Origin of the sequence: Nocardiopsis sp. NPDC006832 (assembly GCF_040635885.1) — a bacterium.
Taxonomy (GTDB): domain Bacteria; phylum Actinomycetota; class Actinomycetes; order Streptosporangiales; family Streptosporangiaceae; genus Nocardiopsis.
On the sequence record NZ_JBEYLC010000003.1, the window covers coordinates 115344 to 173014 of the forward strand.

A 57671-nucleotide genomic window follows, 5' to 3' on the forward strand; every position below is an offset into this window, starting at 1 on the left:
GGTGATCAGGGTCGTGCCCTCCTGGGGGAAGGGTGCGGGGATCTTGAGGACCACCTTGCCGACGGTCTCGCCGCGCTGGAGCGCGCGGAAGGCCTCCTGGACCTCTCCGACCTCGTACACGGTGGTGGGCAGGGGACGCAGGGCCCCCTCCTCGAACAGCTCCATCACCCGCACGAGCATCCGGCCGATCCGTTCGGGATCCACGTCCGGCAGGCTGAAGGCCTCGTAGGTACGGCCCGGATGGTCGGCGGCCACCTCGTCGACGTCACGGATGTCGGTCTTGCCCATCTCCACGAACCGGCCGCCCGGTCCCGCGCCGTCGCCGGGCGAGCGCAGGAGGCGCAGTGAGGCGTCCACGAACTCGCCGGAAAGTGAGTTGAGGACCACGTCGATGCCTCGGCCGTCGTTGGCTTCCCTCAACCGGCCCTCGAACTCCAGCGTGCGGGACGAGGCCAGCCGTTCCATCGGGAGGCCATAGGCGGCCAGTCCGGGCCACTTGTGCGGGCTGGCGGTGCCGAACACCTTGGCGCCCATGTGCTGGGCGAGTTGGACGGCGGCGGTACCCACTCCCCCGGCCGCCGCGTGCACGAGCACGCTCTCACCGGGGCGTACCGCGGCCAGGTCCACCAGGCCGTGGTAGGCGCTCAGGAAGGCCACCGGCACCGAGGCCGCCTGCTCGAAGGTCCAACCCTCGGGCATGCGGGCCAGACGTGCCCGGTCCGCCACGGCGAAGGGGCCGAAGGCACCATCGAACATCCCCGCCACCCGGTCACCGGGGGCCAGGTCCGTCACCTCGGAGCCCGTCTCCAGGACGATTCCCGCACCCTCGATGCCGATCCCGGTCTCGCCCTCGACCAGGCCCAGCGCGACCACGACGTCCCGGAAGTTGACGCCGGCGGCCCGAACGGAGACCCGGACCTCGCGCGGAGCCGGCGTGTCACGGGCCTCCGGTGCGGGCAGTGCTTCCACCGAATCCAGGGAACCGGGGTGTCGAGTGTCCATCCGCCACACCCGGGTGGAGGGCACCACCAGGTCCGTCGCCTCGGTCGAGGGCCTCCGCAGACGTGGGACCAGGACGGTGCCCGAACGCAGGGCGATCTGTGGTTCGTCGAGTTCGAGCGCCGCGGGCAGGACCGCGTGGGACTCCTCGGCACCGTCGGAGTCCAACAGCACCAAGCGGCCGGGATGTTCGCGCTGGGCCGCGCGGAACAGTCCCCAGACCGGACCGGCGGCGAGCCCGGGGAGCGGTTCCCCGGTTTCGACGGCGACCGCGCGCCAGGTGATCAGGGCCAGCCGAGAGTCGGCCGTACGCTCGTCCGCCAGCCACGCGCGGACCGATTCCAGGGCCGACTCCAGCCCCTGCCGTACCGCGTCGGGCAGGGTGTCGCCCTCGGCGTAGACCACGGAGGCGGGCAGCTCGGCGCAGACCAGCGCGGGCACCGGCGCCTCGGGATCCAGGTCCGCCAGGGCGGGAAGGGTACCGGTCTCCTCGACCCGGGGTTCCGGAGGTTCGACCCTCTCCCAGTGGAGCTCGTACAGTTCGGGAAGTTCGCCCGGTTCCGGTTCGGGCAGAGCGTCCCGGCCCAAGGGCCTCAGGGTCAGTTCATCGACGGACCAGAGCGTTTCGCCCCCGGCGTCGGTGGCCAGGAGCCGGTAGCGGTCCCCGCCCAACGGGGAGAGCCGTGCCCTCAGCGTGCGGGGCATCTCCCCTCCCTCGACGGCGCTCAGCCGAATGCCGCTCCAGGCGAAGGGCACCACGGGTCCGTGGTGGCCCTCTCCGCCGCCTCCCGGTAGCACCGCGTGGAGGACGGCGTCCATCAGGGCCGGGTGAAGCGCGTGGAACGTCTCGTCCGTGGCGACCCGCTCCGGCAGTTCGACCTCGACGAAGAGTTCGTCCGCGTATTCGCGCACCGACTTCAGTCCGCGGAACGCCGGACCGTATCCGTAACCCCGAACGCTCAGGTCGGCGTAGTCGACCGGGATCCGCTCGGTACCGGAGGTGGGCGGGACGGTCGAACCCGGTTCCGTGTTCTCGGGGGTGCCCGCGGGGGTCCGCACGCCGGCGACGGCACCGGAGGCGTAACGGATCCAGGGCTGGTCCATGGTCGCCCCACCTCGCGCGTACACGTTGACCTCACGGTGCCCTCGCCCGTCCTGGGCGGCGACGAGGACCTGTAGCTCCGCCGTCCCCTCACGCCCCAGTGTCAGGGGCGCCTCCAACACCAGGTCCGTGACGACGTCGGCACCGACGCGCGCTCCCGCTCGGGCGACCAGGTCCACGATCGCGGTGCCGGGCACCATCACCCGGCCCAGGACCCGGTGGTCGGCGGCCCAGGGCTGTCGGGCGACGGAGATCCGGCCGTGGAACACCGCTCCCCCGTCGGCCAGGGAGAGTCCGTCGTCCAGCAGCGGGGTCGCCACCTCCTCCGCACCGACCTCGGGCGCACTCGGCGAAAGCCAGTGGCGGGAACGCTGGAAGGGATCATCCGGCACGGTGACCGGGGCGACCTCGTCGGCCACCCCCTCCAACAGCACGTGCGCGTTGGTACCGCTGATCCCGAAGGAGGACACCGCGGCCCGCCGGGGCCGTCCGGTGTCGGGCCAAGGGGTCTCCTCGGACAGCAGACGCACACCACTGCCCCGCCACTCGACCCGGTCAGTGGGTTCGTCCACGTGCAGTGTCCGTGGCAGGCGACCGTGGCGCAGCGCCTCCACGGTCTTGATCACGCCCGCCACCCCCGCCGCGGCCTGGGCGTGGCCGATGTTGGACTTGAGGGAGCCGAGCAGCAGGTCGTGCTCCCGATCCCGGCCGTAGACCGACATCAGGGCACGGGCCTCGATCGGGTCGCCCAGCCGGGTCCCGGTGCCGTGCGCCTCGACCGCGTCGACCTCGCCGGGGGCGAGTCCGGCTGCGGACAGGGCCTGACGGATCACCCTCTCCTGGGCCTCCGGATTGGGGGCCGTCAGACCGTTGGAGGCCCCGTCGGAGTTCACGGCGCTGCCACGCAGCAAGGCCAACACGGGACGACCGTTGCGGCGCGCCTGCGAGGCCCGTTCGAGCAGGAGCATCCCCGCTCCCTCCGCCCACGCGGTGCCCTCGGCGCCCGCGCCGAAGGCACGGCAGCGTCCGTCCGCGGACAGGCCGCGCTGGGCGGAGAACTCCAGGAACATCCCGGGGGTGGCCATGACGGTCGCACCACCGGCCAGCGCCATGGAGCACTCGCCCCGGCGCAGGGCGGCGGCGGCCTGGTGCAGGGCCACCAGCGAACCGGAGCAGGCGGTGTCGATGGTCAACGCGGGGCCGTTGAGACCGAGCACGTAGGCGATACGTCCGGAGGCCACACTCAGCGTGCTTCCGGTCAGCCGGTACCCGCCGTCGGCGTCACCGGCCGGATCGGCCAGCCGCGCACCGTACTCACCGGGCATCGCCCCGACGAACACGCCCACCTGCCGGCCGCGCAGTTCCTCGGTGTCCAGGCCGGCCCGCTGGATCGCCTCCCAGGAGGTCTCCAACAGCAACCGCTGTTGGGGGTCCATGGCGTCGGCCTCACGAGGGCTGATGCCGAAGAAGTCGGCGTCGAAGAGGTCGGCGTCGTAGAGGAATCCGCCGTTGCGCGTGTAGGTGCGCCCGGGGGTGCCGGGTTCCGGGTCGTAGAGCGAGTCCAGGTCCCAGCCGCGGTTCTCGGGGAAGGCCCCGATGGCGTCGGTCCCCTCCTCCAGCAACCGCCACAACTGTTCCGGGGAGCTCACCCCGCCGGGCAGGCGACAGGCCATCGCGGTGATGGCGATCGGGTCGTCGTCGGCCGCTCCCACCGGCGTGGTCTCGGCGGGGGCCGCACGGCGCGGCGCGGCCTTCTCCCGCTCCCGGTCGGGCGGTTCCTGGCCCAGTTCCTCGGCGACGTGTCCCGCGAGCGCGGCCGGGGTGGGGAGTTCGAAGAGGACGGAGTCCTCCAGGCGGACACCGGTCTCGTCCTCGATGAGGTCGGCCAGTTCCAGCAGCATGATGGAGTCGAAGCCGAGGTCGCGGAAGGCCCGCCGTTCGTCCGCGGGGTCCAGTTCGTCCAGTTCCAACACCTGGGCGCTCAGGGACGCCACCAGCCCGGAAGCGCCTCCGCCCCCGGGGGTGGCCGACTCGTCGGCGGGTTCGGGCGTGACCTCCGGCGCCACGGTCATCGGTGCGACCGGGGTGAGCTCGGGCCAGTGACGGGTGCGTTGGAAGGGGTAGGTGGGCAGGTCGACGCGGTGCGCGCCCGAACCCCTGAAGAGATTCCCCCAGTTCACGTCCAGTCCGGCGGTGAAGGCCTGGGCCGCCGCGGTCAGCAGCTGGGCCTCGTCTCCGTGGTCGCGCCGCAGGGTCTCCAACACCGCACCGCGCGTCTCACCGGACGCCAACACACGTTCGATTCCGTGGGCGAGGACGGGGTGCGGGCCGACCTCGACGAAGGTGTCGTGTCCGCCGGCCACCGCCTCGGTCACCGCGTCGGCGAAGCGGACCGGATTGCGCAACCCCAGGTACCAGTACCGACCGTCCATGGCCGGCCCGTCCTGGCGCAGCTCGCTCCCGGTCAGCGTCGACAGGACCGGTATCCGGGCCGGACGCGGCGTGACGCCGTCCAACTGTTCGAGCAGGGTCTCCCGGACCCGTTCGACGTGCGCGGAGTGCGAGGCGTAGTCGACGTCCACCAGGGCGGCGTGCACACCGTCGTCCACGCAGTGGTCCACGGCGGCGCGCACCGAGGCGGGATCGCCCGAGACCACCACGGACTCGGGCCCGTTGACCGCCGCCAGGTGGAGGTCGTCCAGCGAGCCGATGAGCTCCTGGGTCTGTTCCGGGGAGAGCCCGAGGGAGGCCATGGCCCCACTGCCACCGAGGGCGGTCAGCGCCCGACTGCGCAGCGCCACCACCTTGGCGGCGTCCTCCAAGGTCAACACACCCGCCACGTGGGCCGCGGCGATCTCGCCCTGGGAGTGACCGATCACGGCGGTGGGACGTACCCCCAAGGTCTCCCAGACCCGGGCCAGCGCCACCATGACCGCCCACAGGACCGGCTGGACGACGTCCACGCGGGCTCCGGGGCCGACGTAACGGGGCGCCCCCGGCTCCCCGCGAAGCACCCGGGTGAGGGACCAGTCGACGTAGGGGTCAAGAGCCCGCTCGCACTCACGCAGTCGCCGACCGAAGGTCCGGGCGAGTCGACCGTCGCCGTCCAGGAGCGGACGGACCATGCCCGCCCACTGGCCGCCCTGTCCCGGGAAGACCAGGACGGGGCCGCGACCATCGCGTTCGCCCACCGGCGCACCGGAGGGACGGATCGACTCCAGGTCACGTGTTCCATTGCCGCCCGGGGCGAGGATGACCGCGCGGTGCTCCATGACCGTGCGGGTGGTCGCCAGCGAGAAACCCACGTCCTCGGGGCGCAGACCGGGCCGCTTGGACACGAAGGAGTGCAATACCGAGGCCTGGGCGCGAAGGGCCGCCTCGGAGCGGGCCGAGAGGATCCAGGGCACGGGGTCGAGAGCGCCCTCCCCCGGTACCTGGCCGGAGGCCTCGGGTGTGCGTCGAGGCGGCGGGGCCAGGACGAGGTGGCAGTTGGTCCCGCCCATGCCGAAGGAGGACACCCCGGCCAGAGGGGTCTCCGTGGGCCAGGGTTCCCGAACGGTCTGCGGGGCCAGCCCCAGACCCTCCAGGTCGATCCCCGGGTTGGGCGCGTCGAAGTTCCGGGTGGGCGGCAACAGGCCGTGGGAGAGGCTGAGCACGACCTTGATCAGGCCGACGATTCCGGCGGCGCCCTCCAGGTGTCCCACGTTGGTCTTGACCGAGCCCACTCGCAGGGCGCTGGAACGCTTGGTGAAGACCTCGCCGAGCGCGGCGGCCTCGACCGGATCGCCGGCCGGGGTGCCCGTGCCGTGCAACTCCACGTACCCCACGTGCGCGGGGTCGATCCCGGCCCGGCGGTGGGCGGCGCGCAGGACCTCCACCTGACCTTCGGGTTCGGGCCGGGCCAGGTAGGAGATGGGGCCGGAGTTGTTGACCGCTCCGCCGGAGAGAACGGCGTGGACGTGGTCACCGTCCGCCAGCGCGCGATCGAGCGGTTTGAGGACGACCACGGCCCCGCCCTCGCCTCGGACGTAACCGTTGGCGCGCGAGTCGAAGGTGTAGCAGTGGGCGTCCGGCGACAGACCGCCGAACAGCTCCACGTCATCGGTGCTTCCGGGCAGGAGGATGAGGTTGACGCCGCCGGCCAGCGCGATCTCGCACTCTCCGCTGCGCAGGCTCTCCATCGCCGTGTGCACGCTGACCAGGGAGGAGGACTGCCCGCTGTCCACGGTCATGCTGGGCCCACGAAGGCCGAGCGTGTAGGAGACGCGGTTGGCGATCATGCCGCGCTGACCACCGGTCAGGCTGTGGTGCGAGGCGGGCTCGTCCCGAAGCAGGAGGGAGTAGTCCGAGGAGATGGCACCGGTGAAGACCCCGGTCCTGGTGCCGTGCAGACTGTCGGGCGCGGTACGCGCGTTCTCGACGGCCTCCCAGCTCAGTTCGAGCATCAGCCGCTGCTGGGGGTCCATGGCCACGGCCTCGCGCGGGGAGACACCGAAGAAGGCCGCGTCGAAGTCCTCGGCACGATCCAGGTAGCCGCCCCAGCGGTGGTCCCGTTCGGCGGAGGTCCAACCGAGACGTTCGGGCGGCGGTGAGATGGCCTCCCGCCCCTCGCACAACAACCGCCAGAGGGCCTCCGGTGTCGAGGCGCCTGGCAGCCGGCAGGCCAGCCCCACCACCGCGATGGGTGAGCGGGGGGCCGCACCGCTTCGAGGATCCCTGGTCATCGCGTTCCTCCGGTCGAACTCGACGTCCCCACCCGGGCGGGTCCTGGCCCGAGGGAGTCACGGCTCGGCTTGAAAGTCTCGTGAAGGTGCACGCGCACTGCCCTTTATGCGCAGTTCAGGGTGGGTCCGACGAACACGAGACCCCGCGACCGAAACCGAGAACTCTCCGGAAATCGACCACGGGGATAATCAAGCCGCACACGGCTCGATCAACACTTCAACCACACGTTCCCCACCCGTGGTTTCAAGCCGTCCGCAGAGTGGATGCTATCCGCGATTCAGGACAGAAGACAACGGAACACTAGTTTTCGGTCAATCCACTGCGAGCATTCAGACCCTGGCACAACTGATAATTTCGCGAAACCGTTACCAAAAGGAAATGCCCGATGTCCGTGGACATCGGGCACTACGAGACACGCTCGGTTCTGGTCACACCCCGCTACGCGCCCGAACCTCGGCGACGTACTTCATGGACTCTTCCGGGTCCAGGAGCCAATTGGCGTAGTCAGGCGGATAGTCCCAACCCTGAATCCACCGGTCGGCCACCTCCGTGTGCACCGAAGCCGCCTCGACCAGCTCGTAGAAGTGGGCGGGAAGATCGCCCTGATCCCACACCGTGGAATTCATCTCAGACCACATCTGGTTGTGAAGACCGAATTCCCAGAACCTGTCGAACGCCCCCACCAGGAACTCTTCGTCGAACCGGCGATCACCGTGTTCCATGATGGCCTCAAGGTAGGCCTTCGCGCAGCGCGTGGAATTATTCCAGCTCTGCCCCACGTAGGGGTCCATGGTGACGACGACATCGGCCATACCCAGGACCTTTCCCCCGGATGGCAGAGTGCCGACCGGGTTGCGCACCTGTGGGGTCAGGTCCTCGATCAGGGTGCTGCGGCCACCGTCGACCAGTTCCGCGTCCCTGACCCGCTCGTAGTACTCAGGGGAGTACTGACGAAGCAGGTCCTTCATGCGACGCAACTGCTCTTCGGGCCCCGGCCTGTCCGGCCAGGCGTCCATGGGACCGCCACGTTTGTCCACCATGAGCAGGTTGTGGCAGGGACCCTCCTGGCTCAGCATGGGGATGAAGATGGTGTTCCCCGCATCTTGGGCGGAGCAGGCCCAGCCGACGTTGTCGTCGTCCTCGGCGCTGGGCCAGACGTCATAGATCTGCGCCTGTGCGATGGACCGGGGTCGGGCTCCGCTGAAGCGGCTCTCGTCGTAGTCGAAGAGCTGACCGAGTTCTCCGTGACCGACGGCGACGATGATCAGGTCGAACATCCGGGAGAAGTAGTCGAGGTCGGTGACGGTGACGCCGTGGATGACGACCTTGCCCCCACGGTCCTCGAAGAACTCCAGCCAGTCGGCCATCTTGACACGACGGTCCACCGCCACCATGTAGTCGTTGGCCTTGCCGGTTCGCCCCTTCAGGGAGAGACGCGAACGGTCGGCGCCGGGGTAGAGGTGGATTCGCTGCTGTCGGATCTGAGGGCTGAGCGCACTCCACAGATCCAGCTCGTACTTACGCTCGTACTCCAGAGCGGTGGGGAAGGTGAACTGCGTGACGGACGGCCGTCCCGTCCGGATCTCCGTCGAGGACTGCCCCGTGATCACCGTGACGTCGTAGCCATGGGTCAAGAGACCGTGGGCCAAGTGCAGGCCGGCGTGGCCGGCGCCGACGATAAGGATCTTGCGCATTGTGTCGCTAACTTTCCTGGGAATCTACGGGGCTGTGGGAAGGGTCGACCACGAGTCCGAGCGGCCCCCACCCGTCAGGCGACGGGCTCGCTCGTTCGTTTGTGCTCCAGCGCGTACCGCAACAGGGTCTTGAGTACGTCGCCGCCGGACATCCGGTGCCGGGCGTCGAAGTCGATGATGGGCACCTCCGGGCTGACCTCCAGGGCCTCACGGACCTGATCCGAGGTGTAGTCGAGACGACCCTCGAACTTGTTCAGCGCCACGATGTAGGGGATGCGCTTGTTCGTCTCGAAGTAGTCGACGGCGTCGAAGGAGTCCGCGAGCCTTCGGCAGTCGACCACGACCACGGCACCGACGGCGCCACGGACGAGATCGTCCCACATGAACCAGAACCGGGCCTGGCCCGGTGTACCGAACATGTACATGACCAGCTCGTCGTCGATGGTGATGCGACCGAAGTCCATCGCGACGGTGGTGGTCGTCTTGTCCGGTGTGACCGAGGTGTCGTCGTGTCCGACGCTGGCCTCGGTCATGATCGCTTCGGTCGTGACCGGTGGAATCTCCGACACCGAGCGAACCAAGGTCGTCTTGCCGGCGCCGAAGCCACCGGCGATGACGATCTTGCTCGACATCTTCTTGCGATTCGACCTGTTGTCACTGGAAAAGTCGTTCGAGACCACGAAGAGCCCTCTCCAGAACCTGGTTTTCCGATGGACTGCTGCCGGTGATGGTCGGGTGGATATACACCAGGTCCTGCTCAGCCAGGTCACTGACCAGCACCTGTGTGACGCCCAGAGGGATGTTCAGCTCGGCCGAGACCTCGGCGAGCGACCGCGTCTCCCGGCACAGCTTGTGGATGTTGATCGACTCCGGCATGAGGGTGCCAGGAGGGTCCTGCCCGGGCTCGGACGTCGAGACCAGGGTCTGCACCATCAGCGGATGCCGTGACCGGGTACGCCCACCCGTGAAGGTGAACGGACGGACACGGTTACTCCTTCGCCTTCGGAAGCTCATAGCCGAGGCAACCTCATTCCTGCCGAACCGTTACGGAACACGCCGTCGTCAGTTCTGGATGACTTCGCGCAACTGCGAGCGCAGCTGCGGCGTGAGCACGTGGGCGACGTTGTCCACGAGCTTGGCCATCTGGAAACCGACGATCTTCAGCTCCGTACCGGGTGCGGTCAGCACCGCCATGCAGGAACCGTCACTGATGGCCATGATGAAGAGGTGGCCGTGGTTGAAGCGAACGAGCAGCTGCTCGCACTCACCCCGCTGGAACAGACCGGCTCCACCGACCGCCAGGCTGTGCAGGCCGCTGGAGATCGCCGCGAGCTGTTCCGCGTGCTCTTCGGGGAAGTCACTGGAGTGGGTCAGCACCAGGCCGTCGGAGGAGACCACCACGGCGTGTTCGACACCGCGCACGTCCCGGACGAACCGGTCGATGAGCCACGAGAAGTTCTCAACGCTGTCGTTCGTGGATTCAGTCATGCTTGTGCTCTACCTGCCTCGGCCGAGTTTCTTGATTCGCTGGGGGTCTGGGAGACGGCGGAACCGCGCGATGGGGCACGGGTCGCCGTGTCGATCGTCATTCCTGGTCGCCCTCTAGCTCCTCGCCTTCGAGAGCGGCGCGTTCCCCGTCGAGGAAGTCGCCGATCTCGTCACGGATCTGCTCCGCCCGGGCCTCACCGGTGAGCTTGGGCGGGGTGTCCTCCCTGCCCTTCGGGGCGGGCGGCGGGTTGTCCGAGAGCGCTCCGGGGTGCGGCATCATCCGCAGCGGCGAACCGTGCGGGGTGGCGCTGCGCCGGGGCAGACCGGCCGCCGTGACGGCGGAGCTTCCGCCGGTGGGCGGCTTGGGCGCTCCGTTGGATCCGGGGGAACCGTTGGTGCCGTTGGTCTTGCCGTTGCCGGTCGATCCGATCGGTGTCACGGAGGCGCTCGCGCTCGGTGTCGTCGAGGTTCGGGCCTGCCCGGGTACCCGGGGGGTGGCGATCCGCAGAAGTCCCTGGGGGATGATCGTGTAGGCGTTGACCCCGCGGAACGAGCGAGGCTCCAGGCGGGCCTCCAGACCGTGCTTGCGGGCGATGCGGCTGGCCACGTACAGGCCCATGTGCCGGGGCACCTCGTCGTCGAGGACCGGTTCGCCCTCCAGTCGGTTGTTGAGCTCGGCCAGCTGGGACTCGGGGATGCCCACGCCCTCGTCCTCGACGACGATCATCAGGCGCCCGTCGTCCAACTCCTGGGCGCTGATCACCACCTGTGAGTGCTCGGGCGAGTTCGCCGTGGCGTTGTCCAGCAGCTCCGCGAGGAGGTGGCTGATGTCGTCGGCGGCCAGACCGGTGATGGAGGCCTGGGGGATCTTGCCGAGGGTGACCCTGGGGTAGTCCTTGATCTCCGAGGTCGCGGCGCGGGCCACGTCCAGCAACGGGACGATCTCGTCGTGAGCGTCGGACTCGCCACCGTCATGCCCGGTCAACACCAGGAAGTTCTCTCCGTTACGCCGCATACGGGTCGCGAAGTTGTCGATCTGGAAGAGCTTGTCGAGCAGGTCGGGGTCCTGGGCGCTGGTCTCCAGTTCCTCGACCATCTCCAGCAGCGCGTCGACCAGGGAGAGGTCGCGCATGGCCAGACCGGCGAGCGCCTCGTTGAGGAGGTCGTCCTTGGAGTCGCGCAGGACCTCGGAGACGGCCTCGGCCACCTCCGCCTTGGCCGCGGCCTCCTCGTCCTGGACGACGCCGGCCTCGGGCTCGGGGGCCTCGGTCTCCTGCTCGACAGGGTTCTCGGCGCTCGGCCGCTCCCGCTCCGGGGTCGTCTCCTCGCCCGTCTCCTCCTCCGCTCGGGTGAGCGCCTTGTCCTGGCCCACCTCCGAGGAGAGGGTCGGTTCGGCGCGCTCGGCGAAGAGCGTGGCGGCCGACTCGGCGGTGATCACCTGTGGCTGCTGCCCGGCGGCGAGCACGATGACGTGCTGGACGGGCTGACCGTAGGGGTTGATCTGGCCGTAGGGCGCGAACTGGCCCGGGTAGACCATCGGCTGCCCAGGCAGGACGTAGCCGGGCGGCTGGTAGGGCAGCGGGTAGGCGCTCTGGTACGGCATCGGCTGCGCGTAGGCCTGGTAGTGCGGCGCGGGCTGCGGCATCGGCGGCTGCGGCGGGTACCCGGCGGGCGGAGCCGCGGGGTGACCTTCGTGGTGCGGCCGCTGGTAGTAGTACGAGTTCGGCTCGTATCCGCCTCGGTGGCCGTGGTCGGGGTGTCCTTGGGGGCCGGGGTACGCGGGCGGGCCCTGGTGACCGTACGGCCCGGGGTACCCCTGTCCTTCCCCGTAACCCCGCGGTGCGCGGTGGTCGTACGGGGCCGGGGGTCCCTGCTGTCCTCGCGGGCCGGGGCCATAGGGGTCCTGCCCACCCGGGCCCCGGTCCCAATCCTGTTCCGGGCCCTGGTGTCGGGTGGGCGAGGGGCGCTGCGACTCGTAGGGCGCCCGCGGGCCCTGCTCGTATCGCGGGGGCGCCCAGTGTCCTTGTGGCGCCGCGGGCTCGGCCTGCGGCCACGGGGTCTCCGGCGGCGCTTCCGGACGCGGTGGCTCCGCGCCGCGGCCCTCGGCTCTGTACGGCTCGGAGACCACGTGCCGCCCCGGCTCGGGCCGGTGCTCGGCCTCGGGGGCGGGTGGGGACACAGGGGCCTGGGGCCGCTCCGTGTTCTCTGACGGGGTGGGGGTGTCGGTCATGGTGTCCGTGGTGGCGGGAGTGTTCTGGCTGCGGAGTTCGGGCTCGTCGAGCCCGACGCCGCGCCACTGACCGACCGGGGTAGCGCCGGTGTCGACGTCGTCGACCTCGACGTTCCTGGTCGTATAGGGGTTGGGGACGCTCACCCTGGAAGTGGGACGGTAACCGTTCTCGGCGGACGCGGAGAAGGGTCCGGTGGGGGGCTCCGTCACGGGTGTGGCCTCGCCGGCCGACGAGCGGTCGTCGGGTTCTTGCGAGTGCGGATGCACGGGCTGATGCACGGGATTTCCTAGCTCGGTCTCCGGTGACGGGGGTTCCTGGGACTTGACCATCCGGGAGATGGCCCGGCGGAACCGTCCTTCACGCCTGGCTCCACGCCCACCCTCCGTCGACATCATCTTGGCCAGGGAGTCGTCATCGCGTTCCTGCGGTGACTGCGCCTGTGCCACAATCTCGTCTCCTCGAATCAGGTGGGCGGCTCGGCGGTGGCCCCGCACCACCGCCCCGACCAGGGAGGATGAAACTTCGGGGCCTTCGATCGGTTACCTGACGGGACAGGTTCCCCGATCGCCGGGGGAACGCCTCGACGGCCTTCGGGGCCGAGGGAACCTGTGGTCGGGCCCGTCACCGGCCCGGGCGACGTGCGCCCGATCCGGAGGACAGGTGTCCACGTTCCACACAATTCCTGTTCTTCCACCGAGAACCGTCGTTCGGTTCGTCAGACTAACAAAGGACGCCCCGCTTGACAGAAGAATCGGAGAAGGGGTGGAAAAGCCCCAGATGAAACCCACATGACGTGCGAGAACACCCTGAAACCAATACCCCGAACACCCCCCGAAGCGCGGCATTTATACCTTTTGTCTGTTTCTAGCCAGGTGTCATCAGTATCACTACTAATCGGCCCTGATCTGGATCACGCGACCCCGAAAGGGTGCTAGGACGTGTTCGGTGGACGCGCCGCGCAGCAGGGCGGGTATTCGCGGAACACGCCCTAGGAAAGATCCAGACCGGTCTGACCTGGGGCGGCGTTGACGAGCGCGGCCATGTTGCCCGGAGGCTGCCGGTTCTCGTGCAGGATCTGGTGGGCCTCACCGATCTCGTCGAACCCGACCACCTTGGTCACGCACGGGTCGATCCGACCGCTCTCGACGAGGTGGATGGCTATACGGCACTGGGCCGGCGAGGCGAAGTGGGAACCTTGCAGGCGCTTGAGGCGCATCCACAGGAAGCGCAGGTCCACATCGGCCTGGAAACCGGAGGTGGCCCCACAGATGACGACCATGCCCGAGTTGTCGCACAGGTACAGGGACGTGGGCAGGGTGTCGGCCCCGGTGTGCTCGAACACGATGCGAGGCGAGCGCCGCTCCCCCACTTCGGCCCAGAAGCGCTTGCCGAAGGCGCGTACACCGCGGAACCACTCGGCGTAGGCCTGGGTGTCGCTCTCGTCGGGAACCCTTCCCCAGTGGTCGAACTCGGTCCGCAGGATGGTGCCGACCGCGCCGAGTTCGCGGCACAGCCTCGCCTTCTCCTCGGTGGAGACCACCGCGACGGGCAGGCCACCGGCCTGATGGACCAGCTGGATGGCGGAGGTGCCCAGACCGCCCGCGCCACCCCAGATGAGGACCGGGTCGCCGGGGTCGACGGTGTGGGGCGGCCAGCCGAACAACTGCCGGTAGGCGGTGGCGACGCTGACGAGGAAGCCGCCCGCGACGTCCCAGGGCAGGGACTCGGGTTTGTGGTGCAGTTGGACGTCACGGACCAAGGTGAACTGGCCGAAGGACCCGTGGTTGTTCTCATAGCCCCACACCCGCATGGTCCTGGAGGCGATGGGGTCGCCGCCCATGCGGATGTCGTCGGCCGTCTCGTCCCACTGCCCGGGGGCGATGATGACGTGGTCGCCGACCTTCACGTTGGTGACACCGTCGCCGACGGCCCAGACCACACCGGAGCCGTCGGACCCACCGACGTGGTAGTCCTCGGGCTCCCCCGCCTTCTCACGCGCGGCGATGACGTCGGCCGGGTGTCCCTTGGCCGCCCAGATGTTGTTGTAGTTGATCCCCGCGGCCATCGTGTAGATCAACACGTGCCCGGGCTTCAACTCGGGGACCGGCACGATCTCACGGGCGAACGCGTCTCGGGGCTCTCCGTAGCGTTCCCTGCGGATGGTGAAAGCGTGCATGCGCGTGGGCACGTGGCCCAGTGGCGGAACCTCTCCGATTTCATACAGGTCCTTGGGCATGACGCGGCGATTCCTTTCGACGGCCGAGGCCCCTGAACGGGGCCGGGGTGTGATCGGGGCGTGGATCGGGCGGTCGGGAAAACGCGTGTGCGGTTGCACGCGCGAGGCGAGACTACATTCACTTCACATGCCCGCGTATAAACGGACATTGAGTAATCAAATGCACCCTGGTCCGTAATAAACGGAGGCGGGGCAGGACGAAGGGGCGGACGTCCGTCGACGCCCGCCCCTCTCTGCCGTTATCGGTACCGTTCGTTCCGCCCGATCACTCCTGGACCGGCCGCAGTTCGCCCTGGATGAGGGCGAGGATGACGTGGTTGTCCTGGTACTGCTCGTTCTGCGAGGTGGGTGTGTCCGTCGGGAACTCCTCGACCCGCACGCCCTCGATCGCCGGGGACAGGTACTTGTAGGTCCAGATCGGGACACGCGGCAGGAGTTCGTTGAAGATGATCGAAAGCCTCTTCAACGCCTCCTTCTGCTCTTCATCGCTCTCGGCGCGCTGGGCGGTGTCCACCAGCTCGGCGATGTCCACCTCACCCTGGGAGGGGCTCTCGACCTGGAGGTCGAAGCCCTGACCCGGGGAGTCTTCGGTACCGGCGTTCTCGGTCAGGAAGTTCATCTGGAACGCGCCCCAGTAGTCGGGCTGTTCGGGGTTGCCCCAGTGCCGGACGGCGACCTCGAAGTCGCCCGCGCCCCAGATACCCCACGGGTTGTCCTCGGGTACGTTGCGGGCCTCGGTCTTGATCCCGAAGTCGTTCCAGGCCTCCTCCACCTGGGTGGCGGTCAGCTCGAAGTCGCCCCAGCCGGCGACACCGATGACCTCGAAGCTCGCCTCCTCACCGTCTGGCAGGAACCACTTGCCGCCCTCCAGGGTCCAACCGGCCTCCTCCAGCAGTTCGGTGGCCTTGTCGTGGTCCTGGTCGTAGTTCTCGAACCCGGCCAGTTCCTCGGCGGTGAAGATCTCCTCGGCCTGGATGTCGGCCAGACCCGCGTAGTGCTCGACCCTGCTGTAGGCCTCGCCCCGGGCGACCTGCCCGATCTGGTCGCCGTCCAGGATGTAGGCCAGCGCCTTGCGCACACGCACGTCCTGGACCTCCGGCTTGGCCCGGTGGTTGAACATGATGCCGCAACCGTCGTAGCCGGCGTGTTCGATCCACCGGAACCCCTCCACGCCCTGGAAGGCCTGCTGGTCGGCGGCGGAGGGCGCCAGGGTGGAGTAGTCGACGTCACCGCTCTGGATCAACAGCGCGGACTGGCGGTTGTCGCCCTTGTGGATGACGACCTCGTCGAACGCGACCTCGGTACCCTGGTAGCCCTCCTCGTTGCGCACCAGCGTGATGCGCGCGTCCGACATCTGCGCCTCGTCGAACTTGTACGGACCGCTGCACACGATCTCGTCGGGGTCGAACTCGATGAACTCGGCGTTCCAGTCGGCGTGCTCGTCGTCGCCTTGACGGACACCGTCGTTGACCATGTCCACGGCGGGTTGGCCGAAGCCTTCATAGGTGGTCTTGGAGACGACGCGGTGCTTGATGATGCTGCGCTCGATGTTGGGGAAGGGGTCCTCGAAGCCCACCCGCACGCTCAGGTCGTCCAGCTTCTCCAGGGCCTGGACCTGTGGGAACCCGAAACCCCACGGTGGGGCCTCCAGGACACGCATGGCGTAGCTGCGGATCATGTCGTCGGCGTTCAGGTCCGAGCCGTCGCTCCACTTCAGGCCGGACCTCAGCGTCACGACGAGGTCGTCGCCGTCCCACTCGTGCCCTTCGAGCAGGAGGTAGTCCCACTCGTGGGTGCTCCAGTTGTAGACACCGCCCGGGCACAGGAACAGGTCCTTGTACACCGAACCGAGCAGCAGCGCGCCGTCCTCACGGTGGACGTTGCGGGTCATGGAGTCCAGGTCGAAGTCGAAGACCCCGGTGAACCGTGTGGTGCCACCGCTCTCGGCGTCACCGCCGGCGCAGGCCGACAGGAGCCCGGCGCCCGTGACTCCGGCCGCGCCGAGCCCCATGGCCCGCAGGAGGCGTCGTCTGCTCAGATCCTGCCGGATCGCGTTGTGGAGGGGGTGGGGGGAGGTCATGGTTGACGCTTCCTTTCCAGGAGGACGGCGAGCAGACCGAGACTGAGGACGACCAGGCCGATACCGACGGTGACGACGCTGATGACGAACTCGGCTGTGCCGGGGGATGTGAACACGGCCATGAGGACGCAGGCCAGGGTGAGGAAGGATCCGACGAGAACGCCGAAGCGCCCGATGAGGAGGAGCAAGGTCCCATCACCCCCGGGTGACGACGTGACAGGCGAGCAGCCGGTCGTGGCCGCGCACCAGCGGGGGCCGCACGGCGTCACAGTCGCCCTCGGCGTAGAGGGGACAGCGTGGATGGAAGTCGCAGCCCGGCGGCAGGTCGGTGAGGTCGGGGATGTCGGCCTCGCGCAGTCGGACCCGTTCCTTGCCGTGGACCAGGTCCGGGTCGGGTTCGCACACCGCGGAGACGAGCGCCTTGGTGTACGGGTGCCGCGGATCGTTGACCACCCGGGGGGTGGTGCCCTGTTCCACGACCTTGCCGAGGTACATGACGGCGATCTCGCCGTGCCAGGCGAAGTACTTGGCGACGGCGAGGTCATGGGTGATGAACAGGAAGCCGACACCGAGCTCGTCGCGGAGTTTTCCGAGGGTGTTGAGGAGACTCACCCGGATGGACACGTCGAGCATCGACGTGGACTCGTCGGCGATGATCACCTCGGGGTTCATCGCCAAGGCACGGGCCACGGCGACGCGTTGCCGTTGGCCGCCGGACATCTGGTGGGGGTACTTGTCGAGGTGGTCCTCGGCGGGGGTCAGGTCGACGCGTTCGAGGAGTTCGGCGGTGGCGCGCCTGGCCTCGGCGTGGTTCTTCACCATCTTGTGCCGACGCAACCCGGCGGAGACCGTGGAGTAGACGGTACGGACCGGGTTGAGGGAGGCGTAGGGGTCCTGGTGGATGTACTGGACCGAGCGGCGGAAGACGGCGCGTTCCCTCCGATCCATCGTGGCGACGTCCTTGCCGTGGAACAGCACGGAACCGGCGGTGGGGTCCGCCAGGGCCGCGGCCATGCGGGCCGTCGTGGTCTTGCCGCAGCCGGACTCCCCCACCAGGCACAGGACCTGTCCGGGGCGGACCTGCAGGTCGACGCCGGCGACGGCGGGCACTTCGCCTCGGGGTGTCTTGAAGGTCTGGCGAGCGCCCTTGAGGGTGAGCACCGGTTCGGTCGGCGTCTCGGTACTCACCGGGGTGGTGGCCAAGGTGTGGTCGATCAACGGGAGACCCCCTCTGCGTGGAGTTCGGCGTCGGTGGAGCGCAGGCAGGCCGCCGCGTGAGCGAGACCCTCGTCTCGGGGGACGAGCACGTCCAGCTCCGGGCGGGTGAGGTCGCATTCGGGCAGGGCGTGGGCGCAGCGCGGGGCGAAGGAACAGCCCGGCGGCAGCGCGTGGAGGCTTGGCGGGCCGCCGGGCAGCGATTGGGGGACGTGCAGATCGCCGACGACCGGGGGCACGGAGTCGATCAGCGCCGAGGTGTAGGGGTGCCGGGAGCGGTGGAAGATGTCGCGGGTGGTGCCGGTCTCGATGAGGCGTCCCGCGTACATGGTGCCGACCCGGTCGGCCAGGGCGGCGGCGAGGCCCAGGTCGTGGGTGATGAAGACCATCGAGAAGCGCAGTCGTTCGCGCAGTTCGGCGAGGCGTTCCACGATGGAGCGCTGGGTGAGCAGGTCCAGGGCGGTGGTGGGTTCGTCCAGGATCAGCAGTTGGGGGCGCAGCGCCAGGGCCAGGGCGATGAGGCCGCGCTGTCGCATGCCGCCGGAGAGTTCGTGGGGGAAGGCGTTCAGGACCCGGGCGGGGTCGAGCCGGACCATCTCCAGGAGTTCGGCGGACTCTTCGAGGATCTCCCGCCGGGGGCGTCGATCGCCGTCCTCGTGGGCGCGGAAGGTGTCGACGAAGTGATCCCCGATGCGCAGCACCGGGTTGAAGGCGTTCATGGCGCCTTGGAAGACCATGGCCGCCTCGTTCCAACGGAAGCGGCGCAGCCTCTCCTTGTGGAGGGTGCGCACGTCGACGCGGGTGCCGTCCTTGCGCCGAAAGAGGATCTCGCCCTTGGGGATGACGCCGGTACGCGGCAGCAGTCGGAGCAGGCCCAGGCCGAGGGTGGTCTTGCCGCAGCCGGACTCCCCGACCAGGGCCATGGACTGACCGGGGTGGAGGTCGAAGGAGACGTCGTGCACGGCGGTGACGTGGGTCCGGCGTCCGGTGCGGTAGCCGACGTCGATGCCGCGAACCGACAGCAGGGCGCCGTCGTCGGTGCCCGGGCCGGTGGGGAGGTCGTTCACGGGGATCACCTGTCCCGGAGTCGGGGGTTGAGGGCCTGTTCCAGCGAACGGGTCATGGTGACCAGCCCGATCTGGAAGAGCATGATCATGACCATCGGGGCGATGAGGAAGGGCGCCGCCTGGGGCAGGAGGAAGGCGTTGTTGTCCCAGGCCTGCTGGATCATCAGCCCCCAGTTGTCGGCGGTGCTGGGCAACAGGCCGAGCAGGTACATGCCGACGACGGCGTAGATCGCGTTGGTGATGGCGATGATGAAGTTGATGAAGATGTAGCCGGCCATGTTGGGCAGGACCTCGACGAAGAGGATGCGGGCGGTGCCCAGGTCCTGGAGGCGGGCGGCCTCGATGAACTCGCGTTCCTTGAGGCTGAGCACCTGCGCGCGGATCGACCTCATCAGGAACGGCCAGGTGACCAGGCCGATGATGAAGGAGACCACCAGTGGCGACGAGGTCCGGTAGAAGGACGCGATGACCAGCATCAGCACGATGAACGGGACGGTCATCGTGATGTCGGTGACCTGGAGCAGGAAGTGGTCGATCCGGCCTCGCACGTAGCCGGCGACCGCGCCCAGGACGACGGCGATGGCGACGGTGATGAGGGCGGCGACGAAGCCGACCCAGATGGGTTCGCGACCGCCGAGGACGAGTTGGGTGAAGGTGTCCTTGCCCTCGTGGTTGGTACCGAGCCAGTGTTCGGCGTTGGGGGCACCCCAGATCTTGGCGACGTCTGTGGGGTTGGCGTGGTCGATGAACAGCGGCCCGACGAAGGAGAAGAGCAGGACTCCGAGGACCAGGCAGAGCCCGATGAATCCGCTGGTGCTGCGGGTGATGCCCTGCCAGATGGTGCCCCAGACACCGGTGGCGGGGGCGGAGGCTGTGGTGACGGCCATGGCTCGTTCGTCCCCTCTAGTTTCGGATGCGCGGGTCGAGCCTGCTGTAGAGCAGGTCGGAGATGAGGTTGGCGACCACCACGCACGAGGTGATGATGACGAGCAGGCCTTGGAGGAGCGGGTAGTCGCGGTAGTGGACGGCGTCCAGCAGCAGGCCGCCCACGCCCTTGTAGACCAGGACCTGTTCGACGAAGATCGCGCCGCCGACGAGGGTGCCGAAGGAGATGGCGATCTGGGCGACCAACGGCAGGACCGCGTTGCGGCCGACGTAGGCGGTCGCGATGCGGGTGTCGGGCAGGCCGCGGGCTCGGGCGACGGTCACGTAGTCCTCGCCGAGGACCTCGGTGGTGGAGGCCTTCATGACGAGCATCCAGGTGCCGATGATGGCGAGGACGTAGGTGAGGATCGGCAGGGCCGCGTGGTAGAACGCGTCGCCGACGAAGACGAGCGTGAAGCCGGGTTCGACTCCGGGGCTGAGGGTGCCGCGCAGGTCGATGGGGTTGAACCAGCCCAGGTACATGCCGCCGCCGACGACGAGGACCATGGCGATGAGGTAGTTGGGGATGGCCCCCAGGACCGAGGCGAGGACGCTGAGCACGTGGTCGATGACCTTGTTGCGTCGGTAGGCCATGACCATGCCCAGGGTCAGGCCGAGCCCGATGGCGATGAGGGTGCCCACGCCGATGCTGAAGAGGGTCCAGGGCAGGTAGGCGCCGATGGCTTCGGTGACGCCGACCCCGGGGCGGTTGATGGTGCCGCCGAAGTCGAAGGTGAACAGGCCGATGAAGAACTCCCACCACTGCCGCAGCAGGGGCGCGTCGGGGTCGTAGGCGAGCGAGTTCATCGCGATGGCGCGCGCCTCCTCCATCGACATGCCGCCCTGGGTGAGACGGCCGGCCATGACGTCGATGGGGTCGCCCGGCATCGCGCGTCCGAGGAAGAACGTCACGTTGGCGACCACGAACACCACGACGACGGCCTTGCGGATCTTGACGAAGACGTGGTCGCGCCAGATCCGTCCCAGGAGGGTCGTCTTCGGGGGTGTGGAGGGCCCGACGTCACCGGTGTCCGGTGGCGGGGCGGCCGCGAGTTCGGTGGCCACGGAGCTCCTTCGGGCGAGGGGGTCGGAAGGGGGAAGCGCCACGCTTCTATTAGGAAAGTTTCCTAATAGAACGTCACGCTAACGCGGCCGATGTGCTCTACGCCACCCCCGTGACCGAACGGCGTCCTTCACGCGACCCGATCGCCACCACGAACCGAACAGACGACCACAAACCACCCGACAAGCACGGGTTCGAGTGTCCGCATCCGGCCACCAGGACCCACTCATGACATTTGTGGGTGTTGGCGCTCCTTGCACGCTTCGTACGGTTGCTGCGCATACGCACGCTTCCGACGACAGCGGAGGGAATCCCCCGTGCCCCCAGCACGCACCGTCATCCGTGGGACCGCGGCCGTGATGGCCGGCGGTCTCGCCCTGACCCTGGCCTCGGCACTCCCCGCCACGGCCGAACCCGTCGATCCGATCCCCCTCGACGACGGCGCCACCATGGACGCCCTCGCCCCCTTCCACGACCAAGAGGTCGACTGGGCCCTGTGCGAGGAGGAGCTCCTCGCCGAACTCGAACTCGAATGCGCCCGGATCGAGGTCCCCCTCGACTACGCCGACCCCGGCGGAGAGCGCATCGAGATCGCCATCCTCCGCTCCGCCGCGAGCGACCCCGAGGCCCGGCGAGGCATCCTGTTGAGCAACCCGGGCGGCCCCGGCGGCGCGGGGCGGGCCCTCGGCGCCGACCTGGGGCTGAGCACGCGCGCCGGCGAGGTCTACGACAGCATCGGCATGGACCCGCGCGGAACCGGAGCCTCGACCCCGCTGGACTGTGGGAGCGAGTTCCCCCTCAGTTACCCGCGCCCCACCGACCGACAGATCTCCGAGACCACCCGGGAGACGATCCGTTACACCCGGGAGTGCGACGCGGCGGAGGGCGACCTGCGTCCGCACATGACCACGGCCAATACCGCCCGGGACATGGACGTGGTCCGTGCGGCGCTGAACGAGGAGCGTCTCAACTACGTCGGCTACTCCTACGGCACCTACCTGGGCGCGGTGTACGGGAGCCTGTTCCCCGACCGGCTCGACCGCAGCGTGCTCGACTCACCGGTGCACCCGGACGGCATCTGGCGGGAGAGCTTCATGATGCAGGCCACCGCCTACACCGACAACATGGGGCGGTACTCGGCCTGGTTGGCCGAACACGACGAGGTGTTCGGGATGGGGGACGACCCCGAGGAGATCCTGCGCGTCTTCGAGGAGACCGCCGACCGACTGCAGGAGGAACCGCGCGACGACCACCCGAGCGGCCAGGCCTATGACGGTAACGCCTTCGCGGCCGAGGCGGGGTTCGCGGCGCGAGGGCAGAGCACCTGGGACGACGCCACCTGGTATCTCAAGGACGTCATCGACGGTGAGCCCTTCCCCGAGGTCGAGCCCGTGCCCGAGGTCGCGCGGGACGAGGCCGACCTCTTCGGGATCAACATGGACCTGCACACGGCGATCCTGTGCGAGGCCGAGTGGCCCGATCGCGTCTCGACCTACCACGCCGACATGCGCGACCATCGCGAAAACCACCCCTACGGCACGGGTGCGCACTGGGCGGGCCCGCAGACCTGCGGCTTCGCCCAGAACCTACCGACCGAACCGGCGGTGGACCTGATCCCGGCGGGCACGACCACCCCGCTGGTCATCGCCGGTGAGTACGACGCGAACACGGCCTACTCGGGCGGCCCCGCCATGGCCGAGACCCTGGGCGGTTCCCTCGTCACGGTCACCGACGACGGCGGCCACGGGTTCTACGCCGTCATCGACCTGGTGGACCTGGAGTTCCTGCACCCGTGCGTGAACGAGGCGGTGGACGCCTACCTCGTGGACGGCGCGGATCCACAGGACCTGGAGTGCGCGGGGCTGCCTCGCCCGGAGGCGACCTCCGATCGGCCCGACGCGATGGACCTGGGCGAGTTGTTCCAGCGGTTCGAGGAGTACGACGAGTCCGAGCCCACGCGTGCCCGGGCCCTCGGCCACCACTGATCCCCCGCCATGACCGAGAACGGCCCGCACCGGTGGAGGTTCACCGGTGCGGGCCGCTTCCGTGGACGGGAACGCTCTCACGTCGCCGCGGAACACACCCTAGATCTGGGAGTCCTCAAGGGTCCCGGTGGTCTGTTCGCCGTACTGTCCGACCAGGCACAGGTACTCACGGTCGCCCTGGGCCCAGCCGTCCTCCGTCGGCATGAGGCTGGAGAAGTCCAGCGCCGACTCCATGTAGTCGGTCCCGACGAAGTCCTCGAAGGCGTCGACGCAACCCTCGTTGACCATGTCGTTGAGGGCGTCGCCCTCCGGGTAGGAACCGCTCTCGTCGAGGGTGCCCTCGTAGTAGACCTCAAGGTCGTGCGGCTCCGAGCAGTCGATCTTGGGCACCGAACTGACGTTCTCGTCGGTGTCGGCGCTCCACTCGTTGATGCAGTCACCGGTGCTGAGGACGAACACGTCCTCATCCTGTGCGCCGAGCGGCTCGGGCTCCTCGGTCTCGGTCTCGGTCTCGGTGAAGTCGGTCTCCTCCTCCACCGGCTCTTCGCTCTCGATCGGCGTGGGGCTCGGCTCGGGCTCCGCGCCCTGGAAGGCCGGGGGGAGGAACGGGAGTCCACAGGCGCTGAGGGACAGGACCGCACCCACGGCCAGAGCCGCCAGGGCGGCACGGCCGGGCAGGTACCGAGGGGCTTGGGACACCATTGCTCACTCCAACAAGATCGTCGCTGCCGCGCCGGTCTTGGTCGACCGGCACCACCTATATCGATGCGTCGGAGCCGGAGAAGGTTCCATCGACCTGCGGGTTTCTGACAATTCACCAAAAACCGACCGGCCGGCGCTTCTCGGAAGCGCCGGCCGGTACCGGTCGAGAGCGGTCGAAGATCAGCGGCCGGAGGCCTCGAGCGTGCCGGTGGTGGGCTCGTTGGCGACGACGTAGCAGAGGATCTCGCGGTCGCCCGCGGCCCAGCCCTCCGCGATCGGGCGGAGGGAGTAGGCGTAGAACTCCGACTCGTACCACTCGACACCGATGAACTCCGTGAAGGCGGTGCCCTCGCAGACCTCGGTCGCGGTGTCCGCGATCGCGTCGTCACCGGGGAAGTCGCCCTCGGGGAGGATCTCACTGTGGAAGAACTCGGAGTCGTGCGTCTCCGAGCAGTCGATCAGCGGGATACCGCTCACCTCTTCGCCCAACAGGGCGGTCTCCATCTCGGCCTCGTTGAAGCAGTCGCCGACACCGACCTCCATGACGTCCTGCGTACCGCCACCGGTGGTCTCCCCACCCTCCGAGGTGTCTTCGACCTCCACGGTTCCACCGTCGCCCACGGTGCCCTGCTGATTCTCCAGCGCGGTCTGGACGATTCCGCAGGCGGACAGGGAAAGGGCCGCTCCGGCGGCGAGCAGGGTGAGGGACACGGTGCGAACGGCGGGGATGAAATCGGACATGGCAGTCTCCGGCCTCGTCAAGGGATAGGGGTACCGAACCGGGAACAGGAGGTTGGCGGCAGAAAGACAATCCACCACATATTGACCGCTTGTCAATTCGGTTTCCCCTGGCCACAGAAGCGTCACGGACCTGGACTCTTCGTGGCCGGCGACAGCGGCCCGACCTCGGGAACACCCTGGAAACGACGAAGGCCCCGGCCGACGTTCTCCGTCGACCGGGGCCTTCACCCACTGTGCGCCATCAGGGACTCGAACCCCGGACCCGCTGATTAAGAGTCAGCTGCTCTGACCAACTGAGCTAATGGCGCCTGTTCTCCACCCGACCCTTGGGCCCTGCGCGGCAACAAGGACAACTCTACCGGATCCACGAAGCGACTTGTGCCGTTCAGGACCCGTTCGCCGCCGGTTGTGCCGCAGACCACTGGGCGCACCCTCCGGCCGACATCCCCATCGGCACGACGACAACGAGAAAGGCCCCGGCGATCGTTTCCGATCGCCGGGGCCTTCGTCTGGTGCGTCATCAGGGACTCGAACCCCGGACCCGCTGATTAAGAGTCAGCTGCTCTAACCAACTGAGCTAATGACGCCCGACTCCCGCGGAGAACCTCGCGGCTCCCTGCGGCTACGGATGTAACTCTAGCAGGATCGCGGGGTGGCCGCGAACCGATTTCGGGGCCGGCCGAGGGTCGGCCCCGTCACATCGTGGATGCGCCGGCTCCCTAGGAGAAGGCCAGCACCAGGACGACGATGACCCCGATGGCGAGGAGGACGCCGACGCCCGCCAGCACCAGCGGAAGGATCGGGCGGCGCGGGGCCTCTTCGGGCTCGGGGTTGTCGTCGACGAAGCGGCGGAAGTGCTGCGTGGTTCCCGCCGGGTCCATGTCGGGATCGTTGTTCTGCGTCATGGGGTTGACACTAGCGACTCATGGCACCGGTGAGCACCCCCTGAAGCAGAATCGGTCGATCTCACAACCGACCGTCGACCGGCCGTCAACAGTGCGAGAACCCGACATCGGGGCGGTGGCGGTCCTGGCGCCGCACTCCCCCTCGTGACCCGATCGAAAACCGAACGTAAGAGGATTGCCGCAGACTCAGTGCGGGTGCTCGGTTCCCGGTCGGTACTTCCCCGCGGCCGAGCCCGCACCCAAGGGCCCGGCGCGAAGAACCGCGGCCATCCGGGCCGTGGGGGAGATCCCTCGTGCCGGGTCCACCCGTTCCACCAGTGGCACCAAGGCGTCCGCCGTGTGTTCGGGGTGCGCGTCCAACCACGCCACGGCCATGCGCAGCGACAGGGGCAGGCCACCGGCCAGCTCGGCCACCCGACGCAACGCCTCTTCGGGGTGGCGCCGCTCCCCCAACAGGGAGCGCAACAGCGCCACCGCGTCCGCGGCGTCCAAGGCGTCGATGGGCAGTGCGCGCACACCGTCGCGGACCAACAGGTCCGTGAGCCAGCTACGACCGGTCACCACCGCGGCGCTGCCGGGGTCGCCCGGCAGGAGCGGGCGCACCTGGTGGGCGCTGGCGGCGTTGTCCAGGAGCAGGAGCACCCGCCGTCCGGCCATCAGGGAACGCAACCGGGCGGCGGCCTCGTCGGCCTCGTCCTCGGCCGCCGACAGGTCCACGGATCCGACACGGCCCGCCGACAGGGAGCGCACCAGACGGCGCAGCACCTCGGTCGCCTCGCGAGGCGTGCCGTCCGGACGGCGCAGGTTCACGTAGAGCCGCCCGTCGGGGAAGTGTGCGGCGACGGAGTGCGCCCAGCGGACGGCCAGGGCGCTGGCCCCGGCCCCGGCCGGCCCGCGGACCAGGACGCTCACGGGGGTGGCGGCACAGGGGTCGACGAGACGGTCGAGTTCGGCCAGCGTCTCGCCCCGGCCGACGAGCGGGTTCGGGGCGGCGGGGAGTTCGGCGGGCACCAGGGGCCAGGGGCCGTGTTCGTCCTCGCGCGCGGGGCGGGAATGGGAACAGGTGTCGCGGTGGTCCCTGGGGCGCGGCACCGAGAGGGCCGGGCCACCCGAACGGGCCGGGAGCGGGTCGGGGTCGGCGGTCACGCGAGTGGAGCGCCCACTGATCCCCAGGTCACCGCGTAGGACCCCGTGGAAGGCCGCCAGGAGCTCACGGCCGGGATCCAGCCCGGGTTCCTCCGCGAGGGCGGAACGGGCACGGGAGTAGGCGTTCAGGGCCTCGCTCCGTCGGCCGCACCGGTACAGGGCGACCATCTGCACCCGGACGAGGGGTTCGCGTCGGGGGTGGGAGGAGACGATGGGCGCGACCCGGTCGGCGACGCGTTCGTGCTCGCCCCGGTCCAGGTCCGCGGTGAAGGCCCGTTCGGCCACGCGCAGGAGTTCCTCCTCGATCGGCGGCACGTCGTGGTGGTGCAGGACCGGGGAGGCGACGTCGGTGAGCACGGGTCCGCGCCACAGGGCCAGGGCTCGACCGAGCAGGTCGGCGTGGGCGTCGGCTTCTCCGCGTTCGGCCGCGCGGTCGGCCTTGTGGACCAGGGACCGCAGGCGCAGCAGGTCGCAGCGGTGTGTTCGGAGGTCGACGCGGTACCCGTCGTCGGTGCTGCGGATGAGGGGGTCGCCCAAGTGCTCTTCGAGGAGGGCTCGGAGGCGGGCCACGTGGACCTGGAGGGCGCCTCGGGCGGACGGTCCGGGTTCGGTCCAGACGCGGTCGATGAGGTGGTCGGTGGGCACCGACGCGCCCGTGTTGAGGAGGAGGGCGGCGAGCAGGGAGCGGCGGCGCTCACCGCGTAGGCGGACCGGGGAGCCGTCGACGTGGAGGGTGAAGCGACCGAGCAGCCCGACCCGGATACCGTGGTGTTCGGACGGCCCGTCCGCGGTCGACTCGTCCTGTGGTCCGACCGGGCCGAACCGCGCCACAGTGCCCTCCCTCGTGTCCCCGGATACGGCGGTTCTCCGAAAATCCCGGAAGTTGCACCGCTTCGTCCCAGCGTGCCCGCTGAGCTGGGATCCCGCAATCGGAACAGGGATACTTGCCGCGCGGACCGTCCCTTGAAATCCTTGAATCTCCCGGTTTTTCCCGTCCGTGCGTTGACTCTGCACCGCGACCGAAAGAAACTTTCCTTCATGGCGCAAATTCCGAAGTCTTCAGGCGAATCCGTGAACCCGGATGAGGGTCCCGCGCCGAGCGCACCGACCACGGTGCTGCGGATCCGCTCCCTGCTTCCCTCCCTCGCCCCCGCCGAACAGCGGGTGGCCCAACGGGTGATCGACGACCCCGAGCGGGCCGCCGCCTCCTCCATCACCCAACTCGCCAAGGATTGCGCCACCTCCGAGGCCACCGTCATCCGCTTCTGCCGCACCATCGACTTCAGCGGTTACCGGGAGCTGCGTCTGGCCCTGGCCACCGAGGCCGGTCAGGCGCGCGGCGCCCGCAGCAACATCCCCGAGCTGTCCAGCGACATCAACCCCGACGACACCCTCGTCACGGTCGTGCAGAAGATCGCCTACACCGACGCGCGCGCGGTGGAGGAGACCGGTGCCGCCATGGACGTGGAGGTGTTGCGCGCCGTCATCGACGCCCTCGCCAACGCCCGGCGCATCGACATCTACGGGGTGGGCGCCAGCGCGTTCGTGGGGGCGGACCTCCAGCAGAAACTGCACCGGATCGGGCTGACGTCGTTCGCCTGGTCGGACGCGCACGTGATGCTGACCAGCGCCTCCTTGTTGGAGGACACCGACGTTGCGATCGGCATCTCGCACAGCGGCACCACCATCGACACGGTGCAGGCGCTGAGCGAGGCCGGCAGGCACGGTGCGAAGACGGTGGCGATCACCAACTTCCCGCGCTCGGCGATCGGGTTCGCCGACCACGTCCTGACCACCGCCGCCCGCGAGACCACGTTCCGTTCCGGTGCGACCGCGTCCCGACTGGCGCAGCTGACCGTCGTGGACTGCCTGTTCGTGGGGCTGGCCCAGATCCGGTACGCCGACAGCCGGAGCGCGCTGGAGACCACCTACGAGGCGGTGCGAGGGCTTCGACTGCACGAGGACCGCAAGCGCCGCCGTTCCGAGACCCCGCCCAGGAACTCCGACGGCGGTAACGAGAGCAGTACTACCGACAGCAGCACCGGAAGCGACGACTGAGCCGCGACCCGGACCGAAGAGGAGAGCTCATTGCACGGCAGAGACGGACGAGCACAGGATCGAGCGGAGGATCATGAGGCCGTGATCGTACGGTCTCCCACCGAGACCCGGAACTCCGGTACCTACGACATCGACCTGTTGCCGGCACTGGAGATCCTCCGACAGATCAACGCCGAGGACGCCACGGTCACCGCGGCGGTATCGGCCGTCCTGCCGCGCCTCGCCGAGGCCGTGGAGCTGGGGGTGGCCGCCCTGGAGCGGGGCGCCACCATCCACTACTTCGGCGCGGGCACCTCCGGTCGGATCGCCGCGCAGGACGCCGCGGAGCTTCCGCCCACCTACGGGGTACCGGCGGACTGGGTGGTGGCTCACCACGCGGGCGGCGGGGGTGCCCTGTCCAAGGCCCTGGAGGGGGTGGAGGACGACTGGGAGGCTGGCCGGGTGGACGCGGCAGGGGTGACCGAGGGCTCCCTGGTGGTCGCTCTGGCCGCCAGTGGCCGCACCCCGTACGTGGGAGGCGCCTTGGAGGCGGCCCGGGAACGGTCGGCCGCCACGGTGCTCATCACCGCGAACCCGGACGCGCCACTGGCCTCGGCGGCGGACGTGCACGTGGGCGTGGCCACGGGCGCGGAGGTGATCGCCGGTTCGACCCGGATGAAGGCGGGCACGGCGCAGAAGCTCCTGTTGAACGCGTTCTCCACCGCGGTGATGGTGCGGATCGGACGGACCTACTCGAACCTGATGGTCGGGGTGGACGCCACCAACGGAAAGCTGCGCGGGCGTGTGCTGACGATCCTGGGCGAGGCCACCGGCCTGGACGAGGCGGCCTGCGCGCAGGCGCTGAACGCGGCCGAGGGCGACACCCGCGTCGCCCTGGTGACGTTGCTGGCCGGGGTGGACGCCGAGCGGGCCGCGGACGCGCTCAAGCGTGCCCGCGGCCGGGTCCGGGTGGCCCTGGACGAACTCGGCGTGGGCGGCTCCAAGCCGAGCTAGTGCCGCGTCAACCGGGGTTCGCACGCAAGGCCCGGCCGGGTCCGTCCCGGTCGGGCTCACCCGCCCAGGACCGCGTCGATGAGGCCCAGCGGGGGCGCGCCCAGTTCCAGCAGCTCCCGATGGAAGCGCGGCAGTGAGAAGTCCTCGCCCCACTCCTGCCGGGCACGTTCGCGCAGGGCCAGGATCTCCAGCTTGCCCCAGGTGTACCGGCCGTAGGTGGGATCGAAGGTGGCGCGCCGGGCCTCGGCGCGGGCGGCCGGGCCGCGCAGCGCGGTGTCCTCGGTGAACCGCGCGGTGGCCTCCCGCACCGTCATGGAGCCCGAGTGCAGGCCGATGGCCACTGCCAGGCGCGTGACGCGGACCAGCGCCTCCAACCACACCCCGATCTCGAAGTGGTCGGCGGTCCATTCGGGGTCGCCCAGGCGTTCGGCGGCGTAGGCGCCGAACCCCTCGTCCACGCACACCTCCTCCACGTAGTGTGCCCACCCCTCGACGAAGGACATGGAGGGCAGCGCGCGCCGCACCGGGCTCTGGAGGCGACGCAGGGCGCGTCCGTGCGAGTAGTGGCCGGGTGCGACCTCGTGCACGCTCACCGCGGGCAGGGTGGTGTGGCTGAACATCTCCAGCCACTCGTCGGCCTCCTCCTCGGACCACTCGGGGTCGGGCGGGTTGACGTAGTAGAAGGACGCGGTGTCCTCCTCCCAGGGCCCGGACCAGGCCATCATCGCGGTGCCCCAGCGCAGGGCGGGCGGTGGCACGTCCACCTCGCACTCACCGTCGCCGTAGGGGGCGAGGGAACGCTCGGCGGTGAACTCCAGGCACAGACGCGTCCACTCGCGGGCCGCCTCGAGGACCCCGTCCGCGCCGGGGTGGTTCCGGGTGAGCTCGCGGGCGAACTCCATGGGGTCGCGGTCGGGCGCCAGGCGCCCGGCCGCCTCGGCCAGGCGGGCGCGCAGTCGGTCGCGTTCGACGTCGGCGCGGGCGGCCAGGTCGTCGAGATCGACCTCCATGGCCTCACCGATACCCATGAGACGAGAGAGCGTCTCCGCGCCCAGACCGGCCTGATCCGGGCCGTGTTCGGCGGCGTGTTCCAGGTGTGCCATCAGTCGGGAGTGCGCGACCAGGGCGGCGTCGCGCACGTCCTCGGGCAGTTCGTCGGGCAGACCGCCGATGAGCCCCCGCGCCGCGGTGAGCAGCGACTCGGCGATGGGCGCGGAGACACGGTCCAGGGACGCCAGGGCGTTGTCGGCCAGCCACGGCCACAGCCGCAGGTGGGCGAGGCGGGCTGCGTCGCGTTCGGCGGCGGGTGCGTAGTCGCGTTCGTAGTCGGACAGGTCCATCTCGCCGATGTGGAGCAGGGGGTTGGTCCGGTGCCACTGGAGTTCGCCCAGTTCGTGCCGGAGCGCGTTCTCGAAGGCGGCCAGGTGCGCCTCGTCGTGGGCGTCGTCGAGCGGGTCGCCGCCCAGGTCTTCGAGGTGGGCACGCACGCCCGCCGGTGACAGGTCGGCGGCCCTGCCGTCGTAGGAGTGGAGTCCGGCGTGCCCGCGCATGGCGCCGGGCAGCAGGTCGGCGATGGCCCTCAGCCGCGGGGGGAGTTCCTCGTGGGAAGGTACAGACATGCGGCCGACCCTAACGTTCCCGCGCCTGGTCGGTCCCGCCCCTGACACGCTCCCCCGGCGCGTCCGGTGAAGGCGCCGGCCGGTTCCGGTGTACACGCGCTCGATCACCGGGAACCGGGTGGGACGCTCGGTCGTCTCCCAGGGTGTGACGACCTCCGAGAACTCCCAGACACCCTCGACTCCCGAGTCCGCTGAACCGGGCACGGGTGCCGTGCGCCCGGGCAGGCGCCGTCTTCCACTCCTCCTGGCCGCCGTGGCCGTGATCGTGTTGGGCTGTGTGCCGTTCGTGTGGCAGCTGTTCGCCACCTCCGAGCATCGGTATGGCGTCGAGGAGGTGCCCGAACGTCCGGTCGCCTTGGTGCTCGGCGCCGGGGTCCGCCCCGACGGGATGCCCAGTCACCTGTTGGCCCAGCGTCTGGAACTGGCGGTGGAACTGTACGAGGCCGACCGGATCGAGGCGGTACTGGTCAGCGGTGACAACGGCGTCGACCACTACAGCGAGACCGACACCATGCGCGACTACCTGATCGAGGCGGGCGTCCCGGCGGATCGGATCGCCGGCGACCACGCCGGGTTCGCCACCTGGGACTCGTGTGTGCGGGCCACGGAGGTCTTCGGGGTGGAGGAGGCCGTGGTGCTGACCCAGGACTTCCACGTGCCGAGGGCGGTCGGGCTGTGCCGGGCCGCGGGCATCGACGCGGTGGGCGTGGGCGACAACAGCTTCGGCGAACGCGCGACGGCCACCGTCTACGGGTGGGTGCGCGAGGTCCCGGCGGCGGTGGCCGCCCTGGGCACGGTCCTGCTGCGTCCGGACCCCACGTTCCTGGGCGAGCCCGAGACCGGCGTGGAGGAGGCCCTGGCCCGGGCCGCCGAAGAATCGGCGGCCCCCTGACCAGAACGTGTTCGGCGGTCAGCGACCGCCGAACAGACGACCGAACAGACCCGAGGGCGCCTGCTGGGGCTGCGGGGCCTGCTGGGCCGGGGCGGCCTGGGGCACGGGCTCCGGCTCGGGTTCGACGCCGACCAGGGCGCAGAACTCCTCGGCCTCTTCGGGCAGGGCCCAGGCGGCGAGCGTGGCGGTGAACTCCTCGTCCTCCCAAGCCGAGGCGGGCAGCTCGGCGATGGCCCACAGGACCTTGAGGGTCTCCTCGTCGTAGTCGGCCTGGACGTGCTCCTCGGCGGTACGGTCCTTGGAACGCGGGCCCAGCACCAGTTCGAGGCCGACGCCGGTGACCAGGGCGCGGGACTCGTCCTCACCCTTGATCAGGCCGGTCAGGATGTCCAGACGCAGTCGGCGGGCGCGATCCCCGGCGCGGCCCAGCGCGAGGAAGCCCAGGACCTGCGGGGAGCGGGGGCCGCAGTGCGGCCACGACTCGTTGAACAGACCCTCGTAGCCCATCGTGGTGCCGCCACCGCGGCCGATCCGGCGCAGGCCCTCGCGGGGGGTGTTCTCGCCGTGGATGAGGACCATCGCCACCGAGGCGGCGAAGGAGTTGTAGAGGTTGCCACCGGCCATCTGGTGGGTGAGACCGACGGTGGTGTCGATGTCGTTCGGAGCGGCGAGCAGGCCGAGGGCGAACAGTTCGGCGGGCAGCGGCTCGGACTGGCCACCGCCGCCACCGGCGGCCTGATCCATCGCGTCGCGCAGGGAGGTGGGGGCCTTGGGGGTGGGGCGCAGGTCCTTGGCGAGGAGGAACTGGGAGGCGCCGGTGATCTCGGAGACCACGCGCTCGGACTCGTCGGGCAGGAACGCCAGCAGGTAGCTCACCCACTCGCCGGCCCGGTCCAGGCCGCCCCGGTTCACTCCACCGTGTAGGAGGGAGACCAGGTCGGGAACGCGGGCGAGCACGGCCTCGTAGGTGTCGAGTTCGGCCTGCAGGATCTCCGCGCCGTCGTCGGACCCCATCACGGCCAGACGGTTGCGCATCCGGTGGTGGTGCTGCTCGTCGGGGGCCTCGTCCATCCAGTCGCGGTACTGGGCGCGCACCTTCTCGGCGTCGTTGGAGAGGGCCCAGGCCACCTCGTCACGCCACTGAGCGAGGTCGAGGTGCTCGGGGAAGCGGTCCTCCGCGTGGGCCGCGACCAGCTCCAGCAGGAGGCTCAGGGGCCGCCACCGGTCCATGTCCGGGGTCTCGTCGGCGGTCGCGGCGTCGACGAGGTGGTCGACGACCTTCGGTGCGGCACGGTGGCCCGGCTCGGGGAACCGGATGATGTCGTGGAGGTCGGACAGCGCGCTGTCACTGCCGGCGACCCTGCCGAGGAGTTCGGGGATGCGTTCCCCGCCCTCCGGGGCCAGGGAGGCCCAGTCGACGTCGACGGCGTTGTCGTGTGGTTCGTTTCCCGTGGTCGCGTTCATATGCCCGATTATCCCGGCTCGGGCAACAGCTCTGAGCCCCGCTCCTCCTTGTCATCGCGCCGACGACCTCGCCCGTGGTGTCGGGATCGGCGCCGCGAGCGGGATCATCGCGGGTCGGGGCGGCCGACCATGGCGGGTGCGGGGCGCAGTACGGCGTCCTTGAGGGCCTTGAAGGCGGCGGGGACCTCGCGCAGGTAACCGATCACGGTGGAGCGTCGTCGGGCGCCCAGGCTGGAGTCGCCCACCCCCACGGCGTCGATGCCGGCGGCGCGGGCGAGCGCGATGGTGCGGGGCAGGTGGAAGGACTGGGTGACCATGGTGGCGGCGTCCACCCCGTAGTACTCCTTGACCCTGACGCAGGTGTCCCAGGTGCGGTAGCCGTGGGGGTCCGCCTCGATCAGGTCGACCGGGACGCCCTGTTCGACCAGGTAGCGGGTCATGGTGTCGGTCTCTCGGCGGGACACGTCGCGGTTGTCCCCGGAGACCAGGACGCGATCGACCTTGCCCTCCCGGACCAGGTCGACGGCCAGGTCCAGACGACGGGCGAGCAGCGGCGAGGGGCCGTCGGACCAGGCGGCGGCGCCCAGGACCACTGCGACGGGGCGGTGCGGGACACGGGCGGGTCCGGGACGACGTCCGACTCCGGCCAGGCGCGTCCACGCGAACGGAGTCAAGGCGAGGGCGACGACCACGATCGTCCCGATCCAGATGAGCACGACCGCCCGCCTTCCGATGTCCGGCACGGCCCGTGCCGTGCGCCCCACCATCATGGCGCACGGCCGTAGCGGTCAGGTCAGGAAGGAGGCCCAGCCCCCGGACCGCTTGTGGCGCACACGCAGGCCGCCGCCCTGGGCCGAACCGGTGACGACGAAGTGGGTGGCGTCGTTCCGACGGATCGAATCGACGTCCGAGCGCACGCTGCCGAACCAGGAGGAGTCGACGTCGACCTCGGCGGTGGCCCCCTCGGGCAGGATGATGTCGGCCGAGCCCCAGGAGGCGTCCACCCACACCTCCACCACCGGGGTGGTGACGCGGGCTTCACGGAAGTCGAGCCTGGTTGAGCCGAAGCGGGCATCGATCTCGATGCGATGCGGCACGGTCCAATCGCCCTTGCGGACCAGGGAGTCGCCCTTGGCCTTGAGTTTCAGCGGTTGGCCGACGGGGCCGGCCGGGGTGTGCTGTGGGGCGACCGCGCCAGGGGAGGCCGAGGAGGCCAAGCCGCCCGCGCCCGTGGGAAGGTCCGCGACGATGGGTTCGAGGTCGGCGTAGGTCTTGGCGCTGTAGACCGCGTTGAGTCGCTCGTCCACCTCCTCCAGGTCGAGACGCCCTTCCCCTGCGGCTTCCCGCAGGATCTCCGCGACCTGGTCGCGCTCGGCGTCGGAGATACGCATTCGGCTCATGTCATTGGGGGCCACGTGCTCGTCCCGCTCCTTCTGCCTGTTTTGTCAGACCCACGTTAGAGCATGTGGAGCGTCGGCGGCGGTCGCCGACCGGCGTGATCGGAGGAAGGCGCTCCCGCCCCGCTTTGGGCCGGACGGGAGCCGGGTACTGCTTCTCTAGGGTGGTTGAGGACTCTGCCGGGGTAGGACGGACCCCGGCAGAGTCCTGAACCACGCGTGTTCCCCTCCCCGGCCGCCTCCACGATCCCGCAACGCACCCCGCCCCGCACAGAGCGTGTCCGCATCCGGCCAGACGGTGAGCGGGGCGTGGGGACGCCTCATGTTCTTCAAGCGTTGCCCGGTCGGCCACCTTGTCGGGTTTCGGTCACTTCGTCCACACCCGACCGCACCCACCCCTCACTCCCCCCGTGTTCCCAAGCGAGAGGGTTCGCCATGCCTCTGCGCACCTAATTTCGGTCAGACCATTAATCGGGTTTTGGACACCGAGACTTCCAGCGAAACCGCAGGTCGCGGAGAGCCGATCGCAAGGACTCCGAAAACTTGGCGATGGACTTCGAACACCCCTTCGCAAGCCACGCTTTGAACTGCGGAAACACGGAACATCGAAGGTTCCCGAAATATCCCGTTCTTCGCCTTCCCGACAGCGTTTGCCCAAATTCCGTAGCGAGCATGTTTCAAGTGAACGCGAACGGTCGCCCGACCGACTTCCTCTCGCGCGACGCCCATCCGATCCGACCAACCAGCAGAGCCACCATCAGGTCGAAGACCGGAGGAGACCACGACGTGTCCGCCCTTGCGATCGCCCCGACGTTTCTCAGCGACTTCAACCGCCTCGCGCCCGACGTCCAACTCGGCACCCTGGCCGTGATGCGCGCCTACCAGGCCGGAGAGACCACCGAACTGGAATCCGTCGCGGGCGCCGCCGACCCTCGTGTCCGGGTCGTGTCCATCGCTTCCGACTGGACCGGCGTCATCGCCCCCGACCCGTGCACGGAGTCCCATGAGGACGAGTCCGCGGAACAGGACACCGATGACCCGCACTACCGGCTGCTCACCGTGCGCCCGCGCGCCGAGGCGCTGCGCTACGCCCAGAACCTGCGCCCCCGGGCCCTGGCCGACGCTCCCGCCGAACTCGGGCTCGGCATCGTCGACCTCACCCCCGTCGGCCCGCCCGAGCTGTCCGGCGCCCTCAACGCGCCCTTCGAGCAGTGGCAGATCACCCTGCACCCGGACCAGCAACGGGTCACCTCGGGGCACTTCAACGGATCCGTGCAGGTCACCGGGGGACCCGGCACCGGTAAGAGCGTGATGGCGCTCTACCGTGCCGCGTACCTGGCCGAAGCGGACGCCGCCGCGCACCCCGAGTCCACCGGTGAGTCGGTACTGCTCACCACCTACAACCGGGCGCTCGCCCAGTCCCTGGCGGACCGCTTGGACCGACTGCTTCCCGACCCCGGCACCAGGTCACGTGTGCGGGTGGTCACCATCGACGGCCTGGCCCGTTCCGTGGCGCAGAGCCACAGCAGCGTCGCGCCGCGGATGCTCGGCAATGACGAGATCGCCCAGCGGTGGCGTGCGGTCGCCCTCGCCGACGGGCTGCCCTTCTCCGGGCGGTTCCTGGTGGACGAGTGGGAGCAGGTCATCCTGGCCAAGGGCCTGGAGTCGCTGCCCGACTACATCCGCTGTGAGCGCAGCGGCCGCGTCCAGCACCTGGCGCCCGAGCACCGACGTCAGGTCTGGGAGACCGTCCGGCGCTACGTCGGCGCGATGCGGGTGGAGGGGTTGTGGTCCTACCCGCAGTTGGCCGCCGAGGCGGCCCGGCTGCTCACGCGTTCGGGCCCGCTGTTCCGGTACGCGGTGGTCGACGAGTCCCAGGACCTGCACCCGGCGCAGTGGCGGATGCTGCGCGCCGCGGTCCCCGAGGGCCCGGACGACCTGTTCATCGTCGGTGACCCGCACCAGCGGGTGTCCGACAACCGGGTGTCGCTGGCCTCGCTGGGGATCAACGTGCGCGGCCGGGGCCACCGACTGCGGGTCAGCTACCGGGTGACGCAGGAGATCCTCGACTGGAGCATGCCGATCCTGGACCGCCGTGCCGCGTTGGGCATGGACGACGACGCCGACACCCTCGCCGGCTACCGTTCGCTGCTGCACGGCCCCGCCCCGGTGGTCCGCGGCTGCGACAACCGCACCGAGGAACTCCACGCCCTGGGCGACTGGGTCCGGGTATGGCTGGAGGCCGGGGTGAACCCGTCCGAGATCGCGGTGGCCGGGCGCAACCAGTGGGTGGCGCGCGGGGTCGCCAAGGAATTGGAGGCGCGCGGGATCTCCACCACGCCGCTGGAAGGGGCGGGCGCGCCGGGCGCGGTCCGCGTGGGGACGATGCACCGGATGAAGGGCCAGGAGTTCCGGTGTGTGGCGCTGGTCGGCGTGAGCGACCACCTGCTGCCGCCCAAGGCCGCGATCGAGGCGGCCGACGGTGACCAGGTCGCCCTGGAGCACGCGATCCAGCAGGAACGGACCCTGTTGTTCGTGGCCTGCACCCGGGCACGGGACGCGTTGTACGTGTCGCACGTGGGCCGGCCCAGCAGGCTGATCGCCGACAGCCGCTGATCGAGGCGCGCACGGGAAAGGGCCGGGACGTCGATCGACGTCCCGGCCCGTGCGTTCACCGCCCCGGGGCGAAGTCCCCGTCCATGTCGGAGATGACCATCCGGTCGGTGTAGGCCATGGGGTCACCGACGTCGACGTCGGTGACGTACATGATCGGGAGCAGCAGCGGCGGTGGGAAGTCCGGGGTGAAGGTGATCGGGATTCCCAGGAGCCGCACGTGCATGCTGGTGACGTGGAGTTCGACGTTGCCCTCCAGGTCCATCGAGGGCAGACCCAGGGATCGGCGGGTTCCGGAGTCGTCGAACCAGAGCTCGCCGCCGCTCATGTTGGAGCCGCTCATCGTGATCTTGAGGTAGCGCCGTGGACCGTCGGCGGTCGGGCACTCCACCACGCCTTCGTAGCCGGCGCCGAACATGGTGAGGCTGTCGGCGGTCAGTCCGGACTCACGGGTCGATCCCTGGAAACAGCCGTCGTCGGAGACGACCGTGACCTGCGGGTACTCGCCCTGCTCCTGCGCCGCCCGGCAGGCCTGGACCATGTCGAGGAGTTCCTGCTCGTCCTCGAGGACGGCGTCGTCGCCGAGGGCGGGTTCGCACGCGGCCGGGTCGGCGTCCTCGCCGGCGGGATCCTCCTCATCCTCCTCGCTCTCCCCCTCCTCCTCGGGGTCCTCCCCGGCGTCCTCGTCCTCATCGGGATCGGTTTCCCCGGGAGGTGTCCCGGGTTCGTCGGAAGGACTCGCGGAGGGGCCCTCCTCGGGCTGCTCCTCGGACTCTTCGTCGTCGGGCAGCAGCCAGTCCCAGGGCCACCCCAGGGTCGGGGCGGGTGCCGCCGCGATGGTCATGGCGGCGGCGAGCGGAAGGGCGATCGCGGCCAGGGGCCGGGTGCCGCCACGCGGTTCGTCGACGGTGACGTCCTCGGTGACGGTGCCTTCGGCAGAGGGGCCGGGGTCCCGGTTCTCGGCGTTCTCGGCGTTCTCGCCCCCTTCGGCCTCTTCGGTCGCCCGGGCACCCTTGCCCCCGCGCCGCCCACGCGGTCGGTTCCGGGCCTCGGGGCCCCAGGCGAACACGAGCGACCCACCGACGATGCCGAGCAGCATGCCGATGACGAAGCCACCGAAGTTGGAGGTCACGAAGGACACCAACGCGAGCATCAGTCCGACCACGCCGAAGAAGGTGCGCTGCGCCGGCTGCAACCAGCTCAGCACACCGATCACGATCAGCAGTCCGCCGATGAGGTTGCCGGAGACACCGGCCATCCCGGAGAAGACGAGTAGGTCGATGGGCAGGATCAGGCTCTGTGCGGCCGGTGCGACCAGAAGCTCGATACCGGCCGCGACGAGGAGGGATCCGCCCCAGAACGGCCGGGTGCGCCGCCAGTTCCGGAACCGTCCCCATCCCGTGCGGAGCAGGGTCATCGCTTGGGCCATGGGATCAGAAGCACTCGTGGTTTCCGGGCTTGATGGCCAGTCCCAGGCCGCTCAGTCGCAGCGAGCCGGAGGTGACCGCCCAAGAGGTCAGTTCCATGTCGTCGACCGAGATGGTGTCGGCCTGCAGACCGAAACCACCTTCCGGTCCCTGGCCGCCGTCGGCCTTGTCGAGGGTGCCGGCGTCACGGCCGATCTCGATCGCGCCGAACTCCGCGTCGCCCTGGAGCTGCTCGATGTCGATGACCATCGAGGTGCCCTCGACCGGGGTCTCCTCGCCCGCGGTGATGACCAGGGTGGCCTCGCCGATGGGCAGGTCCCACAGGGAGGACATGCACAGGTTGCGCAACTCGGTGGTGTTCACGGTAGACAGACCGATCGGTCGGGCCGAGCCGTCGACCGACTCGGCGACGTCGCCGTACTGGCTGAAGCCGCTGCCGCTGAGGTTGTCGGCGGACATCTTGAAGCTGTCACCGGAGACCGCGAAGGAGGACGCGAGCACGCCCTGGGTGGTCATGCCACCGAGGACCCCGGCGGCGACGAATCCGGGGACCGCGAGCAGGGCGAACCTGCGCCAACGGGTCCCACCATTGCCTTCGTACTGCTCGGACGGGTCCTGAGACGCCTCCGGCGCCTCCTCGGGTGCCTTGGGCATGTGTACCTCCAGAGGGTTCCGCCGTCGGAGGACGACGGGGGGAAGGAACTTGCGCCGACGCACGCCACGTGTGTTACTTGGAACACACCCTACTCGGCGGTAGTGACGAACATTACAATATGTATTGTCACATTTCTAGATGACGCCATCATCGTTGCGGACTCGTATCCGGCCCATTACGGACAACTGCCGCCCGACCCGAAAAGTAGAGGCCCGAACCCATGTCTCCTCTGTCTCCTCAGAGCACACCGGACGCCGACGCACCCGAGGAAGCGGACGACCGTTTCGACTACGACGTGGTCGTGATCGGATCCGGCTTCGGTGGATCGGTGAGCGCCCTCCGCCTCACCGAGAAGGGCTACCGAGTCGGCGTCCTGGAAGCCGGCCGACGCTTCACCCCCCAGACCCTGCCGTCCTCCTCCTGGGACGTGAAGAACTTCCTCTGGGCGCCACAGGTCGGCATGTACGGCATCCAGCGCATCCACCTGCTCAAGGACGTCATGATCCTCGCCGGAGCCGGCGTGGGCGGGGGTTCGCTCAACTACGCGAACACCCTCTACCACCCGATGGACCCCTTCTTCGAGGATCCGCAGTGGCGGCACATCACCGACTGGAAGTCGGAGCTGTCGCCCTTCTACGACCAGGCCCGCCGCATGCTCGGTGTGCGCACCAACCCCTCCATGACCCCCTCCGACGTGCACCTGAAGGCGGTCGCCGAGGACATGGGCGTGGGCGACACCTTCCGGCTCACCCCCGTGGGCGTGTGCTTCGGCGATGGTCAGGACGGCACCGGCCCCAAGGCCGCGCCGGGCGAGTCCGTGGGCGATCCCTACTTCGGTGGCGCCGGACCCGACAGGAAGGCCTGCACCGAGTGCGGTGAGTGCATGACCGGCTGCCGTCACGGCGCCAAGAACACGCTCACCGAGAACTATCTGTACTTCGCCGAGCGGGGCGGTGCCGAGGTGCACCCGCTGACCACCGTCGAGCGGGTGCGCGAACGTCCCGGGTCGAAGGGCGGTGGTTTCGCCGTCGACACCCTGCGCACCGACGCGCCCCGGCGCAAGGAGAACGCCCGCACCTTCACCGCGCGCCAGGTCGTGGTCGCCGCGGGAACCTACAACACCCAGACCCTGCTGCACCGAATGCGCGACGAGGGGCTGCTGCCGCGCCTGTCCGACAAGCTGGGCACCCTCACCCGCACCAACTCCGAGGCGCTCGTCGGCGCGATGAGCAAGCGGGTCCCCCCGCCGGAGGACCTCACGCGCGGCGTGGCGATCACGTCCTCGATCCACCCCAACGACAACACCCACATCGAACCGGTCCGCTATGGCAAGGGCTCCAACGCGATGGGACTGCTCACCACCATCCAGGTGCCCGGCGGCGGAAGGGTCCCGCGCTGGCTGCGCTACATCGGACTGGCCCTGCGACACCCCGGCGTTTTCGCCCGTAGCCTCTCTAACCGGCGCTGGTCGGAACGGACCGTGATCGGACTGGTCATGCAGTCCCTGGACAACTCGCTGACCACCTCGGTCGAGCGCGGCCTGTTCGGCGGCCGCAAGAAACTGACCTCCAGGCAGGGGCACGGGGAGCCCAACCCCACGTGGATCCCCGAGGGTCAGGAGGCCGCGACCCGTTTGGCCGAACGCATCGACGGATATCCGGGCGGAACCGTCGGAGACCCGTTCAACATCCCGATGACCGCGCACTTCCTGGGCGGCTGCCCGATCGGGGACAGCGCCGAGAGCGGGGTCATCGACCCCTACCACCGGCTGTACGGGCACCCCGGTCTGCACGTGGTGGACGGTTCGGCGGTCACCGCCAACCTGGGCGTGAACCCGTCGCTGACGATCACGGCGCAGGCCGAACGGGCGCTGTCGATGTGGCCGAACAAGGGCGACGAGGACCCGCGCCCGGAACAGGGCGTGGAGTACCGGCGGGTGAGACCGGTGTTCCCGCGCGACCCCGCGGTTCCGTCGGGCGCGTTCGCCGAGCTGCGGTACACCACGTCGTTGCCGCTGACCGTGGTCGAGCCGGCTTCGGAGGCCGCACGGGTTCCAGGGCCGGGAGAGGCTCCGGGGAAGGCCTGAGCGGTACCGCCTCGGCACCCGTTCGACCCGCGCTCCCGCGGCACCCCACGACACCTGTTCGGGCCCGGCCCCGTGGTCGACGGCCGGGCCCAGTGGGGGCTTCGTCTCGACTCGGGGGGCGACCGGTCCAGGTCGACGGGGCTGAAGGGGCGACCCGCGGCCTGGGCGTTCTCGGCCCGTGTCGGGGGTTCAGGAGGGGCCCGTGGAACCCTCGTACCCTTCGGCGTCCTGTTCCTTGAGCTTCTCCAGGGCCTCGGCGAAGTGGTCGCCCATGACATCGCTGAGGTGGTGGGCCATCTCCTGGGCGAGCACCGCGTCCACGGCCTGTTGGGCCAGGGGCCGCACTCTGCGGACCAGTTCGGAGATCTGGTCCACCTCGTCGGCCTGGATGACGCTTCCGGGGGTGTACTCGCTGATGATGTGGTCCGACACCGTACGGACCATGTGTTCGGAGACGTCGCCGATCCGGTTCCTGAGGTTCTCGGCGATGTCGAGGACCGAGCCGACCGTCATGCCGAGCTTGACCAGTTCGACCCCCGCGTGGAACAGGCGCGGGCTGGGGACCCGGAACCGTAGGCCGTCGCGTTCGATGACGCGCAGCGCGAGGGCACGCCTGATGGTCCTGGGGGTCACCTCCTTGCCGAAGAGCTCCCGGAGCTCTCCGAGGCCGACGTAGTCGGGGATCTCGTCACTCCAGGCATCACCGATGGCCGACTCGAAACCGAGGATCTCCGACAGGTCGCCCCCGCGTTCCCACACGCGGAGCATCTCGCCGATGTTGGCGAAGGTGTAGCCGCGGCGGAGCAGTTGGCCGATCAGCCGCAGGCGCGCCAGGTGCGCCTCCGAGTAGATGCCCACTCGCCCCTCGCGGCGCGGTGGCGCCAGCAGCCCTCTGTCCTGATACACCCGGACGTTGCGCACCGTCGTTTCGGCGAGCCGGGCGAGTTCGTCAATGCGGTATTCGGCCATGGCACCACCCTAGAGACACGACAGGGCCGTACTCATGGGTAATCACGTCCCCTCGGCCCGGTGGGCGTCGTCGACGACGATCGTAACCTTCCCGGCCAAACCGTACGGGCCGATGCACGGCTCGCGACTCGAACGCCCCGGACTCCCGGAACCTACTCGCGAGTAAACAACCGGCTACATCCCATTGCATTGTGACAATGACCGTTGTAACGTTCCGGCAATGACTGTGGAGGAGATCACATGACGGCCCCCCTGCCTCGTCACCTGCGCCGGCTCCCCGGCCAGAACGCCATCGTCACCGGCGCTTCGGGAGCGTTCGGCGACGCGACCGTCGCGGTCCTGCGCCACCTCGGCGTCAACGTCGTCGGCATCGACCGCAAACCCGGCCCCGGGGTCATCGCCTGCGACGTCACCGACGACCGACAGGTACGCGAAGGCGTCGCCGAGGCGGTGGAACGGCTCGGCGGCGGCCTGGACCTGCTCATCCACTACGCCGGCGTCGGCCCCTCCGTGGACATCGGCCACCTGCCCGACGCCCACGCCCACCAGGCGCTGGAAGTGAACCTCCTCGGCACCTGGCGGGTCACCGCCGCCGCCATGCCCCACCTCGTCCGCTCCCGGGGCCGCGTGATCGTCACCGCGTCCCTGCTGGCCAACCTCCAACTGCCGCTCGCCGGCGCCTACACCATCTCCAAGCGCGCGGTCTCGGCCTACGCGGACTGCGTACGCGCCGAATACGGCACCCACGTCGACGTCACCACCGTCTACCCGGGCTTCGTCGACACCCCGATCCACGAGAGTTCACGCGCCACCGGCGCCTCGCTCGACGGTGTCGTTCCGGCCGAGACCGAACGCGACACCGTCATGGCGGTGGTCCGGGCCGCCGGGGCCAAGCACGCCCCACGCGACATCGCCTCCACCGCCCTGGGCACCGCGGCCCTGCACCTGACCCGACACTTCCCGGGCGCCACCGAACAGATCGTGTCGCTCCAGCTCGGCCTGCTCCTCACGGACGGCACCTTCGCCGACGCGGAGATCGCGCGGGGGATCCACTCGCGCCACGGCACCCGGCACACACCCACCCCCCTCTCCTGAAGGAGGAGCCGATGACCGCCGAAGTCGCGGGCAAGCCCAAGACCACCGACCGCGAGGACATCGCCAAACGTCTCCTGCGCGGCTCCGCCAAGGCCTCCTACGATCCCCTCATCGAGATCGACTGGGACGCTCCCGTCGACCCCGACATGTGGGCGATCCGCCCCGAGCGCCTCTCCCTCTACGGCACCCATCTGTGGGAACGGATGACCGACGCCCAGCGCAAGGAGCTGGCGCGGCTGGAGGTGGCCAGCATCGCCACCATCGGCATCTGGTTCGAGACCATCCTCATGCAGATGCTGGTCCGGCACACCTACGACAACGACCCCACCACCCTGCACGTCCAGTACGCCTACACCGAGATCGCCGACGAGTGCCGGCACACGGTCATGTTCGCGAAGATGATCGAGAAGCTGGGGTGGGAGGCGCACAAGCTCGACCCGGTCGCCCACCAGCTCGGACGCCTCTTCAAGACGATCGCGCACGGCCCACTGATCTTCGCCGGCGCCCTGTTCGTCGAAGAGGTCCTGGACCAGTTCCAGCGCGAGGCCATCCCGGACGAGGAGATCCTCCCCTTGGTGCGCGCGGTCGCGCGGATCCACGTGACCGAGGAGGCCAGGCACATGCGCTACGCCCGCGAGGAGTTCAAACGCGACTGGCCGCGGCGTGGTGCCCTCAACAAGGCCTACAGCCGCGTCGTGCTGGGTCTGGTCACGTACTACTCCGCGACCCGGTTGATCAACCCGAAGGTCTACGAGCAGGTCGGACTCGACCCCGAGGAGGCCTACCGGGCCGCCAAGCGGAACCCGCGCTGGACCGACACCAAGACCTGGGCCTCCCGCAAGGTGGTCGACACCCTGGAGACGGCGGGCGCCATCTCCGGCCTGGGCCGGTACTTCTGGAAGAAGGCCGGGCTGCTCGGCCGCTGACCCGCACCGGCACGACCCCCGCCCGCAGGCCGTCGTGCCCCGAGAACGCCGCCGTCGGAAGGCGGAACGCGCCACGCCCTCCGACGGCGGCCCCGACGCCGGGGCCCGAGAACGAACGCGCCACGTCCTCGGGCCCCGGTCCCCCTCCCCGAGGCGGTACGCACCGCCCCTCGGGACATACCTACCGGTCGGCAAAGTAAGGCGTCCCGATCGGGACCATGAAGGGAAGAGCGACGTGACCGAAGCAGTACCGCATTACCGGGTGGCCGTCATCGGCTCCGGTTTCGCCGGCATCGGCATGGCGGTCCGCCTCAGGCAGGCCGGGCTCAAGGACTTCGTCGTCCTCGAACGATCCGACGGCATCGGTGGGACCTGGCGGGACAACTCCTACCCGGGCGCCGCCTGCGACGTCCCCTCCCACCTGTACTCCTTCTCCTTCGCGCTCAACCCGAACTGGAGCCGCACCTTCTCCCCCCAGCCCGAGATCTGGGACTACATCAAGCGTGTGGCCGGGGAACACGGCGTCGACGAGCATGTGCGTTACGACAGCGACGTAGAGTCCGCCCACTGGGAACCCGACCGGAACCGGTGGCGGATCGAGACCGCCGGCGGAACCCTCACCGCCCAGTTCGTGGTCAGTGGGGCCGGCCCGCTCGCCGACCCCTCCCACCCCGACATCAAGGGCATCGACACCTTCGAGGGTCGGCTGTTCCACTCCGCCGAGTGGGACCACGACCACGACCTGACCGGCCGCGAGGTCGCGGTGATCGGCACCGGCGCCTCCGCCATCCAGTTCGTGCCACGGATCCAGCCCAAGGTCGGCCGACTCACGCTCTTCCAGCGCACCGCGCCGTGGGTGATGTTCCGCCACGACCGCGACATCACCGGGCCGGAGCGGTGGCTGTACCGGAACGTCCCGGGCTCCCAACAGGTCGCCCGCAAGAGCATCTACTGGGGGCGCGAGACCTACATCTTCGGGTTCGCGAAGAAGCCCTCGTTGCTCAAGGTCGTGGAACGGTTGGGCCGGGCCAACATCAACCGCGGTGTCAAGGACCCCGAGCTGCGCCGCAAGCTCACGCCGAACTTCCGCGCCGGCTGCAAGCGCATCCTGATGTCCAACGACTACTACCCGGCGCTGGGCAGACCCAACGTCGACGTGGTCACCGACGGCATCGTCGAGATCCGCCCGAACTCCGTGGTCACCCGAGACCCCTCGGGGCGAGAGACCGAACACGAGGTCGACACCATCATCCTCGGCACCGGCTTCCACGTCTCCGACCCGCCCATCGCACGCCGGATGTTCGATCCCCAGGGGCGCTCCCTCGCCGAACACTGGGGCACCGACGCGCAGGCCTTCCGAGGCACCACGGTCAACGGGTTCCCGAACCTGTTCGTGCTGGCCGGACCCAACACCGGCCTGGGTCACACCTCACAGGTGTTCATGATCGAAGCCCAGATCCGGTACACGATGCAGGCGCTCAAGTTCGTCTGCGGCAACCGGATCGACCGGCTCGAACCGCGGGCTCGGGCCCAGCGCGCCTACAACGAGATGGTGCACGAGTCTATGCGGGGCACCGTGTGGGTGACCGGCGGCTGTGACAGCTGGTACCTCAACGAGAAGGGCCGCAACACCACCCTGTGGCCCACCTTCACCTGGAACTTCGCGCTGCGCACCCGCTGGTTCGACCCGCACAACTACGATCTGCGGCGGATCCGTTCGACCCGTCGGTCCACTCGCGCGAAGACCGCCGCGGTCTGACGGAGGAGGAACACCATGAGCGGTTTCGACGACGACGAAGAGGAGTACCAGGGCACGGTGACGGTCCTGTTCTCCGAGGACGCCACCGAGGGGCCCGAGGTCGAGGCGCACATCGCCGGCCACTTCTCCCCGCTGACCGGTGACTACCGCTGGACCGGACGACTGTCCGCACACCCGGACGTCAGCAAGGCCTACCAGGACGGGGTGCGGGCCGTCGTGGTCCGCACCCCCGACGGCCACCGGGGCGTCGGCCGGCTGGAAGCCCCCAACCTGTGGGGAGGCCACCCCGTCAACGGAGCGGGCACCCCGCCCTACGCCGTCCCCCGGATCGTCCTGGAGGACGACTGAGGGGACACCTCCCCACCATCCCCTTTTTCCGCACCGACACCCGAGAGGTGATCCGATGGCGACACGACACGTGGGCCACGCACGGGAACTCCAGGTCCGTTCCGCCGACGGGACCCTGCTGCACGTGGAGGTCCGCGGCCCGGACGACGGTCCGACCGTGGTCTTCTCACACTGTTGGGCGACCTCCCTCGCCTCCTGGGGTCGTGTGGTCCGACGGCTGGACCCCGGCCTGCGCGTGGTCCTGTACGACCAGCGCGGGCACGGCCGCAGTCAGACCCCCATCACCAAGGCCGGCTACGGCACCGAGAAGCTCGCCGACGACCTGTGCGCCGTCCTGACGGCCACCGTCCCCGAGGGGGAAAGGGTCGTGGTCGCCGGGCACAGTATGGGCGGCATGACGATCATGGCGTCCGCCCCGCGTGAGACCTTCCAGGAGAAGGTGGGTGCGGTGCTGCTCACCAACACCGGCAGCACCGACCTGACGGCGAAGTCGACGGCGATCCCCTTGCCGGGCCCGCTCGGCACCCTGGGCGCGAAGGTCTTCCTGACCGCGCCGCTCCCCCTGGGCCCGGCCACCCCGGTCAGTGAGCACGTCTTCCGTTACCTGGTCATGGCCAAGGGCACCGACAAGGCGACCAGGCACCTGTGCGCTCGTCTGGTCCACGGCTGTGGCGGTGTCCCCCGAGGCGCGTGGGGACGGGTCATGACCACTTTGAACCTGGACGAGTCCGTCCGTCGGATCACCGTACCGACCGTGGTCGTGGGCGGCTCCGAGGACAAGCTCACCCCGCCGTGGCACGCCCACCACATCGGTGACCTCCTGGAGAACCGTGCGGAGGTGCGGGAGATCCCCGCCCTGGGTCACATGGGTCCCCTGGAGGCCCCGGACGCCCTCGCCGCGATCGTCGACAAGCTCGCCGTCGAGCTCCCCCCGCCCCGCTGAGGCTTCGGCCTGTCCGCCCCCTCAGGCGGGGTCGCGCGTCAGGGTGGGGATCACGTGTTCGGACACCTCGGAGTGCACCTGGTGCAGGCGGGCCTGGACGGCACGACGGAGTTTGGCCAGACACTCGACCAGGGTGATGTCGTCGCCGACCATGCCGCCCTTGGCCACCACCGGGGTTCCATCGAGCGGTCCCCCACTGAGGTGACCGTGGATCGCCAGGGGCACCACCTCGCCACCGACGTCGAAGGCGTGCACGTCCAGCTCGTCCAGGACACTGGCGACCAGGTCGCCTCCGGTCAGGTAGAGGCCGCTGGGCAGGGCGTGGGGACCCACCCTGTCGGCGAGTTCGTTGACCACGTCGGAGACCAGACCCGCGAGCCGACCGGGCAGTTCGGCGCGGGCCTGGGGTGGCAGCTCCCGAACCCCCTCGGAGCCGGTGACCAGCCGCAGCACGCAGAGCTCGGGGAAGCCCGAGGACGACAGGTGTTCGGTGAGCTCCTCCGCGACCGTGTCGGCGTGGTCGCCCTCGGGGTCGCTGAGCCGCACGGCGTCGACGTCGACGAAGCGCACCGCCCCGGTACGAGCCACGGTGGCCAGCTGGCGCCGGGTGAGCTCGGTGGTGCTGCCGGCCACCGCCAGCATGGGGCCGCGCGAGCCGGCCTGGCCGCGCAGTCGCAGGGCGTAGGCGAGCAGCGCTCCGGTGGGTCCGGGGTCGACGGCCACCCAGACCGTGCCATCGGAGTGATGCGCCGAAGCCGCGGCCTCGGCGATGTCGGTCAGGTGCTGTTCGGTGGAGGCGTCGCAGACCACGACCGGTTCGTCGCCGGCGAGGAGTTCGGCGGTGAGCATCTCCTGGGTGATCCGCCGGATCGGCACGTGCCGGACGGGCAGGTCGGTCTGGGCGCCCAGGATGTCGGCGACCACGCTGGTGCGCATCGGGAAGAGCGGATCCCTGGCCAGGTCGGTGTGTTCCAACGGGAGGCCGTTGACGAGCTGCACTCCGTCCTCGGTGATGCGACCGGAACCGGGGAAGGCGGGGGTGAACAGTACTCGCACGCGGGTCCCCGAGGGCACGCGTTCGCGAACGGCGTCGTAGGCGGCCTCGACCTCGGCGCCGATGTTGCCGCGCAGGGTGGTATCGGTGCGCTTGACCACGAGCCCGACCGGCCACACCGCCTCGATGACGTCGGTGACCAGGTCGGCAGCCTGTTCGGCCGGGACGTGGCGGCTGTCCAGGTTGGCCACGACCACGTCGTAGTCGCCGGCGACCCTGCTGACGTGTTCGGGGGTCACCGTGGCCACCCGCATGCCGGTGCGGGCGAACCGCGCCCCGGTGGCGTTGGCACCGGTGAGGTCGTCGGCGACCACGAGTACCTGGGCCACGGGTGTCTCCTTCGGATGCGTGAAGCCTGGACCTTCCTCCTTCCAACATAGAGCCAAGCGGGGGTGCGGAGAGCATTGTCCACAGGGTGACCGGCGGCGAATCCACCGGTGGCGGTCACCGCTCGTCCGCCCCTGGTCGGGATTCGATCGGCCCCGGTCGGCCCTGGGACAACTCCACCACCGTGCGGGTCCGTGCGCTGTGGCGGGCCGCCTCGATGACCTCCAGTCCGTGGATCACCTCGTGCGGGGCCACCGGAAGTGGTTCGCCCTCGCCGACCGCGTCACGCACCCCGGCGTAGAACTCCTGGTAGGCGCCTCGCTCACTGAGAACCGGCCGCGACCCACCGTCGACGCCGAGCGTCCCCCACTCGCTCTCGGGGACCACGCCCCAGTCAGGGGCCGTGGGGCTCTCCCCCGCGACGAGACGGGCCTCTTGGCCGTCCAGGCCGTGGGAGACGTAGCCGCCCCGGTCGCCCAGCACCCGGAAACGGGGGCCGTTCCGCGCGCTCAGGGCGCTCATCCACAGGTGGGATCGGGTGCCTCGGGTGTGCTCCAGTGCGAGGAACACGTCGTCGTCGGCGTTCACCCCCTCGCGCAGGGCGTCCACCTCGGCGTAGACCGAGGCGACGGGGCCGAACAGGTTGACGGCCTGGTCGATCAGGTGCGGCCCCAGGTCGTACAGGAGCCCGGCGCCGTTCTCGACGCTTCCGCTCTCGCGCCACGTCCCCTTGGCCTCGGGGCGCCAGCGTTCGAAACGGGACTCGAAGCGGTGGACCCTGCCCAGGGCACCCTCTTCGATGATCCCCCACAGGGTGAGGAAGTCCGCGTCCCAGCGGCGGTTCTGGTAGACGGTGAGCACTTGGTCGAGGTCGGTGGCCAGGTCGGTGAGGTCGCGGGCCTCCTTGGCTGTGAGCGCGAACGGTTTGTCCACGACCACCGCGAGTCCGGCCTCCATGGCCGCGCGGGCCAGCGGCGCATGGGTCTCGTTGGGGGTGCTCACGACGGCGATCTCGTAGCGTTCGGCGTCGGCCCACAGGTCCTCGACGGAGGGGTACACGGCCACATCGGGATAGCGTTCGCGCGCGGCGGCCTGCCGGGCGGGCGACCCGGTGACCACCGCGGACAGCCGCAGGCCGGGGACGGCGTCGATGAGGGGTGCGTGGAAGACCTCTCCGCCCTTGCCGTAGCCGATGAGGGCGACGTGCAGTTCGGGTCCGTCGTGCTCGGGGATGCCCTGACCAGGGCTGGTGGGTGCGTCGACCATGCCACCAATGTACTTTTCCCGCCGGTCCGCCTCCGACCCGCCCGCCACACGTAGGTCGGAACGATGAACCCCTTGTACACAAAAAACCAACGCAAGATTTCGGATTGTTACGCAAGATTTTGCGCGAAGTCTGGACATCGGGTCGAAATCCTACTTACATCGGTACACGCATGACCCGGATCACAAGCGCCGTACAGCGTGAGTACGTGCCGAAGGAGCCCCCCTTGCCCAGAAGCGGCTACCGCCCCCTGCTCCCCGTGGCCGCGGCCACGGGGGCCCTCGTCCTGTTGGTCTCCGGCTGTGACTACCTCAGTGGAGGTGGCGGCGGCACCGCCGACACCTCCGACATCGACTGCTCCCCCTACGAACGGTGGGAGGACACCGGTGGCACCGTCTCCGTCTACGCCTCCATCCGTGACGAGGAGGGCGAGCGGCTGGAAGAGTCCTGGGCCGACTTCGCCGCCTGCGCCGGGATCACCGTCCAGTACGAGGGCAGCGGTGAGTTCGAGGCCCAGTTGCCCATCCGTCTGGACGGCGGCAACGCTCCCGACCTGGCCTTCATCCCACAGCCCGGCCTCCTGGAGCGCTCCGTCGAGGACGGCCACGCGGTTCCGGTCGCCGACGGCGTCCGCGAGAACATCGAGGCCGGTTGGAGCGAGGACTGGCAGGGCTACGCCACCGTCGACGACGAGCTCTACGGTTCTCCGCTCGGCGCCAACATGAAGTCCATGGTCTGGTACTCCCCCGCCTTCTTCGACGAGAACGGCTACGAGGTCCCCCAGACCTGGGACGACATGATCGCGCTCAGCGAGGAGATCGCCGCCGACGGGACAAAGCCCTGGTGCGCCGGTTTCGAATCCGGTGACGGCACCGGCTGGCCCGGCACCGACTGGATCGAGAACACGCTGCTGCGCACCTCGGGCACCGACGTCTACCACGACTGGATCTCCAACGACGTCGCCTTCGACTCCCCCGAGGTCGTCGAGGCCTTCGACCTGGCCGAGGGCGTCCTGCGCAACGAGGACTTCGTCAACGGCCCGTTCGGCGGCGTGGACAGTATCGCCGTCACCTCCTTCCAGGAGGCCGGCCTGCCCCTGCTCGACGGTGGCTGCGCCATGTACCTCATGGGCTCCTTCTACGCCGCCCAGTTCGAGGAGGACGTGAACATCGGCGAGGACGGCGACGTCTACGGCTTCGTGCTCCCGGGCATGGAGGCCGACGGCGAGGTGCCGATCATGGGCGGTGGTGAGTTCACCGTGGCCTACGACGACCGCCCCGAGGTCACCGCCATGCACGAGTACCTGTCCTCCGTCGAGTTCGCCGACAAGCGCGCCTCCCTCGGTTCGTGGGTCTCCGCCCACCAGGACCTGGACCGGTCGCAGCTGCCCGACCCGACCGATCAGTTCACCGCCGAGGTCCTGAGCGACCCCGACACCGTCTTCCACTTCGACGCCAGCGACACCATGCCCTCCTCCATCGGCACCGACGTCTTCTGGACCGCGATGATCGACTGGGTGACCGGCTCCGACACCGAGGACGTCCTCGAAACCGTCGAATCCGCCTGGTAACCCGGCCCCCGGCCCGCCGGGGCGGAGCGTGCGCACACGCGCGCCTTCGCCCCGGCCACCCCTCCCAAGGAACCACCCATGGAGTTCTCGCTCCTGTCCGAGCTGCCCAAGCTCGTGTGGATGCTCATCGGGATCGTCGCGTTCCTCGCGGTCATCGGCCTGATGCTGATCCTCATCGACGTCCCCCGTACCCGCCGGGACCGTTGGCAGGCCTTCCTCTTCCTCGCCCCCGCACTGATCCTGTTGGTCGGCGGGCTGGTCTACCCTGTCCTGCGCACCACCTGGCTGTCCTTCTTCGACCGCACGGGCACCGAGTTCGTCGGTCTCGCCAACTACCTGTGGATGTTCCAGCGCCCGGAGATCCTCCTGGTTCTGCGCAACACCCTGCTGTGGGTGCTGTTCGCACCGGTCCTGGCCACGGCGATCGGGCTGCTGTACGCGGTGCTCATCGACAGGTCCCGATTCGAGTCGATCGCCAAGTCGCTGGTGTTCATGCCCATGGCGATCTCGTTCGTGGGCGCCGGCATCATCTGGCGGTTCGTCTTCGCCTATCGCCCGGCCGACCAGGAACAGTACGGCCTGTTCAACCAGATCGTGGTCTGGTTCGGCGGTGAACCCAGACTGTGGCTGCTCGACCAACCCCTCAACACCTTCCTGCTCATCATGGTGCTCATCTGGGTCCAGGCCGGGTTCGCGATGGTGGTGATGTCCGCGGCGATCAAGGCCATCCCCGCCGAGATCGTGGAGGCCGCCCGGATCGACGGGGCCGGCCCCTGGCAACTGTTCACCCGGATCACCCTCCCCTCGGTGTGGCCGACGCTGCTGGTCGTCATCATCACCATCACTGTGCAGACCCTGAAGGTCTTCGACATCGTCCGCACCATGACCGCCGGCAACTACGGCACCAGCGTGATCGCCAACGAGATGTACAGCCAGGCCTTCCAACAGGGGCAGGTCGGTCAGGGCTCGGCCCTGGCCGTGATCCTGTTCGTCCTGGTCATCCCGCTGGTCATAACGCAGATCCGGCGTACGCGCAAGACGAGGGAGCAGCTGTGAGCCGCCCGATCCCCACGGGCGGGGAGACCGCCCGCACCGTCCCGGACGTGCGCGCCGGCGCCGCCGCCCGAGTACGCCGACGGTTGAGCGGCGGTGCGGCGAGCCTGATCGCCCTGGTCATCGCGGTGGTGTGGACACTGCCGACCGCGGGGCTGTTCGTCTCGTCGTTCCGCCCGGCCGAACAGATCCGCACCACCGGCTGGTGGACGTTCTTCGCCGACCCGAGGATCACCCTCGACAACTACCGGGACGTGCTGTTCGGCAGTGCCGGTGACGGTCGCCTGGCGTCCTACTTCGTCAACTCGCTCGCCATCACCCTGCCGGCCACGATCTTCGTGCTGGGCGTGGCGGCCCTGGCGGCGTACGCGCTGGCGTGGATCGACTTCCGAGGCCGGGACTGGCTGTTCCTGGGCATCTTCGCGCTCCAGATCGTCCCATTGCAGATGTCCCTGGTGCCGTTGCTGCGCTTCTTCTCCCAGGGCGTGACCATCGCCGGGGTGCGGGTGCTGCCCGCCTGGGAACTGGGCGGGGCCATGGACTTCACCAACGTGTGGGTGGCGCACACCATCTTCGGGCTGCCGCTGGGCATCTTCCTGCTGCACAACTTCATCTCGCAGCTGCCGAGGTCGCTCTTCGAGGCGGCGCGCGTGGACGGCGCCGGGCACGGCAGGATCTTCGCCCGGATCGTGCTACCGCTGATCGCACCCGCCCTGGTGTCCCTGGGCATCTTCCAGTTCCTGTGGGTGTGGAACGACCTTCTGGTCGCGCTGATCTTCACCGGCGGCGACATCTCCACCGCGCCCTTGACGGTACGGCTGGCCGAACTGGCCGGAACCCGAGGAGAGGCCTGGCACCGGCTCACCGCGGGCGCGTTCGTGTCCATGATCATCCCACTGCTGGTGTTCTTCCTGCTCCAGCGGTACTTCGTGCGGGGCCTGCTCGCCGGCAGCGTCAAGGGCTGAGGGGGTCTCAGCCCGCGCGCAGAGCCGTGCGGGCGGCCTCCAGCGTGGTGGTGCGGTAGGCGGCGCCGAACAGGCACAGGTGCACCAGCAAAGGGTGCAACTGATGCAGCGCCACCCTGCCGCGCCACCCGGCGGACAGCGGCGCCACCTCGTTGTAGGCGTCCCGCACCCGGTCCAGGTAGGGCAATCCGAACAGGGACAGCATGGCCAGGTCGGCCTCACGGTGACCGCCGTGCGCGGCCGGGTCGATGAGCACCGCGTCCCGTTCGCGCCAGAGCACGTTGCCGTTCCACAGGTCGCCGTGGACGCGCGCGGGCGGTTCGACCCCGCCCGCCAACCGCGCCACCGCGTCCACGACCCGCTCCACCTCACGGGCGTCTCCCGGGGTGAGCGAGCCCTGGTCCCGGGCCTGACGCAGGTAGGGGCGCAGCCGCTGTTCGGCGTAGAAGGTGGGCCAGTCGTGGCTCGGGGTGTTGTCGAGCGGCAGCGGTCCGATGAAACCGGGCCATTGCGCGCCGAACGCGTCCGCGCCGGTCAGGTGGGTACCCGCGAGCTGACGGCCGAGCCGTTCGGCGGCGCCCGGCGAGGGCTCGTCCTCCGCCACCCATGGCAGCACCAACAGGTGTTCGTCCCACCCCTGCGGAGTGATCACCGGGGAGCCGAAGCATCGTCCCAGCCACTCCAGGCCGCGGGCCTCGGCGGTCAGCACGCCCATGGCGGGCGAACCTCGCGTCAGGGACTTGACGAACAGACGGGTTCCGTCACCCAACTCCGCGTAGGACAGGGTCCAGTCGTGGCTGGTGCCCGCCTTGGCGGCGCGTCGCACCTCTCGGCCCAGCAGCGCCGAGATCCGGTCGGCGAGCGTGCCGGTCAACGGGTCGCGGCGGGGGCCCTGTGGCCCCCGCGGCCCGTCCGGCCCGTGTCCTCCGGCGCCGGGGCCTCTTCCCCCGGTGCCGCGCAGGTGCGCGATCGGCTCGCCCTCCACCGTCTCAGTCCCGCAACCGGGTGACGAGTTCGTTGGTCAGGCCCTTGGCGGCGGCCTCCACCATGTTCAGGACCGCGGTGAAGCCGTCGTCTCCCCCGTAGTAGGGGTCGGGCACCTCGGGGTTGGGCCCGACGCCCGGGGCGAAGGAGCGGAACAGTCGGAGCCGGGAGATGTCGAACCCGAACTCCTCTCCCCGCTCGTCCACGACCCGGCGCAGGTCGTCGAAGTTGTCCAGGTCCATGACCAGGATCAGGTCCCGGTCGGCCAGGTCCGAGGACTCGAACTGGCGGGCGGTGTGGTCGGTCAGGTACCCGTGCACGCGCAGGGTGGACGCGGCGCGGGGATCCATCCCACCGCCCACGTGCCAATCGCCCGTGCCGGAGCTGTCGACCCGCACGAGGTCGCTCGTCCCGGCACGTTCGAGGTCCGCGGTGAGCACCTTCTCCGCCATCGGCGATCGGCAGATGTTTCCCAGGCACACCACGCTGACGCGGTAGGGACCGGCGGGGTCACGCGGTTCCGGCAGACTCATGTCTCTTACCGTAACGAAGATCCGCCGCGCCCACCCGTTCTGGCACGGTGCGGGTGAGCCCCACCGCCGATTTCCCCGCCGCTTCGGCTCCCGTCAGCTCTTCGGCAGGCGCACCACGGTCACGAAGAAGTCGTCGATCTGCCGCACCACGCGGATGAACTGTTCGAAGTCCACCGGCTTGGGCACGTAGGCGTTGGCGTGCAGGCGGTAGCTGCGCAGCACGTCCTCCTCGGCCTCGGAGGTGGTGAGCACGACCACGGGGATGTGGGCCAGGTCGTCGTCGCTCTTGACCTCCTCCAGGACCTCCCGGCCGTCCTTTCGGGGCAGGTTGAGGTCGAGGAGGATCAGGTGGGGGCGCGGCGCGTCGGCGAACTCGCCCTCACGACGCAGGAAGCGGAGCGCCTCGACGCCGTCCGAGACCACGTGCAGGCGGTTGCCCAACTTGTGTTCCTCGAACGCCTCCTTGGTCATCAGGACGTCACCGGGATCGTCCTCGACCAGCAACACCTCGATGGGATGCACCAACATGACCTCGCTCAAGCTTCCAGACCCCTATACGGGCCCCGACCGGTGACCGGGCGGTGCCGTACCGCCGGTGTCCTCTGAGGGCGGGGGACCGTCCCCCTCCGGTTCGTCGACCGGGGGTTCGGTCTCCGACTCGGTGACACCGGACTCTCGTGTGGTGGTCGGCGCCTCGTCCGCGGGGGCGGACTCGACGGCCTCGATGCCCTCGACGCCGTTAACGGCCTCGGTGGCCGGTTCGGTTCCCTCGTCGGTCTCCGACGCGGTGACCTGCTCGGCCTCCGCCTCGGTGTCGACGGGCAGAGTCCAGCATATGCGGGTTCCGGTCCGGTCGGAGTCCGCCTCGTCCGTGGTTTCGGACCCCTCGGGATTGTGCACGTTCACCGAACTCGTGTCCAACCACATACGACCACCGTGGAACTCGATGATCTTCTTGCACATGGCCAGGCCGATCCCGGTACCGGTGTACTTGTCCCGTGTGTGCAGGCGCTGGAAGATGACGAAGATGCGTTCGGCGTACTGGGGTTCGATGCCGATGCCGTTGTCGGAGCAGGAGAACACCCATTCGTCGCCCTCGCGTTCCACCTCCAGGCGCACCTCGGGCGCCTCCTCGCCGCGGAACTTGATCGCGTTGCCCACGAGGTTGAAGAAGACCTGGGTGAGCAGGGTGCGATCGCCCTGGACACTGGGCAACGGATCGCCGGTGACGACGGCGTCCGTGTCCTCCAGGCTCCTCTCCAGACTGCTGAGGGCGTCCTCCAGGGCCGTGTTCAGGTCCACGGTCGCGAAGTTCTTGGTGCGCCCCACCCGGGAGAAGGCCAACAGGTCGTTGATGAGGGTCTGCATGCGCTTGGCGCCCTCGACCGCGAAGTCGATGTAGGAGTCGGCGCGCTCGTCCAGCTGACCGTGGTAGCGGCGCTGGAGGAGTTGGCAGAAACTGGCCACCTTGCGCAACGGTTCCTGGAGGTCGTGCGAGGCGACGTAGGCGAACTGCTCCAACTCCAGGTTGGACCGGCGCAGTTCCTCGGTCTGGTGTTCCAGGAGACTGGACTGCTCCTGGAGCTTGCGTCGGGCGGAGGCGACCTCGTCCAGGTCCTGCACGATGCGTTCGCGCATGGCGTCCACGTCGTGGCCTAGCTGAACGATCTCCGGCGGCCCGTGCAGGACGATGCGGTGGGCGTAGTAACCCTCGGACACCTGACGCATGTGCCCGGCCAGGTCCTCCATGGGACGCAGCACCCATTGCTGGAGCATCACCCACAGGAACACCGACATGAACACCACGACCAGGCCGACGAGCACGAGCAGCGCCACGACCTGCTGGGTGGCCAGGGTGAGGCCGCTCTGGGCCTCGGCGATCTCGTTCTCCAGGTGGTTGGTGGTGGCGTCGGCGGCCCGGTTGAGCTCCAGGAAGAGGACGCGTCCGCGCTGGAGGTCCTCCTGCGTGGGCGCCTCGCCCGCGCGCACCTTCTCCGACACCGGTTCGGCGAAGTCCTCGCTCCACACGTCACCGGCCTCGATGAGTTCCTCGACCTTGGGCGCGACGTCCTCGTTCTCCTCGGCCAGCATGCTGAGGGCGTTGCGGTACTCGGCCAGCGACATGCGCTGCTCGGTGTAGGGCTGGAGGAAGTCCCGGTCCCCGGTGAGGATGTAGCCCCGCAGGGCGTGGTCCTGGCTGAGGTAGGCCGATCGGGTCTGCTCGACGGTGCTCAGCCCGGGGGTGAGCGACTCCACCTGAAGGGTCAGGGAGTCGCGGGCCTGGAAGGCGGCGAGGGTGATCACCGACACGGCCACCACCAGGACGACGGCGACGACCGTCAGCAGGCTGGTGACCCGACGGCGCAGACTCCAG

The 57671-nt window shown here is 69.4% G+C and carries 44 protein-coding genes and 2 tRNA genes (2 of these 46 cut by a window edge); 14 read left to right on the forward strand and 32 right to left on the reverse strand.

What is annotated here, in order from left to right; all coding sequences use genetic code 11:
* The 13 genes from ABZ717_RS02435 to ABZ717_RS02495 form a co-directional block, all read right to left on the reverse strand.
* On the reverse strand, positions 1 to 6825 hold the 5' portion of the coding sequence (locus ABZ717_RS02435; RefSeq protein ID WP_358504358.1) for an SDR family NAD(P)-dependent oxidoreductase. 1203 nt of this gene lie to the left of the window's left edge; the window shows 6825 of its 8028 coding nt (coding positions 1-6825); its start codon is at positions 6823 to 6825; its stop codon lies beyond the left edge, outside the window.
* A gap of 429 nt (positions 6826 to 7254) precedes the next feature.
* Positions 7255 to 8520 (reverse strand): styrene monooxygenase/indole monooxygenase family protein, encoded by a 1266-nt coding sequence (locus ABZ717_RS02440; protein ID WP_358504361.1) that lies wholly within the window; start codon positions 8518 to 8520, stop codon positions 7255 to 7257.
* A 74-nt stretch (positions 8521 to 8594) separates the two neighbouring features.
* Positions 8595 to 9152, reverse strand: a complete 558-nt coding sequence (locus tag ABZ717_RS02445; protein ID WP_067597162.1) for an ATP/GTP-binding protein — start codon at positions 9150 to 9152, stop codon at positions 8595 to 8597.
* 22 nt (positions 9153 to 9174) lie between these two features.
* A complete protein-coding gene (locus ABZ717_RS02450; RefSeq protein ID WP_084392184.1) occupies positions 9175 to 9534 on the reverse strand; it encodes a DUF742 domain-containing protein in 360 nt (119 codons plus the stop codon).
* Between the two features lie 48 nt (positions 9535 to 9582).
* Positions 9583 to 10008, reverse strand: a complete 426-nt coding sequence (locus ABZ717_RS02455) for a roadblock/LC7 domain-containing protein (protein WP_067597160.1) — start codon at positions 10006 to 10008, stop codon at positions 9583 to 9585.
* 97 nt (positions 10009 to 10105) lie between these two features.
* On the reverse strand, positions 10106 to 12685 hold the full coding sequence (locus tag ABZ717_RS02460) for an ATP-binding protein (RefSeq protein ID WP_358504366.1): 2580 nt from the start codon (positions 12683 to 12685) through the stop codon (positions 10106 to 10108).
* 542 nt (positions 12686 to 13227) lie between these two features.
* Positions 13228 to 14475, reverse strand: a complete 1248-nt coding sequence (ccrA, locus tag ABZ717_RS02465; RefSeq protein ID WP_358504369.1) for a crotonyl-CoA carboxylase/reductase — start codon at positions 14473 to 14475, stop codon at positions 13228 to 13230.
* A 265-nt stretch (positions 14476 to 14740) separates the two neighbouring features.
* Complete coding sequence (locus ABZ717_RS02470; RefSeq protein WP_358504372.1) at positions 14741 to 16555, reverse strand: ABC transporter substrate-binding protein; 1815 nt, start codon at positions 16553 to 16555, stop codon at positions 14741 to 14743.
* Complete coding sequence (locus tag ABZ717_RS02475; RefSeq protein ID WP_358504375.1) at positions 16552 to 16743, reverse strand: hypothetical protein; 192 nt, start codon at positions 16741 to 16743, stop codon at positions 16552 to 16554. Before ABZ717_RS02475 ends, ABZ717_RS02470 begins: the two co-directional genes overlap by 4 nt.
* A 7-nt stretch (positions 16744 to 16750) precedes the next feature.
* A complete protein-coding gene (locus ABZ717_RS02480) occupies positions 16751 to 17773 on the reverse strand; it encodes an ABC transporter ATP-binding protein (protein WP_358504377.1) in 1023 nt (340 codons plus the stop codon).
* Positions 17770 to 18837: an ABC transporter ATP-binding protein gene (locus tag ABZ717_RS02485; RefSeq protein ID WP_358504380.1), complete on the reverse strand. Its 1068-nt coding sequence runs from the start codon at positions 18835 to 18837 to the stop codon at positions 17770 to 17772. Before ABZ717_RS02485 ends, ABZ717_RS02480 begins: the two co-directional genes overlap by 4 nt.
* A 5-nt stretch (positions 18838 to 18842) precedes the next feature.
* Complete coding sequence (locus ABZ717_RS02490; RefSeq protein WP_358504383.1) at positions 18843 to 19724, reverse strand: ABC transporter permease; 882 nt, start codon at positions 19722 to 19724, stop codon at positions 18843 to 18845.
* 16 nt (positions 19725 to 19740) lie between these two features.
* Positions 19741 to 20826, reverse strand: coding sequence for an ABC transporter permease (locus ABZ717_RS02495; protein ID WP_358504386.1), 1086 nt, complete (start codon positions 20824 to 20826; stop codon positions 19741 to 19743).
* Between the two features lie 315 nt (positions 20827 to 21141).
* On the opposite strand from ABZ717_RS02495, the gene ABZ717_RS02500 reads away from it, so the two are divergent.
* The gene (locus tag ABZ717_RS02500) at positions 21142 to 22809 is read left to right on the forward strand and encodes an alpha/beta fold hydrolase (protein ID WP_358504389.1); all 1668 of its coding nucleotides are present in this window, start codon (positions 21142 to 21144) and stop codon (positions 22807 to 22809) included.
* 99 nt (positions 22810 to 22908) lie between these two features.
* On the opposite strand, the gene ABZ717_RS02505 is transcribed toward ABZ717_RS02500, so the two are convergent.
* The 6 genes from ABZ717_RS02505 to ABZ717_RS02530 all read right to left on the reverse strand — a co-directional run bounded on the left by ABZ717_RS02505 (position 22909) and on the right by ABZ717_RS02530 (position 27134).
* A complete protein-coding gene (locus ABZ717_RS02505) occupies positions 22909 to 23511 on the reverse strand; it encodes a septum formation family protein (RefSeq protein ID WP_358504392.1) in 603 nt (200 codons plus the stop codon).
* Between the two features lie 180 nt (positions 23512 to 23691).
* Positions 23692 to 24252, reverse strand: a complete 561-nt coding sequence (locus tag ABZ717_RS02510; RefSeq protein ID WP_358504395.1) for a septum formation family protein — start codon at positions 24250 to 24252, stop codon at positions 23692 to 23694.
* Positions 24253 to 24486: 234 nt separating this feature from the next.
* Positions 24487 to 24560: transfer RNA gene (locus tag ABZ717_RS02515), tRNA-Lys, on the reverse strand.
* A 202-nt stretch (positions 24561 to 24762) separates the two neighbouring features.
* Positions 24763 to 24839, reverse strand: a tRNA-Lys gene (locus ABZ717_RS02520).
* A gap of 132 nt (positions 24840 to 24971) precedes the next feature.
* Positions 24972 to 25157, reverse strand: a complete 186-nt coding sequence (locus ABZ717_RS02525; RefSeq protein WP_358504398.1) for a hypothetical protein — start codon at positions 25155 to 25157, stop codon at positions 24972 to 24974.
* Between the two features lie 186 nt (positions 25158 to 25343).
* Positions 25344 to 27134 carry an AfsR/SARP family transcriptional regulator gene (locus ABZ717_RS02530; protein WP_358504401.1) on the reverse strand — a complete coding sequence of 597 codons (1791 nt, stop codon included), beginning with the start codon at positions 27132 to 27134 and terminating at the stop codon, positions 25344 to 25346.
* A gap of 207 nt (positions 27135 to 27341) precedes the next feature.
* Here ABZ717_RS02530 and ABZ717_RS02535 point away from each other — a divergent pair, with 207 nt between their 5' ends.
* Both ABZ717_RS02535 and ABZ717_RS02540 read left to right on the forward strand, forming a co-directional pair.
* Positions 27342 to 28361 (forward strand): MurR/RpiR family transcriptional regulator, encoded by a 1020-nt coding sequence (locus ABZ717_RS02535; RefSeq protein WP_358504404.1) that lies wholly within the window; start codon positions 27342 to 27344, stop codon positions 28359 to 28361.
* A 30-nt stretch (positions 28362 to 28391) separates the two neighbouring features.
* Positions 28392 to 29354: an N-acetylmuramic acid 6-phosphate etherase gene (locus ABZ717_RS02540; protein WP_358504407.1), complete on the forward strand. Its 963-nt coding sequence runs from the start codon at positions 28392 to 28394 to the stop codon at positions 29352 to 29354.
* Between the two features lie 56 nt (positions 29355 to 29410).
* On the opposite strand, the gene ABZ717_RS02545 is transcribed toward ABZ717_RS02540, so the two are convergent.
* The gene (locus ABZ717_RS02545; protein WP_358504410.1) at positions 29411 to 30973 is read right to left on the reverse strand and encodes a DUF885 family protein; all 1563 of its coding nucleotides are present in this window, start codon (positions 30971 to 30973) and stop codon (positions 29411 to 29413) included.
* 211 nt (positions 30974 to 31184) lie between these two features.
* On the opposite strand from ABZ717_RS02545, the gene ABZ717_RS02550 reads away from it, so the two are divergent.
* Entirely contained in the window at positions 31185 to 31865 is a 681-nt protein-coding gene (locus ABZ717_RS02550) for an ElyC/SanA/YdcF family protein (protein ID WP_358504556.1), read from the forward strand.
* Positions 31866 to 31883: 18 nt separating this feature from the next.
* Here the strand turns inward: ABZ717_RS02550 and ABZ717_RS02555 are convergent, their stop codons facing one another.
* The 3 genes from ABZ717_RS02555 to ABZ717_RS02565 form a co-directional block, all read right to left on the reverse strand.
* Positions 31884 to 33329 (reverse strand): hypothetical protein, encoded by a 1446-nt coding sequence (locus ABZ717_RS02555; protein WP_358504413.1) that lies wholly within the window; start codon positions 33327 to 33329, stop codon positions 31884 to 31886.
* Between the two features lie 104 nt (positions 33330 to 33433).
* On the reverse strand, positions 33434 to 34045 hold the full coding sequence (locus ABZ717_RS02560; RefSeq protein ID WP_358504416.1) for an ElyC/SanA/YdcF family protein: 612 nt from the start codon (positions 34043 to 34045) through the stop codon (positions 33434 to 33436).
* A 72-nt stretch (positions 34046 to 34117) separates the two neighbouring features.
* Positions 34118 to 34744: a DUF1707 domain-containing protein gene (locus tag ABZ717_RS02565; protein ID WP_358504419.1), complete on the reverse strand. Its 627-nt coding sequence runs from the start codon at positions 34742 to 34744 to the stop codon at positions 34118 to 34120.
* A 768-nt stretch (positions 34745 to 35512) separates the two neighbouring features.
* Here ABZ717_RS02565 and ABZ717_RS02570 point away from each other — a divergent pair.
* Positions 35513 to 37342, forward strand: a complete 1830-nt coding sequence (locus ABZ717_RS02570; protein WP_358504422.1) for a UvrD-helicase domain-containing protein — start codon at positions 35513 to 35515, stop codon at positions 37340 to 37342.
* Between the two features lie 55 nt (positions 37343 to 37397).
* Here ABZ717_RS02570 and ABZ717_RS02575 read toward each other — a convergent pair whose 3' ends face one another.
* Together ABZ717_RS02575 and ABZ717_RS02580 are read right to left on the reverse strand one after the other, a co-directional pair.
* Positions 37398 to 38768, reverse strand: coding sequence for a DUF6114 domain-containing protein (locus ABZ717_RS02575; RefSeq protein ID WP_358504425.1), 1371 nt, complete (start codon positions 38766 to 38768; stop codon positions 37398 to 37400).
* A 4-nt stretch (positions 38769 to 38772) separates the two neighbouring features.
* Positions 38773 to 39420 (reverse strand): DUF6230 family protein, encoded by a 648-nt coding sequence (locus tag ABZ717_RS02580; protein WP_358504428.1) that lies wholly within the window; start codon positions 39418 to 39420, stop codon positions 38773 to 38775.
* 221 nt (positions 39421 to 39641) lie between these two features.
* On the opposite strand from ABZ717_RS02580, the gene ABZ717_RS02585 reads away from it, so the two are divergent.
* A complete protein-coding gene (locus ABZ717_RS02585; RefSeq protein ID WP_358504431.1) occupies positions 39642 to 41507 on the forward strand; it encodes a GMC family oxidoreductase in 1866 nt (621 codons plus the stop codon).
* A 189-nt stretch (positions 41508 to 41696) separates the two neighbouring features.
* On the opposite strand, the gene ABZ717_RS02590 is transcribed toward ABZ717_RS02585, so the two are convergent.
* On the reverse strand, positions 41697 to 42476 hold the full coding sequence (locus ABZ717_RS02590) for a MerR family transcriptional regulator (protein ID WP_358504434.1): 780 nt from the start codon (positions 42474 to 42476) through the stop codon (positions 41697 to 41699).
* A 240-nt stretch (positions 42477 to 42716) separates the two neighbouring features.
* Between ABZ717_RS02590 and ABZ717_RS02595 the strand changes: the two genes are divergently transcribed.
* From ABZ717_RS02595 to ABZ717_RS02615, 5 genes are all read left to right on the forward strand, one after another.
* Entirely contained in the window at positions 42717 to 43571 is an 855-nt protein-coding gene (locus ABZ717_RS02595; RefSeq protein WP_358504437.1) for an SDR family NAD(P)-dependent oxidoreductase, read from the forward strand.
* An 11-nt stretch (positions 43572 to 43582) separates the two neighbouring features.
* Complete coding sequence (locus ABZ717_RS02600; protein WP_358504440.1) at positions 43583 to 44497, forward strand: diiron oxygenase; 915 nt, start codon at positions 43583 to 43585, stop codon at positions 44495 to 44497.
* A gap of 235 nt (positions 44498 to 44732) precedes the next feature.
* Positions 44733 to 46256, forward strand: coding sequence for an NAD(P)/FAD-dependent oxidoreductase (locus ABZ717_RS02605; RefSeq protein ID WP_358504443.1), 1524 nt, complete (start codon positions 44733 to 44735; stop codon positions 46254 to 46256).
* A gap of 15 nt (positions 46257 to 46271) precedes the next feature.
* On the forward strand, positions 46272 to 46604 hold the full coding sequence (locus ABZ717_RS02610; protein ID WP_358504445.1) for a DUF4873 domain-containing protein: 333 nt from the start codon (positions 46272 to 46274) through the stop codon (positions 46602 to 46604).
* 55 nt (positions 46605 to 46659) lie between these two features.
* Complete coding sequence (locus ABZ717_RS02615; RefSeq protein WP_358504448.1) at positions 46660 to 47547, forward strand: alpha/beta hydrolase; 888 nt, start codon at positions 46660 to 46662, stop codon at positions 47545 to 47547.
* A gap of 21 nt (positions 47548 to 47568) precedes the next feature.
* Here the strand turns inward: ABZ717_RS02615 and ABZ717_RS02620 are convergent, their stop codons facing one another.
* Entirely contained in the window at positions 47569 to 48930 is a 1362-nt protein-coding gene (locus ABZ717_RS02620; protein WP_358504451.1) for a four-carbon acid sugar kinase family protein, read from the reverse strand.
* 115 nt (positions 48931 to 49045) lie between these two features.
* Positions 49046 to 50194, reverse strand: a complete 1149-nt coding sequence (locus tag ABZ717_RS02625) for a Gfo/Idh/MocA family oxidoreductase (protein ID WP_358504454.1) — start codon at positions 50192 to 50194, stop codon at positions 49046 to 49048.
* Between the two features lie 224 nt (positions 50195 to 50418).
* On the opposite strand from ABZ717_RS02625, the gene ABZ717_RS02630 reads away from it, so the two are divergent.
* From ABZ717_RS02630 to ABZ717_RS02640, 3 genes are all read left to right on the forward strand, one after another.
* Positions 50419 to 51762, forward strand: a complete 1344-nt coding sequence (locus tag ABZ717_RS02630; protein WP_358504457.1) for an ABC transporter substrate-binding protein — start codon at positions 50419 to 50421, stop codon at positions 51760 to 51762.
* A gap of 78 nt (positions 51763 to 51840) precedes the next feature.
* The gene (locus ABZ717_RS02635) at positions 51841 to 52818 is read left to right on the forward strand and encodes a sugar ABC transporter permease (RefSeq protein WP_358504460.1); all 978 of its coding nucleotides are present in this window, start codon (positions 51841 to 51843) and stop codon (positions 52816 to 52818) included.
* A gap of 8 nt (positions 52819 to 52826) precedes the next feature.
* The gene (locus tag ABZ717_RS02640) at positions 52827 to 53780 is read left to right on the forward strand and encodes a carbohydrate ABC transporter permease (protein WP_358504559.1); all 954 of its coding nucleotides are present in this window, start codon (positions 52827 to 52829) and stop codon (positions 53778 to 53780) included.
* Between the two features lie 7 nt (positions 53781 to 53787).
* Here the strand turns inward: ABZ717_RS02640 and ABZ717_RS02645 are convergent, their stop codons facing one another.
* The 4 genes from ABZ717_RS02645 to ABZ717_RS02660 form a co-directional block, all read right to left on the reverse strand.
* A complete protein-coding gene (locus ABZ717_RS02645; RefSeq protein WP_358504562.1) occupies positions 53788 to 54654 on the reverse strand; it encodes a fructosamine kinase family protein in 867 nt (288 codons plus the stop codon).
* A 115-nt stretch (positions 54655 to 54769) separates the two neighbouring features.
* Positions 54770 to 55297, reverse strand: coding sequence for a low molecular weight protein-tyrosine-phosphatase (locus tag ABZ717_RS02650; RefSeq protein WP_358504463.1), 528 nt, complete (start codon positions 55295 to 55297; stop codon positions 54770 to 54772).
* A 93-nt stretch (positions 55298 to 55390) separates the two neighbouring features.
* Positions 55391 to 55825 carry a response regulator gene (locus ABZ717_RS02655; protein ID WP_026117172.1) on the reverse strand — a complete coding sequence of 145 codons (435 nt, stop codon included), beginning with the start codon at positions 55823 to 55825 and terminating at the stop codon, positions 55391 to 55393.
* 24 nt (positions 55826 to 55849) lie between these two features.
* Positions 55850 to 57671: the 3' portion of an ATP-binding protein gene (locus ABZ717_RS02660; RefSeq protein WP_358504466.1), read on the reverse strand. Its footprint extends 170 nt past the window's final position; 1822 of the gene's 1992 nt are visible here — the last part of the coding sequence; its start codon lies beyond the right edge, outside the window; it ends in the stop codon at positions 55850 to 55852.

Excerpts from the sequence above, each read along its gene's own strand:
- ABZ717_RS02575 (WP_358504425.1), bottom strand. The coding sequence starts at position 38,768 with ATGGCCCAAGCGATGACCCTGCTCCGCACGGGATGGGGACGGTTCCGG.
- ABZ717_RS02545 (WP_358504410.1), bottom strand. The coding sequence starts at position 30,973 with ATGTCTGTACCTTCCCACGAGGAACTCCCCCCGCGGCTGAGGGCCATC.
- ABZ717_RS02535 (WP_358504404.1), top strand. The coding sequence starts at position 27,342 with ATGGCGCAAATTCCGAAGTCTTCAGGCGAATCCGTGAACCCGGATGAG.
- ABZ717_RS02450 (WP_084392184.1), bottom strand. The coding sequence starts at position 9,534 with ATGAGCTTCCGAAGGCGAAGGAGTAACCGTGTCCGTCCGTTCACCTTC.
- ABZ717_RS02445 (WP_067597162.1), bottom strand. The coding sequence starts at position 9,152 with ATGTCGAGCAAGATCGTCATCGCCGGTGGCTTCGGCGCCGGCAAGACG.
- ABZ717_RS02635 (WP_358504460.1), top strand. The coding sequence starts at position 51,841 with ATGGAGTTCTCGCTCCTGTCCGAGCTGCCCAAGCTCGTGTGGATGCTC.
- ABZ717_RS02610 (WP_358504445.1), top strand. The coding sequence starts at position 46,272 with ATGAGCGGTTTCGACGACGACGAAGAGGAGTACCAGGGCACGGTGACG.
- ABZ717_RS02585 (WP_358504431.1), top strand. The coding sequence starts at position 39,642 with ATGTCTCCTCTGTCTCCTCAGAGCACACCGGACGCCGACGCACCCGAG.
- ABZ717_RS02490 (WP_358504383.1), bottom strand. The coding sequence starts at position 19,724 with ATGGCCGTCACCACAGCCTCCGCCCCCGCCACCGGTGTCTGGGGCACC.
- ABZ717_RS02590 (WP_358504434.1), bottom strand. The coding sequence starts at position 42,476 with ATGGCCGAATACCGCATTGACGAACTCGCCCGGCTCGCCGAAACGACG.
- ABZ717_RS02470 (WP_358504372.1), bottom strand. The coding sequence starts at position 16,555 with ATGACCTCCCCCCACCCCCTCCACAACGCGATCCGGCAGGATCTGAGC.
- ccrA (WP_358504369.1), bottom strand. The coding sequence starts at position 14,475 with ATGCCCAAGGACCTGTATGAAATCGGAGAGGTTCCGCCACTGGGCCAC.
- ABZ717_RS02580 (WP_358504428.1), bottom strand. The coding sequence starts at position 39,420 with ATGCCCAAGGCACCCGAGGAGGCGCCGGAGGCGTCTCAGGACCCGTCC.
- ABZ717_RS02655 (WP_026117172.1), bottom strand. The coding sequence starts at position 55,825 with ATGTTGGTGCATCCCATCGAGGTGTTGCTGGTCGAGGACGATCCCGGT.
- ABZ717_RS02440 (WP_358504361.1), bottom strand. The coding sequence starts at position 8,520 with ATGCGCAAGATCCTTATCGTCGGCGCCGGCCACGCCGGCCTGCACTTG.
- ABZ717_RS02525 (WP_358504398.1), bottom strand. The coding sequence starts at position 25,157 with ATGACGCAGAACAACGATCCCGACATGGACCCGGCGGGAACCACGCAG.
- ABZ717_RS02615 (WP_358504448.1), top strand. The coding sequence starts at position 46,660 with ATGGCGACACGACACGTGGGCCACGCACGGGAACTCCAGGTCCGTTCC.
- ABZ717_RS02595 (WP_358504437.1), top strand. The coding sequence starts at position 42,717 with ATGACGGCCCCCCTGCCTCGTCACCTGCGCCGGCTCCCCGGCCAGAAC.
- ABZ717_RS02510 (WP_358504395.1), bottom strand. The coding sequence starts at position 24,252 with ATGTCCGATTTCATCCCCGCCGTTCGCACCGTGTCCCTCACCCTGCTC.
- ABZ717_RS02505 (WP_358504392.1), bottom strand. The coding sequence starts at position 23,511 with ATGGTGTCCCAAGCCCCTCGGTACCTGCCCGGCCGTGCCGCCCTGGCG.
- ABZ717_RS02555 (WP_358504413.1), bottom strand. The coding sequence starts at position 33,329 with ATGAACGCGACCACGGGAAACGAACCACACGACAACGCCGTCGACGTC.
- ABZ717_RS02455 (WP_067597160.1), bottom strand. The coding sequence starts at position 10,008 with ATGACTGAATCCACGAACGACAGCGTTGAGAACTTCTCGTGGCTCATC.
- ABZ717_RS02650 (WP_358504463.1), bottom strand. The coding sequence starts at position 55,297 with ATGAGTCTGCCGGAACCGCGTGACCCCGCCGGTCCCTACCGCGTCAGC.
- ABZ717_RS02600 (WP_358504440.1), top strand. The coding sequence starts at position 43,583 with ATGACCGCCGAAGTCGCGGGCAAGCCCAAGACCACCGACCGCGAGGAC.
- ABZ717_RS02625 (WP_358504454.1), bottom strand. The coding sequence starts at position 50,194 with ATGGTCGACGCACCCACCAGCCCTGGTCAGGGCATCCCCGAGCACGAC.